The sequence below is a fragment of the Salinicoccus siamensis genome, assembly GCF_042429615.1.
Taxonomy (GTDB): domain Bacteria; phylum Bacillota; class Bacilli; order Staphylococcales; family Salinicoccaceae; genus Salinicoccus; species Salinicoccus siamensis.
Window position 1 is genome coordinate 130,526 of record NZ_JBHMAH010000004.1, and the last position, 57,671, is coordinate 188,196.

Annotated in this window: 50 protein-coding genes, 2 tRNA genes and 1 other annotated feature (1 of these 53 cut by a window edge); of the genes, 44 read left to right on the forward strand and 8 right to left on the reverse strand. The window is 45.7% G+C overall.

Annotation, left to right across the window (positions count from 1 at the left end):
* Positions 1–26 precede the first annotated feature (26 nt).
* On the reverse strand, positions 27–302 hold the full coding sequence (locus tag ACFFLE_RS01365) for a hypothetical protein (RefSeq protein ID WP_380569388.1): 276 nt from the start codon (positions 300–302) through the stop codon (positions 27–29).
* 154 nt (positions 303–456) lie between these two features.
* Between ACFFLE_RS01365 and ACFFLE_RS01370 the strand changes: the two genes are divergently transcribed.
* The 4 genes from ACFFLE_RS01370 (at position 457) to pheT (ending at position 6,010) form a co-directional block, all read left to right on the forward strand.
* Positions 457–1,530, forward strand: a complete 1,074-nt coding sequence (locus ACFFLE_RS01370) for a M42 family metallopeptidase (protein ID WP_380569389.1) — start codon at positions 457–459, stop codon at positions 1,528–1,530.
* A complete protein-coding gene (locus tag ACFFLE_RS01375; protein ID WP_380569390.1) occupies positions 1,524–2,270 on the forward strand; it encodes a TrmH family RNA methyltransferase in 747 nt (248 codons plus the stop codon). The genes ACFFLE_RS01370 and ACFFLE_RS01375 overlap by 7 nt, the downstream gene beginning before the upstream one ends.
* Before the next feature lie 280 nt (positions 2,271–2,550).
* Complete coding sequence (gene pheS / locus ACFFLE_RS01380; protein ID WP_380569391.1) at positions 2,551–3,618, forward strand: phenylalanine--tRNA ligase subunit alpha; 1,068 nt, start codon at positions 2,551–2,553, stop codon at positions 3,616–3,618.
* Positions 3,605–6,010, forward strand: coding sequence for a phenylalanine--tRNA ligase subunit beta (gene pheT, locus ACFFLE_RS01385; protein ID WP_380569392.1), 2,406 nt, complete (start codon positions 3,605–3,607; stop codon positions 6,008–6,010). The genes pheS and pheT overlap by 14 nt, the downstream gene beginning before the upstream one ends.
* Before the next feature lie 78 nt (positions 6,011–6,088).
* Here pheT and rnhC read toward each other — a convergent pair whose 3' ends face one another.
* Positions 6,089–6,775, reverse strand: coding sequence for a ribonuclease HIII (gene rnhC, locus ACFFLE_RS01390; RefSeq protein ID WP_380569393.1), 687 nt, complete (start codon positions 6,773–6,775; stop codon positions 6,089–6,091).
* A 118-nt stretch (positions 6,776–6,893) separates the two neighbouring features.
* Here rnhC and zapA point away from each other — a divergent pair, with 118 nt between their 5' ends.
* The 32 genes from zapA to ACFFLE_RS01550 all read left to right on the forward strand — a co-directional run bounded on the left by zapA (position 6,894) and on the right by ACFFLE_RS01550 (position 38,214).
* A complete protein-coding gene (gene zapA, locus ACFFLE_RS01395; RefSeq protein WP_344702723.1) occupies positions 6,894–7,151 on the forward strand; it encodes a cell division protein ZapA in 258 nt (85 codons plus the stop codon).
* A gap of 4 nt (positions 7,152–7,155) precedes the next feature.
* Complete coding sequence (locus tag ACFFLE_RS01400) at positions 7,156–7,689, forward strand: CvpA family protein (protein WP_380569394.1); 534 nt, start codon at positions 7,156–7,158, stop codon at positions 7,687–7,689.
* Between the two features lie 28 nt (positions 7,690–7,717).
* Positions 7,718–9,421 carry a DNA polymerase/3'-5' exonuclease PolX gene (gene polX, locus ACFFLE_RS01405; RefSeq protein ID WP_380569395.1) on the forward strand — a complete coding sequence of 568 codons (1,704 nt, stop codon included), beginning with the start codon at positions 7,718–7,720 and terminating at the stop codon, positions 9,419–9,421.
* 1 nt (position 9,422) lies between these two features.
* Entirely contained in the window at positions 9,423–11,753 is a 2,331-nt protein-coding gene (locus ACFFLE_RS01410) for an endonuclease MutS2 (RefSeq protein WP_380569396.1), read from the forward strand.
* Between the two features lie 179 nt (positions 11,754–11,932).
* Positions 11,933–12,247, forward strand: coding sequence for a thioredoxin (trxA, locus tag ACFFLE_RS01415; protein ID WP_344702731.1), 315 nt, complete (start codon positions 11,933–11,935; stop codon positions 12,245–12,247).
* A gap of 59 nt (positions 12,248–12,306) precedes the next feature.
* The gene (uvrC, locus tag ACFFLE_RS01420; RefSeq protein ID WP_380569397.1) at positions 12,307–14,076 is read left to right on the forward strand and encodes an excinuclease ABC subunit UvrC; all 1,770 of its coding nucleotides are present in this window, start codon (positions 12,307–12,309) and stop codon (positions 14,074–14,076) included.
* 128 nt (positions 14,077–14,204) lie between these two features.
* Positions 14,205–14,831, forward strand: coding sequence for a succinate dehydrogenase cytochrome b558 subunit (locus tag ACFFLE_RS01425; protein WP_380569398.1), 627 nt, complete (start codon positions 14,205–14,207; stop codon positions 14,829–14,831).
* Positions 14,832–14,847: 16 nt separating this feature from the next.
* A complete protein-coding gene (gene sdhA, locus ACFFLE_RS01430; RefSeq protein WP_380569399.1) occupies positions 14,848–16,599 on the forward strand; it encodes a succinate dehydrogenase flavoprotein subunit in 1,752 nt (583 codons plus the stop codon).
* 18 nt (positions 16,600–16,617) lie between these two features.
* Complete coding sequence (gene sdhB / locus ACFFLE_RS01435; RefSeq protein WP_380569400.1) at positions 16,618–17,382, forward strand: succinate dehydrogenase iron-sulfur subunit; 765 nt, start codon at positions 16,618–16,620, stop codon at positions 17,380–17,382.
* Between the two features lie 88 nt (positions 17,383–17,470).
* Entirely contained in the window at positions 17,471–17,914 is a 444-nt protein-coding gene (locus ACFFLE_RS01440; RefSeq protein WP_380569401.1) for a MarR family winged helix-turn-helix transcriptional regulator, read from the forward strand.
* Positions 17,907–18,719, forward strand: coding sequence for a glutamate racemase (racE, locus tag ACFFLE_RS01445; protein WP_380569623.1), 813 nt, complete (start codon positions 17,907–17,909; stop codon positions 18,717–18,719). The genes ACFFLE_RS01440 and racE overlap by 8 nt, the downstream gene beginning before the upstream one ends.
* Entirely contained in the window at positions 18,716–19,324 is a 609-nt protein-coding gene (locus ACFFLE_RS01450) for an XTP/dITP diphosphatase (protein WP_380569402.1), read from the forward strand. The genes racE and ACFFLE_RS01450 overlap by 4 nt, the downstream gene beginning before the upstream one ends.
* A complete protein-coding gene (locus ACFFLE_RS01455) occupies positions 19,321–19,809 on the forward strand; it encodes a YfcE family phosphodiesterase (protein ID WP_380569403.1) in 489 nt (162 codons plus the stop codon). Before ACFFLE_RS01450 ends, ACFFLE_RS01455 begins: the two co-directional genes overlap by 4 nt.
* Positions 19,810–19,894: 85 nt before the next feature.
* A complete protein-coding gene (locus tag ACFFLE_RS01460) occupies positions 19,895–20,260 on the forward strand; it encodes a thiol-disulfide oxidoreductase DCC family protein (protein ID WP_380569404.1) in 366 nt (121 codons plus the stop codon).
* 27 nt (positions 20,261–20,287) lie between these two features.
* Positions 20,288–20,842: a GNAT family N-acetyltransferase gene (locus ACFFLE_RS01465; RefSeq protein WP_380569405.1), complete on the forward strand. Its 555-nt coding sequence runs from the start codon at positions 20,288–20,290 to the stop codon at positions 20,840–20,842.
* Positions 20,843–20,925: 83 nt separating this feature from the next.
* Positions 20,926–20,999, forward strand: a tRNA-Arg gene (locus tag ACFFLE_RS01470).
* A 43-nt stretch (positions 21,000–21,042) separates the two neighbouring features.
* Positions 21,043–21,116: transfer RNA gene (locus ACFFLE_RS01475), tRNA-Arg, on the forward strand.
* Positions 21,117–21,209: 93 nt separating this feature from the next.
* Positions 21,210–21,824: an NUDIX domain-containing protein gene (locus ACFFLE_RS01480; RefSeq protein WP_380569406.1), complete on the forward strand. Its 615-nt coding sequence runs from the start codon at positions 21,210–21,212 to the stop codon at positions 21,822–21,824.
* Positions 21,814–22,773, forward strand: a complete 960-nt coding sequence (locus ACFFLE_RS01485; protein WP_380569407.1) for a hypothetical protein — start codon at positions 21,814–21,816, stop codon at positions 22,771–22,773. The genes ACFFLE_RS01480 and ACFFLE_RS01485 overlap by 11 nt, the downstream gene beginning before the upstream one ends.
* An 84-nt stretch (positions 22,774–22,857) precedes the next feature.
* Positions 22,858–24,141: a trigger factor gene (gene tig, locus ACFFLE_RS01490; protein ID WP_380569408.1), complete on the forward strand. Its 1,284-nt coding sequence runs from the start codon at positions 22,858–22,860 to the stop codon at positions 24,139–24,141.
* A 136-nt stretch (positions 24,142–24,277) separates the two neighbouring features.
* Complete coding sequence (gene clpX, locus ACFFLE_RS01495; RefSeq protein ID WP_380569409.1) at positions 24,278–25,534, forward strand: ATP-dependent Clp protease ATP-binding subunit ClpX; 1,257 nt, start codon at positions 24,278–24,280, stop codon at positions 25,532–25,534.
* A 54-nt stretch (positions 25,535–25,588) separates the two neighbouring features.
* Complete coding sequence (gene yihA / locus ACFFLE_RS01500) at positions 25,589–26,176, forward strand: ribosome biogenesis GTP-binding protein YihA/YsxC (RefSeq protein ID WP_380569410.1); 588 nt, start codon at positions 25,589–25,591, stop codon at positions 26,174–26,176.
* Positions 26,177–26,311: 135 nt separating this feature from the next.
* Positions 26,312–27,658: a glutamyl-tRNA reductase gene (hemA, locus tag ACFFLE_RS01505; RefSeq protein ID WP_380569411.1), complete on the forward strand. Its 1,347-nt coding sequence runs from the start codon at positions 26,312–26,314 to the stop codon at positions 27,656–27,658.
* A gap of 15 nt (positions 27,659–27,673) precedes the next feature.
* Positions 27,674–28,498, forward strand: a complete 825-nt coding sequence (gene ccsA / locus ACFFLE_RS01510) for a cytochrome c biogenesis protein CcsA (protein ID WP_380569412.1) — start codon at positions 27,674–27,676, stop codon at positions 28,496–28,498.
* 12 nt (positions 28,499–28,510) lie between these two features.
* Positions 28,511–29,434 (forward strand): hydroxymethylbilane synthase, encoded by a 924-nt coding sequence (gene hemC, locus ACFFLE_RS01515; RefSeq protein ID WP_380569413.1) that lies wholly within the window; start codon positions 28,511–28,513, stop codon positions 29,432–29,434.
* A complete protein-coding gene (locus ACFFLE_RS01520; RefSeq protein WP_380569414.1) occupies positions 29,421–30,134 on the forward strand; it encodes a uroporphyrinogen-III synthase in 714 nt (237 codons plus the stop codon). The genes hemC and ACFFLE_RS01520 overlap by 14 nt, the downstream gene beginning before the upstream one ends.
* Entirely contained in the window at positions 30,124–31,104 is a 981-nt protein-coding gene (gene hemB, locus ACFFLE_RS01525; RefSeq protein ID WP_380569415.1) for a porphobilinogen synthase, read from the forward strand. The genes ACFFLE_RS01520 and hemB overlap by 11 nt, the downstream gene beginning before the upstream one ends.
* A 2-nt stretch (positions 31,105–31,106) precedes the next feature.
* Positions 31,107–32,393 (forward strand): glutamate-1-semialdehyde 2,1-aminomutase, encoded by a 1,287-nt coding sequence (gene hemL / locus ACFFLE_RS01530; RefSeq protein WP_380569416.1) that lies wholly within the window; start codon positions 31,107–31,109, stop codon positions 32,391–32,393.
* A gap of 65 nt (positions 32,394–32,458) precedes the next feature.
* Positions 32,459–32,863, forward strand: a complete 405-nt coding sequence (locus ACFFLE_RS01535) for a hypothetical protein (protein WP_380569417.1) — start codon at positions 32,459–32,461, stop codon at positions 32,861–32,863.
* A 93-nt stretch (positions 32,864–32,956) separates the two neighbouring features.
* Positions 32,957–34,015, forward strand: coding sequence for an AbrB family protein (locus ACFFLE_RS01540; RefSeq protein WP_380569418.1), 1,059 nt, complete (start codon positions 32,957–32,959; stop codon positions 34,013–34,015).
* 46 nt (positions 34,016–34,061) lie between these two features.
* Positions 34,062–34,265: a binding site (T-box leader), on the forward strand.
* A gap of 40 nt (positions 34,266–34,305) precedes the next feature.
* Complete coding sequence (locus tag ACFFLE_RS01545) at positions 34,306–36,933, forward strand: valine--tRNA ligase (protein WP_380569419.1); 2,628 nt, start codon at positions 34,306–34,308, stop codon at positions 36,931–36,933.
* 3 nt (positions 36,934–36,936) lie between these two features.
* Complete coding sequence (locus ACFFLE_RS01550) at positions 36,937–38,214, forward strand: bifunctional folylpolyglutamate synthase/dihydrofolate synthase (RefSeq protein ID WP_380569420.1); 1,278 nt, start codon at positions 36,937–36,939, stop codon at positions 38,212–38,214.
* A gap of 16 nt (positions 38,215–38,230) precedes the next feature.
* On the opposite strand, the gene ACFFLE_RS01555 is transcribed toward ACFFLE_RS01550, so the two are convergent.
* A complete protein-coding gene (locus ACFFLE_RS01555) occupies positions 38,231–39,610 on the reverse strand; it encodes a YfcC family protein (RefSeq protein ID WP_380569421.1) in 1,380 nt (459 codons plus the stop codon).
* Between the two features lie 157 nt (positions 39,611–39,767).
* Here ACFFLE_RS01555 and ACFFLE_RS01560 point away from each other — a divergent pair, with 157 nt between their 5' ends.
* Positions 39,768–41,183: a YfcC family protein gene (locus tag ACFFLE_RS01560; RefSeq protein WP_380569422.1), complete on the forward strand. Its 1,416-nt coding sequence runs from the start codon at positions 39,768–39,770 to the stop codon at positions 41,181–41,183.
* A gap of 37 nt (positions 41,184–41,220) precedes the next feature.
* On the opposite strand, the gene mscL is transcribed toward ACFFLE_RS01560, so the two are convergent.
* Positions 41,221–41,589: a large conductance mechanosensitive channel protein MscL gene (gene mscL, locus ACFFLE_RS01565; RefSeq protein WP_344702784.1), complete on the reverse strand. Its 369-nt coding sequence runs from the start codon at positions 41,587–41,589 to the stop codon at positions 41,221–41,223.
* A gap of 220 nt (positions 41,590–41,809) precedes the next feature.
* Between mscL and ACFFLE_RS01570 the strand changes: the two genes are divergently transcribed.
* Together ACFFLE_RS01570 and acnA are read left to right on the forward strand one after the other, a co-directional pair.
* Positions 41,810–43,390: a glycine betaine uptake BCCT transporter gene (locus ACFFLE_RS01570; RefSeq protein WP_380569423.1), complete on the forward strand. Its 1,581-nt coding sequence runs from the start codon at positions 41,810–41,812 to the stop codon at positions 43,388–43,390.
* A gap of 173 nt (positions 43,391–43,563) precedes the next feature.
* On the forward strand, positions 43,564–46,269 hold the full coding sequence (gene acnA / locus ACFFLE_RS01575; protein WP_380569424.1) for an aconitate hydratase AcnA: 2,706 nt from the start codon (positions 43,564–43,566) through the stop codon (positions 46,267–46,269).
* A 46-nt stretch (positions 46,270–46,315) separates the two neighbouring features.
* Here the strand turns inward: acnA and ACFFLE_RS01580 are convergent, their stop codons facing one another.
* On the reverse strand, positions 46,316–46,594 hold the full coding sequence (locus tag ACFFLE_RS01580) for a HesB/YadR/YfhF family protein (protein ID WP_380569425.1): 279 nt from the start codon (positions 46,592–46,594) through the stop codon (positions 46,316–46,318).
* 14 nt (positions 46,595–46,608) lie between these two features.
* On the reverse strand, positions 46,609–47,193 hold the full coding sequence (gene plsY / locus ACFFLE_RS01585) for a glycerol-3-phosphate 1-O-acyltransferase PlsY (protein ID WP_380569426.1): 585 nt from the start codon (positions 47,191–47,193) through the stop codon (positions 46,609–46,611).
* Positions 47,194–47,406: 213 nt separating this feature from the next.
* Between plsY and parE the strand changes: the two genes are divergently transcribed.
* From parE to ACFFLE_RS01600, 3 genes are all read left to right on the forward strand, one after another.
* Positions 47,407–49,386: a DNA topoisomerase IV subunit B gene (parE, locus tag ACFFLE_RS01590; RefSeq protein ID WP_380569427.1), complete on the forward strand. Its 1,980-nt coding sequence runs from the start codon at positions 47,407–47,409 to the stop codon at positions 49,384–49,386.
* Positions 49,379–51,787, forward strand: coding sequence for a DNA topoisomerase IV subunit A (parC, locus tag ACFFLE_RS01595; protein ID WP_380569428.1), 2,409 nt, complete (start codon positions 49,379–49,381; stop codon positions 51,785–51,787). The genes parE and parC overlap by 8 nt, the downstream gene beginning before the upstream one ends.
* 71 nt (positions 51,788–51,858) lie before the next feature.
* Positions 51,859–53,331 carry an alanine/glycine:cation symporter family protein gene (locus tag ACFFLE_RS01600; RefSeq protein WP_380569429.1) on the forward strand — a complete coding sequence of 491 codons (1,473 nt, stop codon included), beginning with the start codon at positions 51,859–51,861 and terminating at the stop codon, positions 53,329–53,331.
* A 30-nt stretch (positions 53,332–53,361) separates the two neighbouring features.
* Here the strand turns inward: ACFFLE_RS01600 and ACFFLE_RS01605 are convergent, their stop codons facing one another.
* A complete protein-coding gene (locus tag ACFFLE_RS01605) occupies positions 53,362–54,318 on the reverse strand; it encodes a DUF1002 domain-containing protein (protein WP_380569430.1) in 957 nt (318 codons plus the stop codon).
* 146 nt (positions 54,319–54,464) lie between these two features.
* On the opposite strand from ACFFLE_RS01605, the gene ACFFLE_RS01610 reads away from it, so the two are divergent.
* Positions 54,465–55,457, forward strand: a complete 993-nt coding sequence (locus ACFFLE_RS01610) for an LCP family protein (RefSeq protein ID WP_380569431.1) — start codon at positions 54,465–54,467, stop codon at positions 55,455–55,457.
* Positions 55,458–55,512: 55 nt separating this feature from the next.
* Here the strand turns inward: ACFFLE_RS01610 and ACFFLE_RS01615 are convergent, their stop codons facing one another.
* Positions 55,513–56,511 (reverse strand): cation diffusion facilitator family transporter, encoded by a 999-nt coding sequence (locus tag ACFFLE_RS01615; RefSeq protein WP_380569432.1) that lies wholly within the window; start codon positions 56,509–56,511, stop codon positions 55,513–55,515.
* Positions 56,512–56,644: 133 nt separating this feature from the next.
* Between ACFFLE_RS01615 and ACFFLE_RS01620 the strand changes: the two genes are divergently transcribed.
* Positions 56,645–57,671: the 5' portion of a Y-family DNA polymerase gene (locus ACFFLE_RS01620; protein WP_380569433.1), read on the forward strand. The gene runs 233 nt beyond the window's last position; 1,027 of the gene's 1,260 nt are visible here — the first part of the coding sequence; the start codon lies at positions 56,645–56,647; its stop codon lies beyond the right edge, outside the window.

Sequence of the window (57,671 nt, forward strand, 5' to 3'; positions counted from 1 at the left end):
AGGAGCGGCCATTTTACATATGTTGCCTATATTCTTTTATATAGTGTATCCATCAGATCATCCGAGTACTCGAAATAGCATTCCTTCAGGTCCTTATTTCCTTGGTCCCCATCAGATTGCGGCATGATATCCAATCGGATGAGGGGTTCATCTTCATCGAAGAACGGCAAAGTCTGTTCTGCATATTCATCAGTGAGTTTATTATAGATTTCAATGGCTTCTTCTTCACTTTCGTATGTCTTCTTTAGGACGTCCAATTCTTTTCCTGTACGTTCAATTCTGGATAGTTTTATATCGATCACTATAACGCCTCCTTCTACAAGCTTTATGCTTCTCTTATTGATGATAACAATTAAAAGGCTAAATGTGTATTAATAAGTTTTATATTACGAAAAGTGAAATAATTTATGATAGAATGAAATCGACAATTAATTATAAGGAGATGGATGACCGATTATGGATAAACAACTTGAAATGATGAAAAGTCTAACGGATGCAAACGGCATTTCCGGTTTTGAATATGATGTTAAGAACGTCATGAAAAAATATTTGGAGCCAGTCAGTGACGAGCTGATCCAAGACAACCTTGGAGGACTGTTCGGCAAACGAAATGCCAAAAATGGTTCGCGCACATTGCTTATTGGTGGGCATCTCGACGAAATCGGCTTCATGGTGACGCAGATAGATGATAATGGCTTCATCAAATTCACACCGATCGGTGGCTGGTGGAACCAGGTCATGCTTTCTCAAAGGATGAATGTGGTGACTGAAACGGGAGTACTGACAGGGGTCATCGGTTCCAAACCACCTCATGTATTATCTCCAGAAGCAAGAAAGAAACCTGTTGATATGAAGGAGATGTTCATAGACATCGGCGTCGCTTCAAAAGAAGAAGCAGAATCAGCAGGGGTCAAAGTCGGGGACATGATTACACCTCACTGCGAATTCACAGAGATGGCGAACAAGGATTATCTGCTGGCAAAAGCATGGGATAACCGGTTCGGCTGTGGTGTAGCCATTGAAGTTCTGGAGTCTTTGAAGGATGAAGATCTGGACATCAATGTTGTCAGCGGGGCCACAGTACAGGAAGAAGTTGGCCTGAGGGGTGCCAAAGTGGCAGCGAACAAAGTGAAGCCGGACCTTGCGATTGCAGTCGATGTCGGCATTTCCTGGGATACACCAGGTATGAGCGAAAAGGATGGCACCGGAAAGATGGGCGATGGCCCGCTTGTTCTGCTACTTGACGGTTCAAATATCGGACATGTCGGCTTCAGGCGCCACGTAGAGAAATTGGCTAAAGAAAAAGATATACCAGTTCAGTGGTCGGCGATTACTGGCGGAGGGACAGATTCAGGCGCATTCCATGTATCCAACGAAGGTGTGCCGTCAATCTCCATAGGTGTACCGCTCCGCTATATGCATTCGAATGTTTCGATTCTGAACAGGAATGACTACAATAATGCCGTCCGTCTCGTGACCGAAATCGTCCGGTCACTAAATGATGACGCTGTGGAGGAAATCATTTGGTAGCATCAACATTCATCGGCTCAAAAGATAATAAGCGCATCAAGGATCTCAAGAAACTGCAGATGAAAAAATACCGCAAAAAGGAAGGACGTTTCCTGATTGAAGGGGAGCATCTGGTTGAAGAAGCCGTCAGATACCATCAGACACTCCACACTCTGATACTCTTAGAAGGATACGATCCTACTATGCAGATACCTGAGGGAACGGAGATGCTCAGCGTCAGCCGGGCTGTAATGAAAACCTTATCCACCCTGGATACGCCGCCAGGGGTCATGGCGGCTGTGTCCTATGTGGCTCCGGAAGTGGGGGAGGACAATACGCTGCTCCTTGACGGTGTACAAGATCCCGGCAACTTGGGGACGTTGATCCGTTCAGCGGATGCTTTTGGATTCAAGCACATCATTTTATCTCATGATACGGTGGATCCATTCAGCGACAAGGTATTAAGGAGTACGCAAGGCAGCCTCTTTCACATCCATCTTGAAACAGCAGAGCCTACGACTGCAGTCAATGCATTCCAGGGTATTGTGATGGGAACTGCCATCGACGGTGCAGTACTGCTCGATGATACGCCTTCACCTGAGGCGTCCGTTATGGTGGTGCTTGGCAATGAAGGGCGTGGCGTTTCAGAAGAAGTGCTTTCATTGGTCGACCAGAAACTGAAGATAGGCATGCCCGGCGATAGTGAGAGTCTGAATGTGGCGGTTGCCGGGAGTATCATTATGCATCATTTCAAAGCTTGATTTTTCGATAGTTTGATTTATAATGATTTTATAAGATGAATACGATGCTTCAGATGAAGCCGGACATAAATGATCTATAATTCCGAAACAGGGAGCGCAGCACATGGACTGGAATGCTGGGTACGGATGGGATCAGGGTTCACCTGGCAGATGGAGCAATGGGTCAATCCCTTATCTTTCCATAAGCGTCTGTATTGTCATGCAGAAAATCAGGTGGTACCGCGGAAACTCCGTCCTTTGATGAAGGGCGGGGTTTTTATTATATTTTAGGAGTGAAATGATGGATACATCAGAAATAGGGCGAGTTAAGGAATCATTCGATCAGGCTGTGGCCCATATAGAAGATCTAAAGAGTCTACAGCAGTTGAAGGTGGAATACTTAGGTAAAAAAGGCAAAGTGACAGGGCTCATGAAGGAAATGAAGAACTTGTCCAAAGAGGAGCGCCCTCAATTTGGGGCAGCAGTGAATGAAACACGCAACCACATAACAGAAATCATCGGACAGAAGACCCAAGCACTCGAAGCTGAAGCGCTTGAGGCTAAATTATCGGAAGAGGCGATTGATGTTACGCTGCCAGGACGCGATTTTAGTCTGGGCAGTCCACACCCCCTCAGCTTGATCATTGAAAATATCGAGGATTTCTTCATAGGACTCGGCTATGAAATTGCAGAAGGGTATGAAGTGGAAACCGACTATTATAATTTTGAAGCGCTCAACTTGCCGAAATCACACCCTGCACGCGACATGCAGGATAGCTTTTATATTTCTGAGGAGATGTTGCTCAGAACACATACTTCACCTGTCCAGGCGCGCACGATGGAATCCCGGGCAGGAAAGGGTCCGGTCAAGATAATCTGTCCCGGGAAAGTTTATCGTCGGGATAGTGATGACGCGACGCATAGTCACCAATTTACTCAGATTGAAGGCCTGGTGGTCGATAAGAATATTCATATGAGTGATTTGAAGGGCACTTTGGAGCTTTTTGCCAAGGAAATCTTTGGGGAAGAGCGTGAAATACGCCTTCGCCCAAGTTATTTTCCATTTACAGAACCTAGTGTAGAAGTCGATATCTCCTGCTTCAAATGCAAGGGTGACGGATGCAATGTATGTAAGTATACTGGTTGGATAGAAATACTCGGGGCAGGGATGGTTCATCCTAATGTCCTTGAAATGGCTGGCTTTGACTCCAATGAATACTCGGGCTTCGCTTTTGGCATGGGGCCTGATAGGATAGCTATGCTGAAACACGGTATAGAAGACATCAGACACTTCTATACAAATGATTTGAGGTTCATCAATCAGTTCAAAGTGACAGAAGATGGTGGTGCAAAGAATGAAAGTATCTAAGGAATGGTTGCAGGAGTTCATACAACTTGATGTTCCTGCGGAAGAATTGGCTGAGAAGATTACACGCGGCGGTATCGAAGTCGACGAACTGAAGGATTATACGGCAGAAATCAAAAACCTGGTGGTCGGCCATGTCCAATCAGTCGAGCAGCATCCTGAGGCAGATCGCCTTAAGGTATGTCAAGTCGATACAGGGGATGGAATCCACCAGATAATATGCGGGGCTCCTAATGTAGTTGCCGATTCCTATGTCATTGTCTGTAAAGTCGGCGGCAGACTCCCTGGCGGTGTGAAGATTAAGCGGGCAAAACTACGCGGTGAAGCCTCGGAAGGAATGATATGTTCGCTTGAGGAGCTTGGGATCAATGAAGATCAGGTCCCGTCGGAATATCGTGATGGAATCTTCATTTTTAAAGAGGAGAAAACGGCCGGCGAAGACGCACTTCAGGCATTGTGCCTCGATGATCACGTCATGGAATTCGACTTGACCCCAAACCGCAAGGACGCCCTCAGCATGATAGGTGTCGCCTATGAAGCGCGTGCTCTATTCGGCGGGGAGGTTTCACTCCCTGAATACAATATTGATGATGCGCATCTTGGTGATGACGAATTGAGCGTCGATAATGAAGATTTTCAGGCAGTCCCTTACTATGCTGCCCGAGTGGTCGAAGACGTAAAAGTTCACCCTTCACCTGTCTGGATGCAGATACGTCTGATCAAGGCAGGTTTCCGTCCGATCAACAATATCGTCGACATATCCAACTATGTGCTGCTTGAATTCGGACAGCCATTGCATATGTTCGACCGTCAACAGATTGGCTCGGATAAGATTGTGACGCGCTACGCCAAGGAAAACGAAAAGATGACGACTCTGGATGGTAAAAAACAGACACTCAAGCAGAGTGATATCGTTGTAACCAATGGCAATGAGCCAATTGCCCTGGCCGGTGTTATGGGTGGCGCATTTTCTGAAGTCACGGAGAACACGACCGACGTCGTCATCGAATCGGCAGTCTTTGATTCATTATCCGTGCGTATGACAAGCAATCGCCTGAACTTGCGCAGTGAAGCATCATCGCGTTTTGAGAAGAGTGTTTCCCATGAATTTGTACGGAAGGCACTTGACCGCGCAGCTTATCTCCTGCAGAAATATGCAGGCGGTAAAGTGACGTCAAAAGTCATCTCAGCAGGTGAACTGGATGTAGAAGATTCCACGATAGAAATTACAGGGGACTACATCAATAATCGGTTAGGTATGGATCTGACCGTCAAAGAGATTACCGATGTTCTAGGTAAGCTGGGGCTTGTTGCCTCGGAAAAAGAAGGGGTATTGACGGTATCGATACCGTCAAGGCGCGATGACTTGAAGATTAAAGCAGACATCACGGAGGAAATTGCAAGAATATACGGTTATGATGCTTTGCCGAGCTCACTCCCCGAGTATTCGAAGATTACTCCAGGGCAATTGACGGATATCCAGAAAAAGGTCCGAATCATAAGACACCAACTGGAATCGCTTGGTTTATCGCAGGCGGTCAACTATGCGCTGACAAGCCGTAGTCAAGCCGGACAATTTACGGAAGTCAACGAAACATTGGACCTTCTGATGCCAATGAGTGAAGATCACGCGGTGTTGCGCACCAGTCTGGTGCCTCATCTTATTGATAATGCGGTATATAACAGCAATCGCCAACAAAAAGACGTCCAACTGTATGAAATGGGCAGAATATTCATCCCGCGCGGAGAAGCAGAACTCCCGTTGGAAAAAGAAATGCTTGCTGGTATAGTGACAGGTGATATGCACCGTACAGATTGGCTTGGTGTCAAAGTACCTGCAGATTTCTATGCAGCCAAAGGCATCGTGGAGACGGTGTTTGAGAAACTCGGCATGTCTGCACATATCACCTATCGATCGTCTTCCCGATTGAGCGAGATGCACCCCGGCAGAACAGCAGACATCATTCTCGAGAATGATACTGTCATTGGATTCGTAGGTGAAGTCCACCCTGCGTATGCGAATGAGAATGATTTGGATGGTGCTGCAGTATTTGAAATCAGCATGGGTGAATTGCTTGAGAAAGCACAAGGGGATATCATCTATCAGCAGTTGTCGAAGTATCCGTCCATTACACGGGACATCGCGCTGGTGGTCCCTTCTGAGACACATGCTGGAGATCTGGTTCAGACAGTCCGGAAAACAGCTGGAAAATACCTTCATGATGTCTTTGTCTTTGACGTGTATGAAGGTGAACGCCTGGAGGCAGGGAATAAATCAATCGCTTTGAGACTCGTTTACCTGAATAAAGAGGAAACACTGACCGATGCGGAAGTGGAAGCATCCTACGACCCGGTTGTACAGGCACTGGAAGCACAAGGTGCACATATCAGATGATAAATGAAGATGCCTATGGCGGACGATGTCGCCATAGGCATCTTTAATCTTTTGAAATGCACTATACAAATAATGCCGTCAGCCATGATTTTTGCTGTTCATCAGGTCGATGACCTTTTGACGTGATTTGAAGTGTTTTTTGGTGATGGCATCGAGGTACTCCAAGCCATGCTTCTTTGCAAGCTTGGCAGCGAAGACATCGGTTTTGTTGCTTGCGCCACGCGGCACCTCTGCTTTTAGGTTACGGTTCAGGTTCTCCATCTGTTCCAGGTATTTGCTGCGTGCCAGTATGCTTGCACAGGCTACCGCGATGGATTTGGATTCCGCTTTTGTTTCCTGGTATATCAAATCTTCACGGAAAGGATGGGGGACGTATTTCTGATATGCATTTTCAGATGTGAACTGGTCGATTACAATGGCTTCCAATGCCTCTTTCCAGTCATCCCTCATTTTTTCATGGACATTTCTGATGCAGTGGTCGTGGAGTACTGCCTTAAGTTTGACTATGTTCCATCCCTGATCAATCTTTTCATTGTAGGAAGGATTATCGAGTATTACAAGGGAGTACGGGACGATATGTATGATGTCGCCTGCGATTTTCCTGACTGTGCTGTTGCTTAAGTTCTTGGAGTCCCTTACGCCAAGTTCTTTGAGGAGTGCGACTTTATCCTTCGGAACATAGGCTGCGCAGACTGTCATCGGTCCAAAGTAGTCGCCGACCCCTGCTTCATCGCTGCCGATCGTATTCATAGTGTCATAGTTCATGGCTATCCTACCTTTATGTTTTTTCTTATGCATATACTTGTATAAGATTGGTTACATAAGTATAATAAATTAATGATAACATATGGGAACCGAAATTTTTACGGGGAGGCAATGTCAGATGGCAGAATATAAAAACCGCATTGCTGTCGAAATCAATGATCAACAATATACTTTAGTTGGGGAAGAGGACCCTCAGCATATTCGTTATGTAGCGAGGCTCGTCGATGAGAAGATCCAGGAAATTGGAGCGAAGAATGCAGGTTTGGATACAACGCGAAAGGCAGTACTCACAGCAGTGAACGTTATGGATGAGTATGTCAAATTGCTTGAGAAGCACCAGGCGTTGATAGAAGAGATGGAAGAGCAGGGTAAATGATATCATGACACTCATACTGCTGATACTTCTGATTGCAGGAATGGTGATAGGATACAGAAGAGGAATGGTCCTTCAACTGCTCCACTTGATTGGAACACTCTCTGCCATCATCATCTCCGCTAAAAACTATGAGAAGCTGGCTGCACGCTTCGATATGGTGATGCCCTACCCTTCAACTTCCGACACGCTTACCAATCCCCTTATGCCGGAATTGGCGAATGCTGAATATGCGTTTTATAATATGACCGCTTTTTTCATTATCTTCATCATCTCCAAAATCATCATCCAACTTATCGTCAGCGCATTCGATTACCTGCAGCAGATTAGTGTGTTCGGTATAGTTGGTGATATAGTGGGTACTTTGCTCGGCCTTATAGAAATGGTCTATATACTGGCGGTTTTCTTGACGATGATCGCCTTAGTGCCGCTCGATTTCATCGAAACGATGGTAGGGGAGTCCGGTTTGGCTCAATTCCTGCTGGACAACACATTTATCCTTTCCGAAAAATTCATAGAATGGTTACAGAGTGAGTCATAGGAATATGGCTCTTTTTTAGGAGGTAGACATGACTAAGAAGGACATAATCAATCTGCTTGAGACCATAGGGACCTACATGGAATTGGCACTGGAAAACCCGTTTAAGGTCTCTGCCTACCGCAAGGCTGCAAGTACTATAGAGCGGGATCCAAGGACACTTTCTGAAATCGAAGACTTCTCAGAGCTGAAAGGTATAGGTAAAGGGGTCAATGAAGTTATTGAAGAGTATGTGAATACCGGCCGTTCCACTACGCTCGAAGATCTGAAGTCGACTGTTCCAGCATCACTGATCCAGCTGCTGCATCTCCCGACACTTGGGGCTAAGAAAGTGGCGAAACTGCACAAAGAGCTTGGTGTAACTACTTTGGAAGGACTGAGGACGGAATGCGAGGCCGGCAATGTCAGCGCTTTGGACGGTTTCGGGAAAAAGACTGAAGAAAACATCATCAAAGGAATTGATGACATGCTTACGCGTCCTGAACGTCATCCCATTGAAACAATTCAGAAATTTAAAGCGATGATTACGGATGCTTTGACAGAATTGGAAGGAGTCAAGCGGTTTGATATTGCTGGCAGTGCGCGACGTTATAAGGAAATGAGCAAGGACTTGGATTTTATCGTGGAAGCAGATGACTTAAAGCAGGTTACGGAGACATTTTTGGAACTACCGTTCATAAAAGAGGTGGTCGCCAGGGGCGATCGTAAGCTCTCTGTAGTCGCCGAGTATGATTTAGACCAGATCAATGTCGATATCCGTTTTACAACACCTGGTGCGTACCATACTACACTGCACCATTTTACCGGGTCTAAGGAGCATAATGTGAGGATGAGGCAGATCGCCAAATCACGGGGGGAGAAAATCAGTGAGTATGGCATCGAAAAAAATGGTGAGATGCTCACATTCTCTTCTGAAGAAGATCTGTTCAATCATTTCGAGCTCCCTTATATCCCTCCGGCGATGCGCGAATCAGGCGAAGAGATGGATATGGCTATGAATGAAATTGTGGCCCCGGAAGATATTCGAAGTGATTTGCATATGCATACCGTATACAGTGATGGGGCCCATTCGATTTCTGAAATGGTCGAAGCGTGCATTGATAAGGGGTACGAATATATGGTCATCACAGATCACTCGAAGAGCCTTAAAGTCGCAAATGGACTGGATGAAAAAAGGCTCAGAAAACAGATTGAAGAAGTGGAAAGCCTGCGGCCGAAATATCCAGAGATAGATATTTACACCGGCACCGAGATGGATATATTAAAAGATGGCACCCTCGACTTTGATGATGATATACTCAGTGAATTGGATTATGTCATCGCTGCCATCCATTCCAGTTTCCAACAGACTGAAGAACAGATCATGGAGCGTCTCGAAGCAGCGTGCGACAATCCATACGTCAGACACATCGCGCATCCCACCGGACGACTCATTGGAAAAAGAGACGGTTATGCCGTTAATATGGAACGGTTGATCAAAAAGGCGAAAGAAACGGGGACAGTGCTCGAAGTGAACGCGAACCCAAGGCGTTTGGATTTATCTTCCGACGTGATACGCCATTCCGGCCTGATGTTGACAGTCAACACAGACGCCCACCATACAGATCACTTGGATTTTATGGAATTTGGGGTCGCTACGCTGCAAAAAGGTCTGGTGAAAAAAGACCAGGTGCTCAATACGTTCACAAGGGAAAGGTTCAGGGAATGGATCAAAAATGGAAAACAGAGGTTTTAACATGAATGAAAGAACAATAAAAACTTTAGAGTTCGATAAAATACTCGCTGAGTTGGAGAATCTGGCCGAGAGTGAGAAGACAAAGCAAGCGATCAGTGAGGACATCATATCCACCGATATAGAAGTCATCCGTCAGATGATCGATGAGGTTGATGATGCGTCCACGATGCTGAGGTACCGGGCAGTAGAACTTTCAGGCATCACTGATATCAAACGTCATCTGAAACGTGCGGAGATAGGTAGCATGCTCGGCGTCGCAGAATTGAATGAAATCCGGATGATGCTGAACCGTAAACATACGCTTGAGGGCGTGTTCGATGAGTTTGAAGCGGATGAGATCAGCCTTGTGCATCTGCCGGCTTATATAAACGGGCTTCCCGACATCCATTTCCTATACCGTAGAATATCCGAGACATGTGATGCCCACCAGGTTTTGGACCATGCATCGGAAGCCCTTCTTAGAATCCGCCGCAAAATCAAGGCGGAAGAAGGCAAAATAAGAGAACGCCTAAATGATATCATTCGCGGCAACAATCAGAAGAAGCTTTCGGACAACCTCATCACAATGCGCAATAACCGTTATGTCGTACCTGTAAAGGCGGAACATCAAGGGGATTTCAATGGCATTGTGCATGATATATCGGCGAGTGGCCAAACTGTCTATATGGAGCCCATGCTTGTCGTTCAGATGACAAATCAGATCCAGCACTTGAAGGATGAGGAACAATCTGAAGTGGAACGTATCCTCTATGCATTGTCTGCTGAAGTCGCAACAGTCAGCAGTGAATTATCCATGACCGATGATGCACTCCATCATATTGATCTGGTGTTCGCCAAAGCGCGTTACGGTAAAAGCATCAATGGTACAAAACCTGATATCATGACTGAGGGTGGTATTTATCTGCCCGCAGCATTCCATCCGTCCATCCCGGCAGATGAAGTGGTGAAGAATGATATCATAATGGATGATGAAACGCGTGCTGTGATCATAACGGGACCGAATACCGGCGGTAAGACAGTCACACTGAAGACACTTGGTCTGAGCGTGCTTATGGCCCAGTCCGGCATACCCATACCAGCGAGGGACGGCAGCCGTCTAAAGCTGTTCCGTAAGGTATTCAGTGACATCGGGGATGAGCAATCCATCGAACAGTCTCTTTCGACGTTTTCAAGTCATATGACGAATATCACCGGGATACTCGAAGAAGCGGATGGGGAAAGTCTTGTAGTCCTTGATGAATTAGGGGCGGGGACAGACCCTGAAGAAGGGGCGGCCCTGGCCATCAGCATCTTGGAATATCTGCTTTCAAAGCAGTCGACCATAGTAGCGACAACGCACTATCCTCAATTAAAGTCGTTCAGCTATACACGGGAAGATACCATTAATGCAAGTGTAGAGTTCGATGTGGAGACGCTCTCCCCGACATATCGTCTTCTCATGGGGATCCCCGGCAAGTCCAATGCTTTTGAGATATCCAATAAACTCGGTTTGGAAGAGAGTGTCATTGAGCGGGCACGGGCCCTTGCCGGACGCGACTCGGAAGATGTCAATGAAATGATTACAGCACTTGAGAGGCATACGAAGACTGCCAGGGCAAATGAGGAGGAGACTGCGCGGCTTCTGAAGGAAACTGAACAGCTTCATGCTGAACTGGATGCATATATGGAAAGTCATGAAGAATATAAAGAAAAGATCAGAAAAGAGGCGCGCGAATCAGCCAACCGCATCATCAAACAGGCAGAAGCGCGCGCAGAGACTGTCATCCAAACCCTTGAGAACATGAAGCAACGCGGTGCGGATATACAGGAACATGAAATGATAGAACAGAAAAAACAATTGTCTGACAGTTATCATCAGGAGGATATCCGTAAGAAGGAGCGCGCTAAGGAAAAAGAGCGCATCGAACGCGGAGACGAAGTGGATGTCTTGTCCTATGGCCAAAAGGGTGAAGTGCTTGAAGCGGATGATGACTCCGTCACTGTACAGATGGGTATCATCAAAATGAAGGTGGGCCTCGATGAGGTCAAGAAGAGGAAGAAGGAAAAGCAACAGCAGCGTACCGTATCACGCCGGGTAGGGAAAACACCGGTGAAGAGGGAGCTTGACCTGAGGGGGGAACGCTATGAAGAAGCGCTCCAGAAACTCGATCGTTATCTTGACCAGGTCCTGCTCTCCAATTACAATGAAGTTGAAATCATTCATGGGAAGGGGACCGGTGCGCTGCAAAAAGGTGTGCAGCAGTTCCTTAAATCCCATTCCAAAGTGAAATCCTTTAGGGGTGGCATGCCTGGTGAAGGTGGCTTCGGTGTAACGATCGTTGAGATGAAGTAGGTGGTCTGATGGATAATTTTGATATGTATAAACTCGCCAAAGTGCTGATTGTGATTGGTGTCATCATGTTTTTGGGTGGCATTGTCTATTTAGCTTTTTTGGCCTAGGCAGTAAAATTGAGCATGCTGAAAGTGCATGATATAATCAACTCATAATTCAACTTATTGGAGGAATTTCAAATGGCAATAATCGAAGTGAACGACCAGAATTTCAAACAAGAAGTAAACAGCGGCGTTAAATTGGTGGATTTCTGGGCACCATGGTGCGGACCTTGTAAAATGATTGCACCTGTACTCGAAGAAGTGGCCCAAGAAGTGGATGGCAAAGCAGACATCGCCAAACTTAACGTTGATGATAACCAGGCTACAGCAAGCGAATATGAAGTCATGAGCATTCCGACGCTCATCCTGTTCAAAGATGGGGAGCCTGTAGATAAAGTCGTTGGTTTCCAACCAAAAGAACAGCTTGTAGCACTTATTGAAAAACACGCATAATGAATGAGCCGCCCTCTGAGGCGGCTTTTTTATCATTTAATTCAACATGAGGGATGATTATGGAAGAACTTAAATTGAAATTGTCCGTCCTGCCGACTGAACCGGGCTGTTATCTGATGAAAGACCGTCATGGCATCGTGATCTACGTCGGCAAGGCGAAAAATCTCCGCAATAGGGTCAAATCCTATTTTTCCGGGGCCCATGATGAGAAAACGATGCGTCTTGTAAAAGAAATCGAAGATTTCGATTTCATAGTAACCAATTCCGAAGTCGAATCACTGCTGCTTGAACTCAACCTCATCAAGAAGCATTACCCAAGGTTCAATATACTCCTGAAAGATGATAAGAGTTATCCCTTTATCAAAATCACAAAGGAGAGACATCCTAAACTTATCGTCACCCGTACAGTCAAGCCATCTTCCGGTACTTATTTCGGACCTTATCCCAATGCCTACAGTGCACATGAGACAAAAAAGTTGCTCGATAGGATCTACCCGCTCAGGAAATGTAATACGATGCCGGATCGACTGTGCCTTTATTATCACATCGGCCAATGTCTCGGACCTTGTGTCTACGATGTCAGTCAGGACCAATATAAAGAGATGATTGATGGCATAACCCGCTTCCTTAATGGAGACACCAAACAGATAACGGACGAATTGAAGGATAAGATGCAGAAAGCTTCCGAAGACCTGGAGTTTGAACAGGCCAAGGAATACAGGGATCTGCTTGGACATATAGAAGCTACAATGAACAAGCAGAAGATGATGACCAAGGACATGACTGCACGCGACTGCTTCGGTTACAGCATATCCAAAGGATGGATGGCAGTATCCGTATTATTGATAAGAAATGGCAACCTCATTGAGAAGAAAGCAGATATGTTCGCAATAAATGATGAGCCGCAGGAAGAATTTTTCAGGTATATCGCCCAATTCTATGATGTGAAATCCAATCTGTTGCCAAAAGAAGTCCATATACCGAGTCATCTGGAGCATGAAGTCATTGCAGAGTATCTGCCTGTCAGTGTCATACAGCCCAAACGGGGTCAAAAGCGCGAAATGGTCGATCTTGCAACGAAGAATGCCGAGATAGCACTCAGCAATAAATTCGAGATGATTGAAAAAGATGAGGCCAGAACCGTAAAGGCGATAGAGAAACTTGGGGAAGCGCTCAATATCGAAACGCCTGTACGCATAGAAGCCTTCGACAACTCGAATATACAAGGTGTCGACCCGGTCAGCGTCATGGTGGCCTTTGTCGATGGGAAGCCGAGCAAGAAGGATTACCGGAAATATAAAATAAGGACCGTCACCCAGCCCGATGACTATGCTTCCATGGCTGAAGCAGTCAGAAGACGCTACACACGTGTTCTTAGAGAAGGATTACCATTGCCCGATCTACTTATTGTAGATGGCGGCGTGGGTCACATGAACACCGTCAAATCCGTACTCCTTGATGAATTGTCATTGGATATCCCAGTAGCGGGGCTGGCCAAAAATGACAAACACAAGACGGCTGAGCTCCTCTACGGCGATGATGCATCAATCATACCGCTTAAAAAGAATTCACAGGAATTCTACCTTCTGCAAAGGATACAAGACGAGGTGCACAGGTTCGCAATCAGCTTCCACCGCAACACAAGGAGGAAGACATCCGTCACCTCCCGATTGGATGGCATTGAAGGTGTTGGACCGAAACGCAAACAAAAACTACTGAGCCATTTCGGTTCAATTAAACGGATGAGTGAGAAGGAAGTAACGGATTTTACTGAGATAGGCATACCGGCGCCGATTGCAAAACGTATTTTGGAAACACTGAAAGACTGAACAGCAACACTCGAACGGTCATGATCTTTTTTAGGCAACCCATCAAGTCGCCTTGATTTATATAATTCTTGAGAGTAAAATGGTGGTTGTATAAACTTATTTCATTGGAGAGTTAGGGGGGAATTCGAGTGTCAAAACAAGATTCAAGTTTTGCGATCAGGCGGCTTCATTCGTTGCTGGGTGTAATTCCGCTAGGTGTATTCCTTATTCAGCACCTGGTCGTCAACCACTTTGCAACACGGAGTGAAGAAGCGTTCAACACTGCAGCCGGGTTCATGGCGAGTCTGCCTTTTGTTCTGTTTTTGGAGATTTTCATAATTTATCTTCCAATCCTGTTTCATGGTGTCTACGGTATCTACATCGCTTTCACTGCAAAGTATAATATAGGCGGAAAAGGCTATGGCTTCCACAGTACATACAGAAACTGGCTGTTTGCACTTCAAAGGATCAGTGGTGTGATTGCATTCATCTTCATCGCAATCCACGTGTTCCAGACAAGGGTACAAGTATTTTTTGGAGCGGAGGTCAATTTCGACCTGGTACATCAGATTGTAAATAACCCAGCATGGCTGGTGTTCTATATCGTCGGAATCATTGCGACTGTATATCACTTCGCCAATGGCCTATGGGCATTCATGATCACATGGGGCTTCACGCAATCTGATAGATCACAGCGCGTGATGAGCTATGTATCAGCGGTCATCTTCGTGGTGGTCAGCTTCATCGGCGTTCAAGCAATATTGGCATTTATCTAATTAAGGAGTGGAAAGAATGGCTAATGACAAAATTATCGTTGTCGGGGGCGGGCTTGCCGGTCTTATGGCGACGATCAAAGCGGCTGAAACAGGAGCTGAAGTAGACCTGTTTTCTATAGTGCCAGTGAAACGTTCTCACTCCGTATGTGCTCAAGGTGGCATCAATGGAGCAGTCAACACCAAGGGTGAAGGCGACTCTCCAGCGATCCACTTTGATGACACAGTGTACGGTGGAGACTTCCTGGCCAACCAACCACCAGTCAAAGCGATGACTGATGCAGCGCCGGATATAATCCATCTGCTGGACCGCATGGGGGTCATGTTCAACAGGACAAACGAAGGATTACTTGATTTCCGACGTTTTGGGGGCACACTCCACCACCGGACGGCTTATGCCGGTGCAACGACTGGACAACAGTTGCTGTACGCCCTGGATGAGCAGGTCAGGAAGTTTGAAGTAGATGGCCTCGTCAATAAATACGAAGGCTGGGAATTTCTTGGAGTCGTCCTTGACGATGAAGGACGTGCGCGTGGAATTACTGCACAGCAGATAACGAGTGCAGAAATTCAGACATTCAAGTCTGATGCAGTCATAATGGCGACAGGCGGCCCTGGAATCATCTTTGGGAAATCGACGAACTCCATGATCAACACTGGTTCTGCAGCTTCAGTCGTTTATCAGCAAGGTGCAGTATATGCAAATGGCGAGTTCATCCAGATCCACCCGACCGCAATACCTGGAGATGATAAACTCAGGTTGATGAGTGAGTCGGCCAGGGGAGAAGGGGGACGCATCTGGACTTATAAAGATGGCAAACCTTGGTACTTCCTGGAAGAGAAGTATCCAGATTACGGAAACCTTGTGCCAAGGGACGTCGCCACACGTGAAATCTTCGATGTGTGCGTCAACCAGAAGCTCGGCATCAATGGGGAAAACATGGTTTACCTCGACTTATCACATAAGGATCCACATGAGCTCGATGTTAAATTGGGGGGGATCATAGAAATTTACGAGAAATTCACAGGTGATGATCCACGTAAAGTACCGATGAAGATATTCCCGGCAGTCCACTACTCAATGGGTGGCCTGTATGTCGACTACGACCAGATGACCAACATCCCTGGACTCTTCGCTGCAGGAGAATGTGATTATTCACAGCACGGCGGCAATAGGCTCGGAGCGAATTCCCTCCTGTCGGCGATATACGGCGGAACAGTAGCCGGGCCTAATGCGATAGAATACGTCAGAGGTCTCGAAACCACATATGAAGATCTTGATGATTCCCTCTATGAGAAATATGCCAAGATGGCACAGGAAGATTTCGATGCCATCATGAGCATGGACGGTGATGAAAACGCTTATGTCATCCACAAGGAGCTCGGTGAACTCATGACGGATAACGTAACTGTTGTCCGCCACAACGATAAGCTCCTTGAAACGGATAAAAAGATCGTTGAGCTCATGGAACGCTATCAGCGCATAAATATCAACGATACGAAGAAGTGGAGTAACCAAGCTGCCTTCTTCACTCGCCAATTATGGAACATGTTGGTACTTGCACGTGTCATCACGATCGGTGCATACAACAGAAACGAATCCCGCGGTGCCCATTACAAACCTGAATTCCCAGAACGTAATGATGAAGAGTGGCTGAGGACGACCAAGGCATACTTCGAAGGCCCGAAAGAGGCCCCTCGATTCGAGTATGAAGAAGTGGATGTCAGTCTGATTCCACCGCGTAAGAGGGATTATACTAAAAAAAGCTAGAAAGGAGTGCGGAGATAGATGAGTGAGAAAAAGATAAAATTTTCAATAAAACGTCAGGAAAACAAAGAATCCCAATCTTATTGGGAAGAGTTTGAAGTACCTTACCGTGAGAATATGAACGTCATAAGTGCTCTGATGGAAATCCAGCGGAACCCTGTTAATGTTAAAGGTGAGCGCACCACTCCTGTCACTTGGGATATGAACTGTCTTGAGGAAGTATGTGGCGCCTGTTCAATGGTCATCAATGGCGGTGCGCGCCAATCTTGTACTGCATTGGTCGATCAGTTGGATCAGCCGATCAAGCTTGAACCAATGTCCACATTCCCGGTTGTCAAAGACTTGCAGGTCGACCGGTCATTCATGTTCGATAGTCTGAAACGTGTCAAGGCATGGGTTCCAATCGATGGAACATATGATCTTGGTCCTGGACCACGCATGCCTGAAAAGAAACGTCAGACTGCGTATGAACTGTCAAAATGTATGACATGCGGTGTATGCCTGGAAGTATGCCCTAACGTCAATGACAGCTCCCAATTCATGGGTGCTGCCCCAATCAGCCAAGTCAGACTGTTCAACCTCCACCCGACAGGGAGCATGAACAAGAACGAGAGGCTGGATGCATTGATGGGCGTAGGTGGAGTTGCCGAGTGTGGCATGGCGCAGAACTGTGTCAAAGCATGCCCGAAAGGCATTCCATTGACTACATCAATCGCAGCAATGCAGCGGGAAACAAACTTCCATATGTTCAAATCCTTCTTCGGAAGCGATCATGAAGTAGAATAATATTGAAATAGGAGGAGCACTGCTTCTCCTATTTTTTTATTTTCAATTACGATATAATGAAATAAATCAGCAGGAAGGACTGTGGATAATGAGTGATAAGGAAGCAATCATCTCCATAGAAAAGTCAATCAGATACATATCTGTTCATGTGAAAAGCCATGGCAGGGAAATACTTAAAGAGTATGAGATTTCGCCACTGCAGTTCGTGGCGCTTCAATGGGTGGATGATAAGGTCGGCATTACGATAGGTGAGTTGTCAAACAGATTGTATTTGGCGCATTCAACGACGACTGATATCGTGGATAAGCTTGAAAATGGCGCATTCGTCAAGAGACAGAAATATGAAAAGGACAAACGTATCGTTCTGGTGCTCATGCAGGATAAAGGACGGGAAGTCATAAAAGAAGTCATCAATAAGCGGATATCCTATATCTCTGATATCACTTCACATCTGACTGAGGAAGAGAAAAGTATGCTGCCGGATGTCCTTGAATCAATACTCGATGAGAGTGAACGAAGAAGTGATGGATAGGCCGATTGGAGTCATGGATTCTGGTGTTGGGGGCCTTACAGTAGTAAGGGAGGTCATCAGGCAGCTGCCGAATGAATCCATTATATATCTTGGGGACTTGAACAGGTGCCCCTACGGTGATAGGCCAATGGAACAGGTCAGAAGATACACGATAGAAGTCGCAGATGTCCTTGTGGCGCGTGGTATAAAAATGCTTATAGTGGCGTGTAACACAGCTACTGCAGCTGCTCTCGACATATTGAGGGAGAGATACACGATTCCGGTGGTCGGTGTGATCGGGCCCGGGGCGCGCAGTGCAATCCAAAGCAGCAATAACCAGAATGTCATTGTGCTTGCAACGAATGGTACAGTCGACTCCGGCGCCTACCCTGAAGCCATCCGGCGCATCAACCGTAAATTCAATGTGGAAAGTACAGCTTGTCCGAAGCTGGTTCCTCTAGTCGAGGAACTGCGCTATAAAGATAAGGTTGTGGTACGGGTCGTCCTTCATCAGACATTGAAGCATCTACACAGCTCCAAGGCAGACACAATCATCCTTGGCTGTACGCATTATCCACTGCTGGCGGATGAGATATTTGATTATTTTTCCGGTAGAAAAAAAGTCATCGACTCGGGGCATGAAACAGCGCGAGAAACGAGTTCAATACTCACCGCGCTTAAGGCACATACGCCATCGCAATCTGAACCGACCTATACCATGATCGTCAATGGTAAGACGGAACGATTCGAATATATTCTGAAGGATTGGATGCCTTTCCTCGATTATGAAATTGAACAGATTACACTTGAGGAGGAGACTCAATGAAAATCGTTATAGCTACAGGCAACAAAGGGAAAATCAGAGACTTCAAGACAATATTTTCAGATGTGGAAGTAATCGGAATCAAGGAACTGCTCCCGGATTTTGAGGTGGAGGAGACAGAAGATACATTCGAGGGGAATGCTGTACTGAAGGCTGAATCAGCCTCCAAGGCACTTGGTCTGCCAGTCATCAGTGATGACTCAGGTCTATGCGTCGATGCCCTTGATGGAGCCCCCGGCGTATATTCTGCCAGATATGCAGGGTTAGGGGCGAGCGATGAAGATAACAACCGTAAATTGCTGGCAGCCTTGACGGATGTTGAAAATCGATCAGCAAGATTCGTCTGTGTCATTGCACTGGCGATTCCTGGCAGAGATACGAGGAGCTATGTTGGACAACTGCACGGGGAAATATTGGAATCCTCGGCTGGAGAGGGTGGCTTCGGCTATGATCCGCTATTTAAGACACTGCAGGGGGAACACTTGGGGATGATTAGCACAGAACAAAAAGGGGAAATAAGTCATAGAAGAAAGGCCTTGGAGAAATTGAAGCATGATGCTTCAGCATTTGAGATTTTGTTAAACCATGATGGGGGTGCAGATAAATGAAGATATTGATTGTAAGTGATAATCACGGAGAAAAAAATATCGTATATGATGCATTCGGCAGAAACAGTGGTAGTTTGAACATTCATCTGGGCGACAGCGAGTTTGAATATGATGACACTGAGATGCGCCACTTCGAACGTGTCGGGGGGAATGTCGATACGGATTCACGTTATCCTGTGGAAGGGTACGATGAAGCATCCGGAATTTTCTATAGCCATGGACATTATTACGGTATAAAGAAGGATCGGGGCAAGCTTGCATCGCGAGCGCGTGAATATGGCGCCAGTTATGCTTTATATGGACATTCCCATATTGCAAAAGCTGAAAAAGTAAATGGTGTCTATTGCATCAATCCTGGCAGCATATCACTTTCAAAAGGGGAGATGCCTGAATCCTATGCCGTTTTAGACACAGATAATAATGTCGTGACATTTCTTGGGCGTGACCATAAAGTGTTGAAGGAAACAGATCTTAACAATCTATAGGGATCCGGTGCTTGAGCGTATTGAGTATCATAGCGCTAGATATCGAAGTTTTAAATAGAAGAATCGCTGGTTGGGAGGAGAGACCATGAACATTCTTTATTTCGATGATGATTGCATCATCTGCAATCGATTTGCAAAATTCATCACTACTCTGGACCGGCAAGATAAAGTGCGGTTCCAATCCATCAAAACATTGGATACCGTCATGCCGGAAGAAGTCGATTCACTTATTTATTATTCCGATGACATCTATATATATTCGGATGCAGTGATTGAAGTGCTCGCCGACACGACTGGTTTTAAATCGGTCAAATTAATGAAGGTCATCCCCGTATGCTGGAGAAATGCATTGTATAAATTGGTTGCCGCCAATCGCCACCGCGTAAACAGGGGGGAATCATGTACAATAGATCCGGATGTGCGCAGCAAGATTGTTAAATCCACGAAATGAAGCCGTTATGCAAAGGAGTGCAGAAAGATGATCATCACCGTAGATTCTGAAATAGAATTGAGAGCCCTAGCTCCAAAAGAGAATGAAATGGTCTATAAAGCAATAGATGAGAACAGAGGGCACTTGAGAAAGTGGCTCGCGTGGGTTGATTATATGACAAGCGCAGCCGATTACATAGAAATCATCCAGATATGGCAAAATGCGATAGATGAAGGAAGCGGTATGCAGCTCGGAATTTTCTATCGCGGCAGTTTCGTAGGGATGTGCGGATATAATGAAATCTTTTCCATGAGCCATAGGGGACAAATAGGCTATTGGATAGTGAAGGAAGCGGAGGGTAGAGGAATAGTGAGCCGTTCTGTCGAGGCCCTCATCCAATACGGGTTTGAAGTGGTCGATTTGAATCGGATAGAGATCATATGTGGCGTCTTCAATTACCGTAGCCGGGCGTTGCCGGAATCACTCGGATTCGTCAAAGAGGGGGTCATGAAAGAGTATGAATATCTATATGACCATTTTCACGACTGTATAATTTACCGCCAGTTGAAAGCGGAATATGAGGATTGGAAAAGTCTGCTTTGATTGTGTAATAAAACATCAATAGTTTTAAAAATAAGTTTGACTTTTATCGTCACGATTGATTATAATGGTACTTGTCTGATTAAGTCCTGGTAGCTCAGTCGGATAGAGCAATGGCCTTCTAAGCCATCGGTCGGGGGTTCGAATCCCTCCCAGGATGCTAAAAAACCCCGCTCTGGGGTTTTTCTTTTTTATGATATCTTGTCCCAGTAGCTCAGTAGGATAGAGCGACAGCCTCCTAAGCTGTAGGTCGGGGGTTCGAATCCCTCCTGGGACGTCCATACCCTTCATATTATTGAAGGGTATTTTTATTTTACAAATTAACAGACGAAATATAGAATAAATGTGAATAAGGAAAGGAAGGTTCATGATGAGTAAGTTCGACGAGCAGATCCTCGTCGTATCAAGGCAACAGATCTTCAAAGGTGAAACTGATGCATTCAATGGGTTCATCAGCAAAGAGGATCCGAGATACGGCCGTATATTATCTGCATTCAATGACTATAAAGTGAAGCGACGCGGTGATATGGAAGAAAATCCTACCTATAAGCAACTGATCAGCTACGCAGTCATCACTGCAGGGGAGGAGACATTGGTTTATAAGCGCCTTGAAGGTGGGGGCGAAGACCGTCTGCATGGCCTCCTGTCCATTGGAGTAGGTGGCCATATGAATGATGTGCCAGAGGCCGAGGCGATCAATGAAAAATTATTCATCAACGCGGCAAGGGAACTGGAGGAAGAAGTCGGACTCCAAGAAGACGCACTTGAAGATATTGAAATCATGGGCCTGATCAATGACGACGAGGAAGAAGTCGGCAAAGTACATATCGGTATCGTCTTCAAAGTTGAAGTGGATAAGGACAAAGTACATGCCAAGGAAGAGGATACTTTGGAACTGGTATGGAAGGACAGGAATCTCCTCCCAAAAATGAATCCATACGAATCATGGAGTGAACTGATCATCAGGGATGCTTATGGACAATAACATCCTGTCGCACAGACGTTTCCAAAAAAAGATGGAGCAGGATCTGCATGCTCTATATGAACAAGGGAACGCCCAGGGTTTCATTATGCGCTTTAAAGAGTACGAGCGTCATCACCCAGCAAGTACAACTCTTACCGAGTATTTCTACAAATCACTCGGTGATGAAGGTCGATATGATGATATCATCGATTATTCCTTGATTCAGATGAATGAAGGGTTTGGAAATTACGATCTGCATATGAAAAACCTTCTGGAGGCACTGCTCAGCCAAGGCAGATACTATGAAGTCATAGAATTCTCAGATCAGCTCATGCAGGAAGAGCTTCCACAGGAATTCCGCATAGAAGTTGCCGCATTGCGTCATAGAGCCAAAAAAGCATTGGATGATAAGGAAGTGCGTCCCGACGAATCGTATGATGAAACATACCAGGATATGGATGAAGAAAGCTTCTGTGAGATGCCATTGCATGCTAGGCTAGACTTTTTGAAGCATCTTATGGACACTGGGGACGAGAGTTACAGGGTGCTTATCAAAAATGTGCTTGCCTCAGAACAAAATCCTGAGACCATTACATTCATGTTGCTGTACCTGAAGATGTGCGGGGAGGACCAGGCGGTGCGGTTCTACAAGATGGGGTCAGAAGAAGAGGCCATACCAACGTTGCTTCCAGATATCGAAGAGACGGAAATGTATGTCAAAGTACGCAACGATGTGCTGGAACACTTAGAAGACAGGATGCCTGAATTCGCTGAAGCAGCCGATTCGATGTTGATTGCACATATAATAGGCGTCTATCCACTCGACTTGCCTTATGATCATGAAAATTTGGCGGACGCTTATCTGCATGAGCTACTCAGGATGGTCAACGTGGACAGTGGGACCGAACCCACACCTGAGGTCCTTGATTGGGTACGTTCAATCGAACGCCTCATGTCACCATCTGATTGAACAAATCAAATGTTGGATATAAAAAAGTGATATGTTATACTATACTGGTTAATTGAAATTATGGACTAACGGAGGAATATGATTATGACTCAGAAGTGGGAAAAACAAGAGGGTAACGAAGGCATTCTTACAGTTACTGTACCAGCAAAAGAAGTGGACGGTGCTCTCGATGAAGCATTTAAAAAAGTATCCAAAGAAGTGAGCATGCCTGGATTCAGGAAAGGTAAAGTACCGCGTCAAATGTTCGAGAAACGTTTTGGTGTAGAATCCCTTTATCAGGATGCATTGGATATACTGCTTCCTAAAGCGTATACAGAGGCAGTTCAGGAAGCGGACATCAATCCAGTTGATCAGCCGGAAGTCGATGTAGAGCAGATGGAAAAAGGACAGGACCTAATCTTCAGCGCGAAAGTTACTGTTGAACCAGAAGTCAAGCTCGGTGAATATAAAGGACTGGAAGCGGAAGAACTTGATACTGAAGTTACTGACGAAGATGTTCAAAAAGAAATTGATAACATGCTGGAAGCACATGCTGACATGGTCGTTAAAGAAGAAGGTTCAGTTGAAAACGGAGATGTCGTAAACCTTGATTTCGATGGCTACGTTGATGGTGAGCAGTTCGAAGGCGGCAAAGCAGACGGCTATGAACTGGAAGTCGGTTCAGGCAGCTTCATCCCTGGCTTTGAAGAACAGGTGGTGGGCATGTCCCTAGAAGAGGAGAAAGATGTCAACGTCACTTTCCCTGAAGAGTACCACGCAGAGGAGCTTGCTGGTAAAGAAGCCGTCTTCAAAGTTAAAGTAAACAGCATCAAATCTAAAGAAATCCCAGAACTTGATGATGAACTCGTCAAAGAACTTGACCAGGATGTAGAAACGGTCGACGCTTTGAAGGAGAAACTTGAAAAAGACCTCAAAGAAGCCAAAGAGAACGAAGCGGATGTAACCATGAAGGAACAGCTTATCGAACAAGCATCCGAAAATGCTGAAATCGATGTACCTGAAGCAATGGTCAAGACAGAAACAGACCGTATGCTCCAAGAATTCGAACAACGCCTTTCTCAGCAAGGCATCAACATGGAAATGTACCAGCAGCTTTCTGGTCAGGATGAAGATGCACTGCGCGAGCAGATGAAAGATGATGCAGAGAAACGTGTACGCACGAATCTTGTCCTAAAGCAGATCTCCATCGATGAAAACATCGAAGTTGAAGAGGCAGACATGGACAAGGAGCTCGAAAAAATGAGTGAACAGTTCGGCATCAGCGTAGAAGACATCAAGTCCACTCTTGGCGATCTATCAATGCTTAAAGATGACCTTAAAATACAAAAAGCAATCGATGTACTCGTAGATAACCGTAAACAGAAATAGAATCAAAAGATTATAAGGGTGAGCTCTGCAACATAAAGTTGTGGGGCTCGCTGTATTATGGAGCCTAAAACCGGATATTTGATTTCGCTGAAGTTTTCTAGTATATTTTACAAGAATGAAAAAAGAGGTGTTGAATATGTTCAAATTTAATGAGGACGATACGAATCTGACTTGTTCCTTCTGTGGAAAAGATCAGGAACAGGTCAAGAAACTCATTGCAGGCAGCGGCGTCTATATCTGTAATGAATGTATAGAACTCTGCCATGAAATCATCGAAGAAGAACTGAAGTCCGAAAAGACCGAAGTTATTACAGAAGTACCAAAACCACAGGAAATATTGGAAGCGTTGAATGATTATGTAATTGGACAGGACAATGCCAAACGTGCTTTGAGTGTAGCTGTATATAACCACTATAAGAGAATCAACCAAAACCAAGAAGATGGTGTAGAAATCTCTAAAAGTAATATCGCTCTGATTGGCCCAACAGGTAGTGGTAAAACACTGTTGGCCCAAACATTGGCACGCACACTGAATGTACCTTTCGCCATTGCCGATGCCACAAGCCTGACTGAAGCAGGTTATGTCGGTGACGACGTTGAGAACATTCTGTTGCGCCTTATCCAAGCGGCGGATTTCGATGTCGAGCGGGCAGAACAAGGTATCATCTATGTAGATGAAATTGACAAGATAGCACGCAAAGGTGAAAACACCTCCATTACCCGTGATGTTTCAGGTGAAGGTGTCCAGCAGGCCCTGCTCAAAATTCTTGAAGGAACGACTGCAAGCGTACCGCCACAAGGTGGACGTAAACATCCAAACCAAGAATCAATCCAGATTGATACTAAGAACATCCTGTTCGTGCTCGGTGGTGCATTTGATGGTATGGATGAAATCATCAAACGTCGTATCGGTGAAAAAGTCATTGGGTTCGGCGGTGCTTCAGACAAACCGAATGACAAAGATGAGTTGATGTCCAAAGTGCGCCCTGATGATCTTCAGAGCTACGGCCTGATCCCAGAATTCATCGGTCGCGTTCCGATCATCAGCCACCTTGAAGAACTTGATGTCGAAGCACTTAAATCCATCCTGACTGAGCCTAAGAACGCGCTGGTCAAACAGTATGAGAAAATGCTCCAGATTGATGATGTTGAGCTTGAATTTGAAGAAGATGCATTGAATGCGATCAGTGAGCTTGCCATCGAAAGAAAAACAGGGGCCCGCGGACTCCGTTCAATCATAGAAGAGCGGATGGTCGACATTATGTTCAATGTGCCTTCCAATGATGAAATCCGCAAAGTGAAAATTACACGGGCGACTATAGAAGAAGAAGCAGAACCACTACTTTTCGATGAGAACGGCGAGAAAATCGAATTGAACCGTAAAAGTGCATAATACAAAAAAGCTGTCCAAATCTGTGACAGCTTTTTTTCTGAAAGGAGCATTATAGTGAAAATCAACCCGAATAACATAGACATCCTTATATCTGCTGTTGAAAAAGCACAATATCCAGCAACAGGCCTGAAAGAAATCGCATTAAGCGGACGGTCGAATGTCGGCAAATCTTCATTCATCAATGCAATTGCAGGACGAAAGAATTTTGCGAGGACTTCATCTAAACCAGGCAAGACCCAAACATTGAACTTTTATAATATGGATGATCAATTCATATTTGTCGATGTGCCTGGCTACGGCTACGCGAAGCAATCCAAGGTGGCACGTGAGAAATGGGGACAGATGATTGAGAGTTACCTTGCAGAGCGTGAGGAGCTATCTGCAGTCATCCAACTTGTCGACCTCAGGCACAAACCGACGGAGGACGACATATTGATGTATGACTACTTGAAGCACTTCGAAATCCCAGTCATTCTGATATGCACTAAAATGGATAAGATTCCAAAGAGCAAACTGCAGAAGCATCTGAAATCAGTGAGGGAAACGATTGATCTGGAAGAGGAAGATGTCATGATTCCATTCTCTTCTATAGATAAAAAAAATGTATCAACAGTGATGGATGCCATTTCGGAATACATCTAGAAGTTCACAAAAGTTTCTTATTTATAATTACTATAAATAATCCCATGCGATGGATTAAGGAAGCACTTTCTGTTAAAATAATAAGTATTGATAGTGGCTCAGACATAGCCACAATAGCATAGGGAGGCAATTCACATGCATGTCATCGCATTGAGCCTAAATTATAGAAAAGCAAGTGTTGAAGAACGTGAGGCAGTGGCCTTCGAAGATGAAGATGTCATTCACGCGCTCCACTCATTGCGGGAACAAAAAAGTGTACTGGAAGCAGTGCTGCTTTCTACATGTAACAGGACGGAAGTATATGTAGTCAGTGATCAGGTGCATACAGGCAAATATTATACCCAGATGTTTTTGGCAGACTGGTTCAACCTGGAACTTGATACAATCAAAAAGATTACTGACGTCAAAATCGGTGATGAGGCGATAGAGCACTTGTACCGTGTAGCATCAGGCCTCGATTCCATGGTGTTGGGCGAAACGCAGATACTTGGTCAGATCAGGGAAGCCTTCATGACTGCCCAGGAAGAGCATACTACTGGCACCATATTCAATAAACTGTTTAAAGAAGCGATTACAGTGGCAAAAAGGGGGCATAATGAGACAGACATCTCCAAAAATGCGATTTCGACATCGTATGCTGCAGTAGAACTCGCCAAAAAGATATTTTCACGTGTCAGCGACAGTAAGGTTCTTATCATCGGAGCAGGGGAGATGGCGGAGCAATCGCTGTTAAACCTGACTTCCAATGGCATCAAGGATGTGACTGTGGTCAACCGCTCTATTGACAAGGCGCAACAGCTTGCAGAAAGGTTCAATGGCCGCAGTACAACCCTCGAAATGCTTGAAGATGAACTGGAAAATGCTGATATAGTCATTTCAAGTACCGCTGCCCGGGAGTATGTAATCACTGAAGGGACGGTCGCCTCTATAGCAGGCAAACGTAAAGGCAGTCCGCTTATAATGATGGATATCGCCATGCCACGTGACATCGAGCCAACAGTGGGTAATATGGACAATATATATATGTATAATGTTGATGATCTACAAGGACTGGTGGATGCCAACTTGTCCACTAGACAACAGGAAGCAAATAAGATTGAAGGCATGATAGCCGAGAGTATGGATCAATTCAACGAATGGATCAACATGCTTGGCGTCGTTCCGGTAATACAGGCGCTCCGTACTAAAGCACTTGGTATACAGGAAGAAACATTGCAGAGTGTCGAACGGAAAATACCTGAGATGAGCGATCGTGAACGCGCCGTCATTTCAAAGCATATGAAGAGTATCATCAACCAGATGTTGCGGGAACCAATCACCTATACAAAAGAGATTTCAGGTGACAGGAAATCGACTGAGAAACTCGCAGAAATCAAACAGCTCTTCGGCATCGAAGAAGAGGTGGAAATGATAACGCGTCAGGAAAAAGAAAAACAGCATGAGAAACGTCTGGCCAGAAAACAGGCACTCGCAAGTGATTAGATAGGTGGAAACCATATGGATATGATGTTCCGCAGTCATGAGTTTATACTTCTACTATACTTTTTAAGCCTTTCTGTGCTGAGCTACGATTTGTTTTTCAGAAATCGGCAGGCCAGAAAGGTTTCATTTTACCTTGTCGGGGCAGGGGCAATCCTTCATATATTTTCCTTTGTGCAAATCGGTCTGTCCCTAGGACGTTTCCCGATCCAGACGGTTTTTGAAGGGATATATGTCCTTTCAATGCTACTCGTCATCATCGGAATCGTGCAATATAAACGCAGTGATTCGGAAATCGCATTTGCAATTTATGTGTTCACTGCTTTTTTGCTGCTCTCAATGTACACATTCGCACCCGTGACGTATGATGAAGTGACTGAAGTATCTGCCATCATGAATGATCTGCTCGTGATCCATGTCGTCTTGTCATTGCTGTCTTACGTCATGTTCTTTATTTCGGTCCTTCATGCCGGCATTTATATCATCCAATATGATAATCTTAAAAAGAAGCGTTTCAATCGTCTCTTCTTCTCACTATTCAGTGTGGAGACAGCCAAAAAAATGATGATCCGGACCGCAATACTTGGATTTTTGTTTATATTGATAGGTATATTCCTCGGTATCCAATGGGGATTATATATATTCGGTACAGATATTCTGACGGATCTTAAAGTCCTTGGTACATTGATTGTGCTCATACTTTATGGGGGACTTCTTTCCTATTTGAGTTTGACGCGCAACATCTATAAGTTTGCAGTAGCGAATATCGTAATCTTTATTATTTGTATGATGAATTATCTGTTTATAACACAGCTTTCCAGTTTTCATTTCTGGAATTATTAAAGGAGAGAGAGCATGAGAAAATTTACCGTTGGCTCCAGACGGAGCGGTCTTGCAATGACACAGTCCAAACAGTTTATCGAACAGCTGAAAAAACACTATCCGGATATGGAAATTGACATAAAAGAAATTGTGACTAAAGGCGACAGGATTGTTGATGTCCAACTTTCAAAAGTAGGAGGGAAGGGCCTTTTCGTCAAAGAAATCGAAGATGCCATGATAAATAGGGAAATCGATATGGCTATACATAGCCTGAAGGATGTGCCAAGTGTGATGCCCGAAGGATTCACTATTGCATGCGTCCCTAAACGCGAAGATATGCGTGATGCTTTCCTGTCGAACAATAATATACTGTTTAAGGATCTGCCGAGTGGCAGTGTGGTAGGGACGAGCAGTCTCAGAAGAGGGGCACAGCTGCTGTCGATGCGTGATGACATCAAGGTAGACTGGGTACGGGGCAACATCGATACCCGCATCCAAAAGATGAAGGACGGTAAATATGATGCCATCATACTGGCAGCAGCCGGATTGAAGCGCATGGGATGGTCAGATGATATCGTGGCGGAATATTTCGATCCAGAAGAGTTCATCCCGGCGATTGCCCAAGGAGCATTGGGCATCGAATGTCGCTCAGATGACCACGAATTGATTGAGATACTACAGAGTGTCCATTCAACAGAAGATGCAATCTGCACATCTGCAGAACGGGCATTCCTGAGGAGAATGGATGGCAGCTGCCAGGTGCCTATCGGGGGCCATGCTTCATATGAGGATGGAGAACTTTATTTGACTGGCCTCATTATGCCTGAGGATGGCAGTGAACAGTACATCGTCAAAAAATCCCATGAAGACCCGGAGACACTCGGAAATATCGTCGCAGATGAGATGGAGCGCATGGGAGCCAAAGATATCATCGATCGGATCAATGAATCACTATAAGCCCATCGTTGTCACGACCCAAAGCAGGACACCTACAGTCCATTCTGATCTGATGGAACTTGTCCATCTGCCACTCATTACTGTTGAACCTTTTGCACTGGATGAATCTGTGTTTGAGGAAACATATGACTGGCTCCTTTTGACGAGTCCAAATGCGGTCGAATTCTTCATGCCCTATATCGACAGGGTGGATTGGAAGAAAATTGCCACAATCGGCAGAAAAACAAGCGAAGCACTGGAAGAGCGGGGCTATTATGTTGATTTTGAGCCCACTGAATATACCCAGGAAGGGTTCATGGCTGAATTCGAGGCAAAAAAAGGAGAGCGTCTCCTGTATCCGGTCAGTAAAAATGCCCGTCCGTTGATCTATAAGCATCTCCTGAAAGCAGGTTGCCAAGTCGATAGGCATTTCCTTTATCATCCGGTAGAGAATGACAAATCGCTCAAGGATATGAGGACGCTCCTTAAAAAAAATCTTTTTGCTGTCATTTTTTTAAGCCCGTCAGGTGTCAGGGCGTTTCAGAAGCATTTCTCTGCTTTTGAACTGGATGGTGTACTGGCCATTGCAATAGGACATGTCACAGCGACGGCACTGATGGGATTTGGCATAGAACCAGTGCAACCTGAGAAAGCAACAATGGAAAGTATTATAAATCTTCTAGAAAGTAGAATCGATTGGAGAGCTAATAATGAATTTTGATAGACATCGGCGTTTAAGAAGTTCTACATTCATGCGTGATATGGTCCGTGAGACTAAAATAACGAAAGAGGATCTCATCTATCCTATTTTTGTAGTGGAAAAAGATGATGTTCGTGAAGAAGTGCCTTCAATGAAAGGTGTTTTCCAGATTTCATTGAATCTTCTTGAGAAGGAACTTGATGCGGTCAAAGAAGCAGGGATAAAATCCGTGATATTCTTTGGCATCCCGAAAGAAAAAGATGCCGAGGGGCATGGTGCCTATGACGATAATGGCGTGGTACAGGAAGCATGCCGGATATCGAAAAGATTGCACCCGGAAATCCTTGTCATACTTGATACTTGTCTTTGTGAGTATACCGACCATGGCCATTGTGGTCTGATAGACCCTGATACGCAGGATGTCGACAATGACAGCACATTACCGCTTCTTGTAAGGACGGCAGTCTCTCAGGCCAGGGCAGGTGCTGATATAATTGCTCCAAGTAATATGATGGATGGATTTGTTTCTGAAATCCGCAAGGGACTCGATGACAATGGATTCAGCCATATCCCGATCATGAGCTATGGCATCAAATATGCTTCTAAATTTTATGGACCATTCAGGGACGCTGCAGACTCCACACCATCATTCGGTGACCGGAGAACATACCAGATGGACCCTGCAAATCGTCTTGAAGCCCACCGCGAACTGTCTAGTGATCTCGAAGAAGGCTGCGATATGATGATCGTCAAACCTGCACTTTCCTACCTTGATATCATCAGGGATGTACGTGATCGCAGCGATGTCCCAGTGGTTGCCTATAATGTGAGTGGGGAATATGCAATGACGCGCACGGCAATTGATATGGGTCTTCTTGATGAAGCGGTTATCATGGAACAGATGATTTCAATGAAACGTGCGGGGGCAGATATGATAATTACTTATTTTGCAAAAGATATTTGCAGAATGCTTGATGAAGGGATGGAATAGGAATGTATAAAAAGTCACAGGAGCTTTATCAGACTGCGAAGGAACTCATGCCTGGAGGAGTCAATAGTCCAGTAAGAGCATTCAAATCGGTTGGCATGGATCCTTTATTCATCGATCGGGCCGAAGGAGCCAGGACATATGATGTGGACGGCAACGAATACATCGATTATGTTTTAAGTTTCGGACCACTTATCCTGGGCCACAGCGATAGGAAAGTTGTCGACGCGCTTACAGCGACAGCCCAAAAAGGCACAAGTTTCGGTGCACCTACCCGCCTTGAAAACGAGTTGGCCGAGCTGGTCGTAGAAAGGGTGCCGTCAGTAGAAATGCTCCGCATGGTGTCATCAGGTACAGAAGCGACTCTGGCTGCTCTACGGTTGGCACGGGGATATACCGGCAGAAACAAAATACTTAAATTTGAAGGCTGCTATCACGGCCATAGTGATTCCCTCCTGATCAAAGCAGGGAGTGGTGTGGCTACATTAGGTTTACCTGACTCCCCGGGTGTGCCGGAGGGGACCGCAGCGAATACAGTTACAGTGCCATATAATGATGAAGAAAGCTTGAAGATGGCTTTTGACAAGTTCGGTGACGACATTGCAGCTGTCATCATGGAGCCGGTAGCCGGTAATATGGGGGTAGTGCCTCCAAAAGATGGCTACTTGAAATTTGTGCGTGAGCTTACAGAAGAGAATGGGACACTGCTTATCTTTGATGAAGTGATGACAGGATTCCGTGTCGGATATAACAGCGCTCAGGGTCATTACGGCATCAAGCCGGATCTTACATGCCTTGGCAAAGTGATTGGCGGAGGACTACCGGTGGGCGCCTATGGCGGACGCCGCGAAATCATGGAACATATTGCACCAGTTGGTAACATCTATCAGGCAGGGACGCTTTCAGGCAATCCGCTCGCTATGACGGCAGGTTTGGAAACGTTGCGTCAACTGACGCCTGAAAGTTACGAACATTTCAATAAACTTGGCGATATGCTCGAGGTTGGACTCAAGGAAGTCTTCAGCAGACATGATCTGCCTATAACTGTAAACCGCGCTGGATCCATGATTGGATTCTTCCTTACAGAAGGACCTGTAGTGGATTTCGACAGTGCCAATACCAGCGATCTTGACCTGTTCAGGGAACTTTATCAAGAACTCCTCAAGGAGGGGGTCTATCTGCCACCTTCCCAATTTGAAGGAATGTTCCTCTCGACTAAACATACCCCAGAAGATATTGAGCGTACGATTGATGCTTTCTCAACAGCATTGGACCGATTGGCCACCAAATAGGCTTTTACCAAAACAACATTTAAGTGTATAATGAAGTAAATTATATAATGTGGGGGGAATCACAAGTGGTTAAACATGATGAACACATGTCTGATAAGGATGTGAATATCAAGGGTGAAAGAGAAGAAGACCTGGTCTATATTGAAGGTCAGAACAGAGAGATGATTCAAAAGGAAAAGGTAGACAAGAAGAATCCTCTTATGTGGATCATCCCGATTCTCATCGTCCTATTGATCATTCCATTGATTGTGAACCAGTTCAGCGGTGGTGGTTCTGAAGAAAAAGAGGAAGAAGAAAGCGCTGCAATCATCCAGGAAGCACCAGCAACTGGTGCAGCAGCAGTGCATTTTGAAGCGACTTCAGAGCAAGAACTTGCTTCAGAAGGAGACATGGACGGCGTAATGCAGGCATACCAAGATGCCGATTTTGCTACATTTCCATCAACAGGCGCACTGATGGCGGCCAGTTGAATTATGACAAGGAAAACACCCTGCCTCTCGGCAGGGTGTTCTTATGTTCCGCCTGTTGATAAAAGTCTCTGATCGATATAAAGGAGGGGACAGATGAAATACCTCTATCTCATACTGCTCTTTGTAATGGCGGTAGTAGTGTCATCCATACTTCATTTCAGTGGCATGATACTGCCATGGCTTTTCGGTGCCATGATCGCTGCAATTTTGTTTCATCGCTTCGTAAATGTAGAATTTGCCTATCCGAAATGGTTGGGCAATGCCGGATTGATCATCATAGGGGCTGAAATCGGTTCGACTTTTACAGAAGATACACTGATTGATATGGCTGATGATTATATGAATATCATATTGCTTTCTGTTTTAATCGTCGCTTTGAGCCTGTTGCTTTCCAGGTTCTTCATGAAGTTGACTGGGTGCTCTTATGAAACGGCAGTGCTCGCTACAATTCCAGGTGCCTTATCGCAGATGATCGTCATGGCTGAGGAGGAGAAGAAAGCGGATCTTCTGCTCGTCACTTTAACGCAAATGTCCAGAATAGTCCTTGTGGTCATCATCGTTCCCTTCATTGCAAGTTTGGCACCTCGTGGTGGTTTTGCCGGTATAAATGATGTGGCGGCCCCTCTATCCGAAATATTCACTCCCGAAATGATCTGGATCGTTGTTTTTACGCCTTTACTCATCTACATCCTAGGAAAGCTGAAATTTCCTGTCCCCGTCATGATTGGGCCCATGATTGCGATATTGGTTTGGAACTTAATGACAGGCTACACCTTTTCAGTTGATGTGGAATTCCTGTATGGCGCCCAACTTCTGTTCGGCCTTAGAATCGGCATGCAGATTTCAACGTTGGTCAATCAACTGAACACAAGAATGATTGTTTCTATGATTGTCCAAAATGTTCTGCTTATCTTCGGCACGATGATACTGGTATTTTTATTTATACTCACTACGGAGCATCAGTTTACAAACCTCTTCTTGAGTGCCGCGCCAGGCGGAATCGGACAAATCATCATCGTAGCTGTTGAGATGGATGCTAACATCGCAATGATTTCAAGCTATCATATCTTCCGCATTTTCTTCATCCTGCTCGTCATTGCACCTCTCATAAACCTTATGCTCAAGCGCAACAGGCATAGCCAGGGCAGCTAAAGGACTTGACAGTCCTGAAGGGTTGGAATACTATAAAACTAATGAAATATAAAGAGTGCAGAAGAGTAGCGGTAAGTGGGGAATCCAGAGAACATGTGGTGCTGGAAACATGTCAAAACTTGCTGTGAAAGTAGTCTGTTTGCAATCAGTTCTGAATCGAGTAGGTGCTGACGTGTAATGAGCGTTAATCATTTCGAGTGCAACCGTATAGGTTGAATTTAGGTGGTACCGCGGAGCTTCCGTCCTATTCAGGATGGAAGCTTTTTATTATGTCTTAAGGAGAGGATAATATGGAAATGTCGAAGAAATATAATCCACAAAAAGTGGAAGAAGGAAAATATGAAAAATGGGTGGAATCAGGATATTTTAAATCTGATGCAAATTCAGATAAACCACCATTTTCGATCGTCATCCCGCCACCGAATGTTACTGGCAGACTGCATCTCGGGCACGCCTGGGATACTACACTGCAAGATATAATTACACGGATGAAGCGTATGCAAGGTTATGAAGTCCTTTATCTGCCTGGGATGGATCATGCCGGTATAGCAACTCAGGCAAAGGTCGATGCGCGCCTACGTGAACAGGGCATCTCAAGACATGAGATTGGCCGCGAGAAATTCCTTGAGCATGCTTGGGGATGGAAGGAAGAATATGCAGATTTCATCCGGAGCCAATGGAAGAAGCTTGGTCTCGGGCTCGATTACGACAAGGAACGTTTTACGATGGATGAAGGGCTTTCGAAAGCTGTCCGTAAGGTGTTTGTGGATATGTACAATAAAGGTCTCATCTATCGCGGAGAATACATCATCAACTGGGATCCGGCCACTAAAACGGCACTCAGTGATATCGAAGTCATCCATAAGGAAGTGGAAGGCAATTTCTACCACGTCCATTACCCGCTGCCTGACGGAAATCATCTGGAAATTGCTACAACGCGTCCAGAGACGATGCTTGGTGATACGGCGATAGTGGTCCATCCAGAAGATAAACGTTACAAAGAGTACATCGGCCAATCCGTAACTTTGCCGATCGTCGGTCGTGAATTGCCGATTATAAGTGACTCCTATGTGGATATGGAGTTCGGTACAGGTGTAATGAAAGTGACGCCTGCGCACGATCCAAATGACTTCACGCTCGGGGAAAAACATAATCTTAAGCGCATCAATGTAATGAACGAGGATGGCTCGATGAATGAACTTGCGGGAAAATACGAGGGTATGGACCGTTTTGAATGTCGTAAAGCTCTGGTGGCAGACCTCGAATCTGAAGGTTATCTGATAAAAGTAGAACCACATATGCACTCTGTGGGCCACTCCGAAAGAAGCGGTGCAGTCGTAGAGCCGTATTTGTCGACGCAATGGTTCGTGAAGATGGACACATTGGCAAAAAATAGCCTGGATAACCAGGATACCGATGAGGCCATACAATTTGTACCGGAGCGGTTCGATGCAACATTCAGGCGGTGGATGGGTGACATCCGGGACTGGGTGATATCGAGGCAGCTGTGGTGGGGGCATCAGATTCCGGCCTGGTATCATAACGATACCGGAGAGATTTATGTCGGCATGACTCCTCCTGAAAACATTGAGGAGTGGACCCAGGACGAAGATGTCCTGGACACATGGTTCTCTAGTGCCCTATGGCCGTTTTCGACGATGGGATGGCCGGAAGAAACTGACGATCTGAAGAAATTCTTCCCGACGAACGTACTGGTAACAGGTTACGACATCATATTCTTCTGGGTAGCACGCATGATTTTCTCTTCATTGGAACATACTGGAGAAAAACCGTTTGATGATGTTCTCCTCCATGGTCTTGTAAGGGATGAACAGAACCGCAAGATGTCCAAGTCGCTTGGAAATGGAGTTGACCCGATGGATGTCATCGAAAATTACGGTGCCGATGCACTGCGTTATTTCCTCTCCACCGGATCGACACCGGGGCAGGATCTCAGATATTCTGATGAAAAAGTCGAGTCCGTCTGGAATTTCATCAATAAGATATGGAATGCGTCACGGTTTGCTCTTATGAACATTGGCGAGGACTTCAAGATGCAGGATATAGATCTCGAAGGGGATAAATCACTCGCAGATGAATGGATCCTTACGCGTTTGAATGAAACGATCTCTGATGTCACGCGTCTCTCTGAGCAATACGAATTTGGGGAAGTGGGACGCATCCTCTATAATTTCATCTGGGATGAGTTCTGCGACTGGTATATTGAAATGGCGAAAGTACCAATGTCTGAAGGATCGGACAGTGAAAAGGCGATGACGCGTTCAGTCTTGCTGTACACTTTAGACAGTGTATTGAAGATGCTGCACCCATTCATGCCGTTCGTTACAGAAGAAATATACCAAGCCATCGACAGTAATCGTTCGATTGTTGTAAGCGACTGGCCCGAAGTGGTTCCTGCACTGAGCAACCCGACATCGAAGAATGCAATGGCGCTGTTGGTTGACATCATAAAATCCGTCCGTCACACACGGAATGATGTCAATACTCCACTGTCGAAGCCAATCGATATCCTGATTGAAGTGAAAGATGAATCAAGGCTTGAAATCATAGAATCCAACCGCCACTATATCGAACGGTTCTGTAACCCGGAAATATTGGAGATCTCATCCCATATTGCTGCAGATGATGATGTCAAAACCGATGTGGTGAATGGAGCCACTGTAATTCTGCCATTATCTGGATTGATTGATATGGAAGAGGAAATCGAGAGGCTTACAAATGAGTTGAAGCGTCTGGAAGGCGAACTGAAACGCGTTGAAGGCAAGCTTGGCAACGAGAAATTCGTCCAAAATGCGCCGGCTGCAGTAGTCGAAAAAGAAAAGGAAAAACAGCAGAACTACCAGGCACAGTACGATGAGGTAGAAGAAAGGTTGAATAACCTGAAAAGAAAGGGATAAGTGATGGAATATCAAGAAGGATTGAATTGGATCCATGATAGGATGAAGTTCGGCATCAAACCGGGTGTAAAACGCATGGAATGGATGCTTAAAAAGCTTGATAATCCTGAACGGAACATCAATGGGATCCATATAGTGGGAACGAATGGTAAAGGATCCACTGTGGCCTATATGCGGAATGCCTTAAACCGCAATGGTTACTCTGTGGGGACTTTCACTTCCCCCTACATCGAAACATTCAATGAACGAATATCAATCAACGGCCATCCAATTACCGATGAACAGCTTGTTGAACTGATCGAAATAGTGAAGCCCATAAGCGAAGAATTGGAAAGAGAAACCGATCTTGGTACTGCGACTGAGTTTGAAATCATTACGACGATGATGTTCGTCCATTTCGGTACCATTCAACCAGTCGATTATGTACTTGTTGAAGCAGGACTCGGTGCGAAAAAAGATTCTACGAACGTATTCAATCCCATTCTGACAGTGTTGACAAGCATAGGCCTTGATCATACCGCCATCTTGGGAGATACATTGCTTGATATCACAAAAGATAAAAGTGGTGTGATAAAGCCAGGGGTTCCTTTAGTCTTCAGTATCAAAGATGATGTTTCCAGGGATTATATCCATAAAATCCTTGAAGAGAACGATTCAAAAGGGATCGAATTGAATCGGGATATCATCCTCATCCCCGAAAACGGCGAGTTCCAATTCCAGTACGGGCACTATGATCTCCAGGACCTCAAGTTGAGCATGCCAGGCAGGCACCAGAAGGAGAATGCCTCCCTTGCGATTGCAGCACTCATTGAACTATACGAAAGGAACCAGGTCAATATCGACTGCAATCTGTTGATACAAGGTATTGAAGAGACGGTTTGGCCAGGCAGGATAGAAGTGGCGTCGACCGAACCTTTAATCATTTTGGATGGTGCCCACAACAATGAGGCCGTCGATGCATTGGTGAATACTATGGCGAAGGAATATCCGAATAGGGATATCACTGTCCTGTTTTCTGCAATAGAAGGTAAGCCGATCGATACGATGATCGAAAAACTGGAATCGATTGCTGATTCCTTCAACGTCACTGAATTCGATTTTCCAAAAGCCTTGGATAAAGAGACGGTATTCGAGAAAGTCCAGCATCCGGTAAAGGCCGTGGTTGACGACTATAAAGCATTTCTGGACACGTTTGATGGAGATATACTGCTTGTTACCGGCAGTTTGTACTTCATCAGCGAAGTTAAGCAGAAGTTAAACAAAAACGACGATAATCAATGATTATCGTCGTTTTTGTTTAGAAAGGTCCGTAATTAATCCATAGACTGATGACCATGAAAAGGGCACTTGCCACCACCCAACTCAACATGATGGGCCAAACGAACCTCAACCATTTCTCATAGGGGATGTTCGCGATGCTTAAACCGGCCATCAAAATCGCGGACGTTGGAAATAAGTAGTTGGAAAGCCCGTCGCCCATCTGGAAGGCAAGGACAACCGACTGTCTGGAGATGCCTACGATATCCCCAATCGGTGCCATCAGCGGGATGGTCGTAGCTGCCTGTCCAGAGCCAGAAGGTATAAAGAAATTGAGAATGAATTGCGTGAGAAACATTCCAACTGCAGCAATTGTAGCCGGCAGCCCGTCCAAGACAGAGCTTACAGCATATATGACTGTATCGATGATGGTTCCATCTTCGAGTATCAGCAGGATGCACCGGGCAAGGCCGACTATCAGTGCGCCGAAGGTCACTTCTTTGGCACCTTTGATGAAATCTTCTGCAATCATATTAGGCGTATTGCCCCCGACAAGACCGGATAGTATCCCCATTGCAAGGAATATTGCTGCAAGGTCGGTCCCGGTGGACCATCCTTTTACCACCCCGTAGATGATCAGGGCAAATCCAGCCAGGATGATGGCCAGCACCAGAGCATGCCTCATCGTAAATGTTCTGAACGAATATGCTTCCTGATGATTTGATTGCTCCAAAGCATAGACATAGCTTTTCATCTTATCATGCTGGACACGTTTACCATATCTATAGACGAAGAATGAGGCAATTGCAACAAAGGTAAGCTGTATGATAATCCTATAGAACATACCAGAAAATAAGGGGAGTTCTGCAATCTCCTGTGCCACACCGACCGTAAAGATGTTCATGAAGCCTCCGGCAAATCCTGAAGCAGCTCCGAGAGCCACTATCGCCATGCCCGTCATCGCATCCATGCCGAGTGAGCGGGCAAGCAGGATTCCCATCGGGATGAAAATCAATGTGGACTCAGCCATACCGAAAGTGGCGCCCCCCAAAGAAAATATCAGCATGGTGAGGGGGATGAGTATTATTTCACGATCTTCAAGCAAAGAGACAACTTTGCTGATGCCAGATTCTATCGCACCAGTCCCGTTTATCATGCCGAAAGCACCACCTATCAGAAATATCAGGAAAATGATGCTTCCCGCATCCATCATACCAGCTGGAATCACGCGGAAAATTTCAGTCCATTCAACTGGCGTCTGTTCAGTAAAGCGGAAAGAATCGCCATCGACTACAAAGGTTCCGTTCTCATTTTCATGACGTTCAAATTCCCCGGCCGGGATAATATAGCTCAAGGCCATCGCTAGAATGACAATAGAGTATATAAGTACAAATGCATGGGGCACTTTGATATATTTCATGGCTGCCTCCCATCTATTTTATTCATCTATGATTATACGGTAAAGAAAATCTATGGCAACAATTTTATTAATTATTTGGATTATTCCTGCAATTTAATCTTTTAAAAGCTCCGATTAACTGTATAATAGATGTATAAAATCGAGAGAGGAGATTTATATGAGCAACGACAGAAACGAGTCGTCAGCACCGACACCAGGTTTTAGGTTTCCACATACTTATGCAATTTTATTTGCGGTGGTGATCATTGCCGCCGTCCTCAGCTACGTTGTGCCGGCGGGTGAATTCGAACGTGTGGAAGTAGGCGAGCGGACTGAGGTTGTACCGGGGAGCTATACAGGGGTTGAACAGAGTCCTGTCACTTTCTTTGAACTCTTCAAGGCGATTCCAACAGGGCTCATCGACGGGGCCAGCATCATTTTCTATATATTTCTCGTCGGGGGTGCTTTCGGGATTGTCCGTGCGACTGGCGCCATAGAAGCTGCAATCCAGAAAGTCATGGTGGCAGTTAAAGGGAATGAGCGATTGATGATTCCGGTCATCATGTTTGTCTTTTCTGTTCTGGGCTTCTCGACTGGCATGTCTGAAGAAGCAATCATCTTCGTGCCGATAGGCATCGTTCTTGCAACCGCTTTAGGATATGATGCGATGGTGGGGACTGCGATAGTGACTTTAGGTGCCGCATCAGGCTTCATCGGTGGTATGCTGAATCCATTCACTGTAGGAATCGCCCAGGAGATTGCTGAACTTACCATCTTTTCCGGATGGCAGTTCAGAACTGTCATCTATCTGGTGGTGCTTGGTGCCGGCATCCTGTATGTCATGCACTATGCAAAAAAAGTGAAGAAGGATCCCGAAAAGAGTTTAGTCTATGAAGAATCCAAAAGGGGACAGGTCAACTTCACAGAAGATGTGATGAACTTTGAAGAGCTGAAGAAGAGGCATGTTTTCATACTGCTGACTTTTACTGCCGGTATCATCATCAACGTCTACGGGATTTTTCAGCATGGCTGGTTCCTGACCGAACTCTCCGCCAACTTCTTCGTCATAGGCCTTCTGGCAGGTCTCGTGAGTGGCATGAGGATAAATGATATTTTTGATGCATTCATAGATGGAATGAAGCTGGTTGTCTACGGCGCCATCATCGTTGGGTTTGCCCGCGCCATTGTGGTGGTCCTGGAGTCAGGTGTCATCATTGATACGATCATCCACGGCATGAGCAGTATACTGGATTTCCTTCCGCCATCCATCACAGCCCTTGGTATGCTGGTCATTCAAGTCATCATCAACTTCTTCATCCCGTCCGGCTCCGGACAGGCGATGACTACGATGCCGATTATGACGCCCATTGCCGATCTACAGGAGATCCCAAGGCAAGTGGCGGTTCTTGCATATCAATATGGTGATGCAATAACCAATACCATCATTCCAACTTCCGCCTCATTGATGGGTGTGCTTGCAGTATCTGGCATCCCGTATCTGAAATGGGTGAAATTCGTTTGGAAGATTACTGCATTATGGCTCTTTATCGCCGCATTGGCACTTGTGGCCGCTACGATGATCGGAATATCCTAAAAAAGGCCGATCTTAAAAGATCAGCCTTTTTATGCAATCAGGATTTTAAAGAATCATTCTTCAGGGAATCCCGTATCTCCCTCAAGAGCACAATCTGTTCATCTTCAGCCGCTTCTTCCACGAAACGGTTACGGGTTAATGTATTGACCACTTTAACGAAGATGAAGATTGCTGCACCAATGATGATAAAGTCGATGATGGCTTGGATGAACACACCATAGGTAATACCTTTATAAGCCCATTCAGAAGTGAAATCTGTGTTTCCGAAAATCAGGGCGATGGAAGGCATGATGATGTTCTCGACAAGTGCTGTGACGATTTTACCGAACGCTGCCCCAAGCACCACTGCAACAGCCAGGTCGAGGACATTGCCCCTGAGCAGGAAATCTTTAAACTCTTGCCACATGTGGATTCTCTCCCATTCAATTTATTTAAGATCATAGATAATACTACAATACAGACAAGAAAGTGCAATATGTTTTCAGGAGTTTTTATGGAATGCTCCATGATTTAGGGCCTTAGGCAGTTTGCTATAATCAACAGTGTATGGTAACATGAATAATTGTTTTGTGGGCTGTATTATTGAAAGTAATCAGCAGGGATGAAATATTCATAGGAGGAATTACATGAGAGAAAAGGAAAAAGTCCAACTGACCCCGGTGTTTTGGATTACATTGGCTATCGTTTCCGTACTCGTATTGTATGGAGTCTTCTTTTCCGATAGCTTTGAATCGGTGACGGGTACAATTCAAGGTTTTATCACAAATAACTTCAGTTGGTATTATGTATCATTAACAACAATTTTCATTGTATTTTGCCTTATTTTTGTATTTACACCGATGGGGCAAATTCGTTTGGGCAAACCAACTGAAAAACCGGAATTCAGAACAATTTCGTGGTTTGCGATGCTATTCAGTGCCGGTATGGGTATCGGTCTTGTATTCTGGGGAGCGGCTGAACCGATCAGCCACTATTTCACGCCTCCAAGTGCAGAACCCGGTACAGACATGGCATTAAAAGAATCATTGCGCCGCACATTCTTCCACTGGGGGTTCCATGCCTGGGCAATCTATGCAGTGGTAGGACTTGCCTTGGCCTTCACCCAGTTCAGACGTGGTGAGCCGGGTCTTATTTCAAGGACATTGAAACCAATCCTCGGCAAACGTGTCGAAGGCCCACTCGGTACAGCCATTGATGTACTTGCAGTTTTTGCAACAATTGCAGGTGTCGCGACTTCACTTGGTCTAGGCGTAATGCAGATCAATGGTGGCTTATCCTATTTATTCGGCATACCGAATAACATTTATGTACAGATACTCATCATTGCAATCATCACTGCACTATTCATGTGGAGTGCATGGTCCGGATTATCTAAAGGGATCCAGTATTTGAGTAATGCCAACATGATACTTGGCGGCATTCTGCTGATCTTCACACTCGTCTTGGGGCCGACGGTCCTTATACTGAACATGTGGACTGATACATTCGGTGGCATGATCGGTAATTTCATCAATATGAGCTATGATGTGGCGCCGCTCGATCAGGCCAAAAATGATTGGCTCGGCAACTGGACCCTCTACTACTGGGGCTGGTGGATGAGCTGGAGCCCATTCGTCGGAATATTCATCGCCCGTGTATCAAGAGGCCGTACAATCAGGGAGTTCGTATTGGCAGTAATGGTTGGACCAGCTGTCCTCAGCTTCTTCTGGTTCAGTGTCTTCGGTGTTACGGCAATCGAGTCAGACAGGATGAATGGTGGCTTCGCAGATCTGACGACAGAATCGGTGCTGTTTGAAATGTTCAATAACATGCCGCTCAGCATGGTCGTGTCCCTTGTAGCAGTTCTGCTGATCGGTACTTTCTTCATCACTTCAGCTGACTCTGCTACATTCGTTCTGGGAATGCAGACAACCAATGGTTCATTGACGCCGCCAAACCGCATTAAAATAATTTGGGGACTTGCACAAGTATTGATTGCAATCGTCCTACTGATGGGTGGCGGACTCGGAGCACTTCAAGCCTCGGCGATCATTTCAGCCTTCCCGTTCTCCATCATACTGATATTGATGATGGTAGCCACCTACAAGGATGTGGCGCAAGAACAAAAGGCGCTCAGCTTATACTTCAAAGAGGATTATGAAGGTACAAAATATGAGAAAATGATGCGCGAGTACGAAAAAGAACAAGATAATAATAATAGGGATTAATATATTGTTATGATTATGACCTGGAGAGATAAGTATTACTTATTGCTCTAGGTCATTTTTTTGTATCACGATTATTGATGAATACATGGTGCTGGCGTTTACAACCATTATGTAAAGATATACAATTGATATGAACGGTCTTACGACTGGAATATTAATAGGGGGCTATTAACATGAGTCAGAACATTAGTGAATCAGCAAAAAAGTCATTCACTGTCGACGGCAAAGATTATAATTACTACAGCTTGAAGACTTTGACTGAACAAGGCATGTCAGAAACTCACAAACTGCCTTACTCAATAAGGGTATTGCTTGAATCTGTACTGCGTCAATATGATGGCAGTGTCATTAAAGACGACCATATCAAATCATTGGCGACATGGGACCAGGGCAGCAACAAAGGCAAAGAAGTGCCATTCAAACCATCCCGCGTCATCCTTCAGGACTTTACAGGTGTACCTGCGGTAGTGGACCTTGCATCTCTCAGGAAAGCAATGGATGATGTCGGCGGCGATGGCCAGAAGATTAACCCTGAAGTACCTGTTGATCTTGTCATCGACCACTCTGTGCAAGTTGATGCATACGGCACTGAAAATGCACTTGAACTCAATATGGAACTTGAATTCGAAAGGAACCAGGAGCGTTATGAGTTCCTCCACTGGGCGACTAAAGCATTCGATAACTATAAAGCTGTACCACCAGCTACAGGTATCGTGCACCAGGTCAACCTTGAATACTTGGCGAATGTCGTCCATGTAAAAGAAGATGGCGGAGAGATGATCACGTATCCGGATACTCTAGTCGGTACGGATTCCCACACAACCATGATCAACGGTCTTGGTGTACTCGGTTGGGGTGTCGGCGGAATAGAGGCAGAAGCTGGAATGCTCGGACAGCCTTCCTACTTCCCGGTACCTGAAGTGGTCGGAGTCCGTTTGACGAACTCTCTTCCGGAAGGAGCAACTGCGACGGATCTGGCGCTGCGTGTAACAGAATTGCTCCGTAAGCAGGGCGTGGTCGGCAAGTTCGTTGAGTTCTTCGGTCAAGGTGTACCTGCATTGCCGCTTGCAGACCGTGCCACAATTGCGAACATGGCGCCTGAATATGGTGCAACTTGCGGGTTTTTCCCAGTAGATGAAGAAACACTCGACTACATGAGGCTGACAGGCCGCAGCGAAGAGCATATTGAGATTGTAAGGGCATATCTCAAGGAAAATGATATGTTCTTTAATCCGGAGAACGACCCAGTATATTCCGAAGAAGTGGAACTTGACCTTTCTACTGTGGAACCAGCGCTTGCCGGACCAAAGCGTCCTCAAGACCTTATCAACTTGTCTGATATGAAAGGTTCGTACAGGAAATCCGTAACTGCTGAAAGCGGCAACCACGGTCATGGTATGGAAGAAGGGGAATTCGACAAGAAAGCGACCATCAATTTCAAAGATGGCAGGAATGTAGACATTAAAACAGGTGATCTGGTCATTGCCGCAATCACTTCATGTACAAACACTTCCAACCCATACGTAATGCTTGGTGCTGGCCTTGTTGCCAAAAAAGCAGTTGAAAAAGGCCTCGAAGTCCCTTCATACGTAAAAACATCATTGGCTCCTGGTTCAAAAGTCGTGACAGGCTATCTCGATGACTCAGGCCTCCAGGAATACCTCGACCAACTTGGGTTCAACCTTGTCGGTTATGGTTGTACAACATGTATCGGTAACTCTGGACCATTGCTTCCGGAAATCACAGAAGCAATTACAGAAAACGATCTGCTTGTAAGTTCTGTGCTGTCCGGTAACCGTAACTTCGAAGGGCGCATACACCCGCTCGTCAAAGCGAACTACCTGGCCTCACCACCGCTGGTCGTAGCCTATGCCCTTGCAGGTACAGTAGACATCGACCTCCGCAATGAGCCGCTTGGTAAAGATAAAGAAGGCAATGACGTCTTCATGAAAGACATCTGGCCATCCACTCAGGAAGTGAAGGATGCAGTCATGAGCAACGTCAGTCCTGAACTCTTCAGGAAAGAATATGAAAGAGTATTTGATGCCAACGAAATCTGGAACAACATTGAAACAACAGATGAGCCGCTCTATGATTTCAATCCAGATTCCACCTACATCCAAAACCCTTCATTCTTCCAGAATCTCTCAACAGAGCCAGACAGCATAAAGTCACTGAATGGACTGCGCGTACTTGGCAAATTCGGAGACTCAGTCACAACAGACCACATTTCACCAGCAGGGGCGATCGGTAAAGATACGCCGGCCGGAAAATGGTTGATTGAACAAGGCGTTTCACCACGCGATTTCAACTCCTACGGTTCACGACGCGGTAACCACGAAGTGATGGTGCGCGGTACATTCGCCAATATCCGTATCCGCAACCAGATCGGACAAGGTAAAGAAGGCGGCTTCACAACGTACTGGCCAACAGGCGAAGTGATGAGCATCTATGATGCAGCCATGAAATACAAAGAAGACAACACTGGTCTTGTAGTCATTGCCGGAGACGACTACGGCATGGGCTCAAGCCGCGACTGGGCTGCCAAAGGTACGAATCTGCTCGGCGTTGAAGCGGTTATAGCAGCAAGCTATGAACGTATCCACCGTTCAAACCTCGTCATGATGGGTGTATTGCCACTCCAATTTGTAGATGGCGAAGATGCAGAAGCCCTTGGACTGGACGGTAGTGAGACATTTGATATCCAAGTAGACGATAATGTCATGCCTGGGGATGTCCTTGATGTCACTGCAACTAAAGAATCCGGTGAGAAAGTAGCATTCAAAGTGAAAGCACGCTTCGATTCTGATGTTGAAGTTGATTATTACCGCAACGGCGGCATCCTACAGCTCGTACTTAGGAATAAACTGAAATCCTAGGATTATAGACATAAAAGCATCCCATCTCTTCGAGATGGGATGCTTTTTATTTAAGGTTGAATATGACTTCTTCGTCCACGGAATCAATCTGAAGTTCAGCGTCTTCAAAATACCACAAATCGGCTTCCTTGATGAAGACTTGAAGCCCTTCATATTCGAATATTTTACTGTCCGGAGGAATCTGATCGACAGTGAGTGCAGGCGAGAAGCCTTGTTTCAGCTGCGTATCGCCTCCGTACCTTACATAAACGTTTACACCTTGACCCTCATCAGGATCCATTTCATCTTTCATCCAATCAACTGCACGGTCTGTAACTTCCAACATGATGCCACCTCCTGCTACATGAATGTAATCTTCGATTCTGTACCATCCATTATACGCTTGATGTTTGACGAATGTCTAACGACAATGACCACCATGATAATGAATGAAAAGGCAATAAGAAGATAATCCCGAAAGACGATCGACAAGATAAAGAAGACGATGGCACTGATGATGCTTGAAAGAGATACATACTTACTCAATTTTAGAGTAGTGAGAAAAACAGTGAGCAGGATGATGAATAAAATAGGGTTATAGGCCAAGACTGCTCCTGCGCTTGTCGCGACAGCTTTACCTCCTTTGAATTTCAGGAAGATGGAATAGACATGGCCAAGTGCTGCGGCAAGCCCAGGGATGAAGACATGCATCTCCGTATCGATCAGTATGGCAATCAAAACAGGAAGTGCGCCTTTGAACATATCCAATAAAAGGACGACTATGCCTGCTTTCTTTCCCAAGATCCTAAAAGTGTTTGTAGTTCCAATATTTCCACTGCCGTGCTCCCTTAGGTTTATTTTATAAAACCATTTGCCGATTAAAAGACTAAAAGGAATTGCTCCTATGAGATAGCTGAAGACAAGGAGCATCATATTGATTTCCATCTAAAATCCCCTTTTGTTATCAGGTACTAACAGTTTACCATATAAATTTAAATGGGTATAATAAAATATAGTTTACTATAATATTATTATGTAAACTATATAGTGTTACAATGATTGTCGTATACCGATTAGGGTTGCAATCATTTAAGTTTTGTATAAAAATAGAACATGAGATAAAAATAACGAACGTATGTTTGTGGGAGGAAATCTGATTTGACGAAACGGAATACTTATACAGATGAGTCGATTCAAATACTTGAAGGACTGGATGCTGTAAGAAAACGCCCCGGCATGTATGTCGGCTCAACCGACTACAGGGGCCTGCATCACCTGGTCTATGAAGTGGTAGATAATGCAGTGGATGAAATCATCAATGGCTACGGCGACGCAATAAACATTAAAATAAATCCTGATGAGAGCATTACAGTACGTGATAATGGAAGAGGTATGCCAACAGGCATGCATGCTTCTGGCAAGCCCACACCGGAAGTCATCTTCACCGTGCTCCACGCCGGTGGGAAATTCGGGTCCGGCGGCTACAAAACTTCAGGCGGCCTCCACGGCGTCGGAGCCTCTGTAGTCAATGCGCTGAGTGAATGGGTGAAGGTCAGGATATTCCGCGATGGCAAAATACATGAAATGTCATTCAAAGAGGGCGGAAAAGTCGATCGTGCGCTAGAAGTGACAGGCAATACCAAGGAAACTGGAACTGAAGTCACCTTCAAACCCGACCGCCAAATATTCCAGAGTGGGACCACGTTCCACTTCGAAACGATCATGGAGCGGATGCGTGAGTCGGCCTTCCTTGAAAAAGGGCTAGAAATTACAGTTGCAGATAACCGGCCCGATGAACCGGTCGAAGAGGTCTTCAAATATGAGGATGGCTTGAAGGCGTTCATTGAATTCCTTAATGAAGGCAAGGATTCCATAGGTGATGTTGTCGTATTTTCAGGAGAATACGATGGCATTTTGGCTGAGGTGAGCTTCCAGTATAATGACCAGTACGCAGAAACGCTCATCTCATTCGTCAACAATGTCCGCACGAAGGACGGAGGTACACATGAGGTCGGCTTCAAAACCGGTTTTACTCGGGCATTCAATGAATATGCCCGGAAAATCAATGAGTTGAAGGATAAAGATAAAAATCTCGAAGGAAACGATATCAGAGAGGGGCTCACAGCCATCATCTCCATCAAGATTCCTGAGCACTTGCTCCAATTCGAGGGCCAGACAAAAAGTAAGCTTGGGACAAGTGAAGCGAGAAATGTGATGGAGTCACTGATAAGCGAACACTTGCCTTATTATTTTGAAGAAAACGGTACGCTCAGCACACAACTTGTTAAAAAAGCTGTGAAGGCGCGCAATGTGCGCGAAACTGCGAGAAAGGCGCGCGAAGAAGCGCGTAACGGTAAGAAACGTAAGCGGGACACCTTGCTGTCAGGTAAACTGACACCCGCACAGAGCCGCAACGCCAAAAAGAATGAGTTGTATCTGGTGGAGGGGGATTCTGCCGGCGGGTCCGCCAAACAGGGCAGGGATCGAAGATTCCAGGCAATCCTCCCGCTCCGCGGCAAGGTCATCAATACTGAACGGGCCAAGTTTGAGGATATATTCAAGAATGAAGAAATAAATACAATCATCCATACCATCGGAGCCGGTGTCGGCACCGAGTTCAAGGTGGAGGATACAAACTACGATAAAATCGTCATCATGACGGACGCGGATACAGACGGTGCACATATACAAGTGTTGCTGTTGACATTCTTCTTCAACTATATGCGACCGCTGTTTGATGCCGGCAAAATCTATATCGCAATGCCTCCACTTTTCCAATTGAAGAAAAAGACGAAGAAGAGAGAAGACGTCCGCTACGTGTGGACCGAGGATGAGTTATTGGAGGCCCAAAAAGACATGGGCAAAGGCATCGAGCTCCAGCGCTACAAGGGGCTCGGTGAAATGATGCCTGAACAGCTCTGGGAGACGACCATGAATCCTGAGACAAGAACATTGATACAAGTCGGCGTCGAGGACGAAGCACTCTCCCTCAAGCGTGTCACGACACTTATGGGTGATAACGTTGAATTGCGGCGTAAATGGATTGAATCGAATGTCAGCTTCACGCTGGAAGATGCAGACAGCATCCTCGAAAAAGATGGCACTAAACTGAGTGAAAGTGGTGATTTGAATGACTGATCATGTTCAGCAGCTCCAGCTTGAAGATATAATCGGAGACCGTTTTGGACGCTACAGTAAATATGTCATACAGGACCGTGCGATTCCAGATGTGCGGGATGGTCTGAAGCCGGTTCAGCGGCGTATACTCTATGCCATGTATAAGGAAGGGAATACGTCCGAGAAAGGATTCAGGAAAAGTGCCAAAACCGTCGGTAATGTCATCGGTAATTACCATCCGCACGGGGATTCAAGTGTCTATGAAGCCATGATCCGGCTGTCCCAGGAATGGAAGATGCGAGAAGAACTGATCGACATCCACGGCAACAAAGGGAGTGTTGATGGAGACCCCCCTGCGGCGATGCGTTATACGGAAGCGAGGCTTTCTGAAATATCCAACGAAATGCTCCGGGACATCAATAAAGATACAGTACAGTTCATCAATAACTTCGATGACACAGAAGTGGAGCCTACGGTGCTGCCTTCGAAGTTCCCAAACCTTCTTGTCAATGGCTCGACCGGCATATCGACAGGCTATGCGACTGATATCCCTCCACATAATCTGGGGGAAGTCATAGATGCGACATTAAAGGTCATCGATAAGCCGACTGTTTCGACAGACGAACTGATTGATATCGTCAAAGGGCCTGATTTTCCGACAGGTGGCATCGTCCAAGGCAGAAACGAATTGAAGAAGGCATACGAAACAGGCCGGGGGAGAATCGTCGTCCGAAGCAAAGTCAGGACTGAGACGTTAAGAAGCGGACGCATGCAGATCATCATCGAGGAGCTGCCGTACGAGGTGAATAAAGCGAACCTCGTCAAAAAGCTGGATGAAGTGCGGGCGGACCGCAAAGTGGATGGCATTCTTGAAGTGCGGGATGAGACGGACCGTGAAGGCTTGCGGATCGTCATTGAAGTCAGGAAGGAAGCCAACGTCGAGGGGATCATAAACTATTTCTACAAAAAGACCGATCTGCAAGTCTCCTATAATTTCAATATGGTGGCCATCAGCGATCGTGCCCCAAAACAGCTTGGCTTAAAAGAGATACTAAACAGCTACATTGCGCACCAGAAAGAAGTCATTCTGAACCGTTCCAATTATGAGCTTCAGGAAGCGGAAAAGAGGATCCACATCATAGAAGGCCTGATGCGGGCATTGTCCATTCTCGATGATGTCATCCGCGTCATCAGGGAATCGAACAACAAACGGAACGCCAAGGAAAACCTGGTTGAATCTTTCGGCTTTACCGATGCTCAGGCAGAAGCGATTGTCATGCTCCAGCTATATCGCCTGACGAATACAGACATCGTCCAGCTTGAAACGGAACACAGTCAGCTTGATTATACGATCAACCAGCTGCGTGAAATCATCGCAGATGAAAAAAAGCTCTTGAAAGTCATTAAAAAAGAACTGAGGGACATCCGTAAACAATATGGTTCCATGAGAAAAACCGTCATTGAAGATGAAATCGAAGCGATTGAACTGGAAAAAGAAGTGCTCGTCCCCAAAGAAGATGTGATGGTGTCACTGACCCGTGAGGGCTATGTGAAACGTACGAGCTTGAGAAGTTATCAGGCGAGTACGCCAGAAGAGCTTGGTATGAAGGAAACGGACGAAGTCTTGTATGCCAGGCAAGCCCACACACTGGAAAACCTAGTCGTCTTTACGAATCTCGGCAATTATATGATCATTCCAGTGCATGAACTGTCAGACATCCGGTGGAAGGATAATGGACAACACCTATCAAACCGCTTCAAAATCGCGTCTGAAGAATCTCCAGTGGCTGCCTTCACCTTCGAGGCATTCGATGCCGGTCTGGACATCATATCAGTAACGCAGAATGGTCAGATAAAACGGACCGGCCTTGAGCTTTATGAAGCTTCCCGCATAAGACGGCCAATTTCAGGCATCAGCCTGAAAGGGGATGACCGGGTGGCATCAGTGATGGTGGCTACTAAAGACACAGAGGAGATTCTGCTGTTGACTGAAAAAGGCGTGTCGCTGAAGTATCCGATATCTGAAGTGAATCCTGTCGGCTTGAAGGCACAAGGTGTCAAAGCAATCCAACTTAAGCCAGATGACAAGCTGGCGTTTGCCGGACTCATTACAACTGAACGTTATATAGTCAGTGTATCCCAGCGCGGAGCGGTCAAACGGACAAGTCTCGATGCGTTCGACAATGGCGCCAGAGCCCAAGTCGGCACCGCATTATTGAAGGAAATAAAATCAAAGCCCCACCGCATTATAGCGGCTAACCTTGTCGAAGATAATGTGGAAATCACACTTGAGTCCGAAAAGGATGCCTTTAGATTGGATGCCAAATCAATCAGACTCAGCGGCCGCTACGCCAATGGATCGTTCGTTGTCGATGAAGATACATTCGGCGAAGTGGAGCGGGTGAAATTCAAAAATGTTTGAATGAAGTGAAAAATTTAGACTTGAAGCAGCCATCAGAATAATATAACATCACTTATATTGGGAGGTGCTTTATGGAAAATGAAGGAGTAGTACCAGGTTGGTTCAAAAGTGTCATTGAAGTTGGTAATGATCTTTTATGGGGAGATTTCCTCATAGGACTATTGATTCTTGCAGGTTTATATTTCTCGATCAGTTCAAAGTTCGTGCAATTCAGATGGTTCAAGGAAATGTTCAATGTACTTACCGAGAAGGCGGAGACATTGCCGGACGGTCGAAAGGGCATTGCTCCCTTCCAGGCATTTGCGATCAGTGCAGCGTCCCGTGTAGGTACCGGCAACATCGCCGGTGTGGCCACGGCAATCGTGCTCGGTGGGCCGGGCGCAGTCTTCTGGATGTGGGTTATTGCATTTTTTGGTGCAGCGACAGCGTTCTTCGAGTCGACTTTGGCGCAAGTCTACAAAGTCGAGGATAAAGACGGTGGTTTCCGCGGCGGGCCGGCATACTACATGGAGAAGGGACTCAACCAAAAGTGGCTCGGCGTCTTTTTTGCAGTATTGATTACGGTCACATTCGGTTTTGTCTTCAATGGATTGCAGGCCAATACCATTGCGCATGCCTATGAAGAGGCCTTCAACATAGACCGGTGGGTCATTGGCCTCGTCATCGCAGCACTTGCGGCCATCGTCATATTTGGAGGAGCACGGTGGATTGCCAATGTCACGGGATATATCGTGCCGATTATGGCACTTATATATCTGGGGGTGATATTCGTGATACTCATCATCAACTATGACCGGGTCATCCCGATGCTTACAGATATATTCCAGAATGCCTTCGGCATCCGGGAAGTGTTCAGCGGTGCAATCGGTGCCGCGATATTGAATGGATTCCAAAGAGGTTTATTCTCGAATGAAGCAGGGATGGGTTCAGCACCAAACGCAGCAGCATCAGCAGCCGTCAGCCACCCTGTCAAACAGGGACTCATCCAGTCGCTCGGGGTATTTTTCGATACGATGATCGTCTGTACAGCAACCGCAATCCTCATATTGATGTATACGGACTTGAGTTACGGTGAAGAGGCACAGCAGGGCATTCAAGTGACCCAGGCGGCGATGGGCGAGCAGATGGGTGCCTTCGGCGCTACCTTCATTGCGATTGTCATCCTCCTGTTTGCATATAGCTCGATACTCGGCAACTACTTCTATGGTCAAAGCAACCTCAACTACATCAAGGAAAACAAAACATTGTTGTTTGCCTTTAAACTCCTTGTAGTCCTGATGGTCTTCATCGGAGCGATAATGGACCTTGAAACGGCATGGTCGATGGCCGATCTGTTTATGGCGTTGATGGCCGTGACCAACCTTGTTGCAGTATTCGGCTTGAGCAATGTGGTCTGGCAAGTTGCCGCCGACTACAAGACGCAACTGAGGGATGGTAAAAATCCAGTTTTCCAGACGAATAATATCAAAGCGGATCTTAGCGATGTGGACGAGTGGGGTGAAAACCGTTACGCGTACCGCAATCAGGATAGATCTGGACATTAAAAAACCAGACCTTCTAAAGGTCTGGTTTTTTTAATTGAACAATGTCTTGAAGAAGGAAATGATGCTACTGAAGAAATCAGAGACGGCCCGTTTAAAGGTGCTCCATGCATCAGAATCCTGGATGTCCTGACCAATTTCTTCTGCCTTATCAGCCGCTTGTTTGAATGCATCGCTTGACCTTATTTCATCGATCAGGTTCTGGGCGCTGTCCTTGAGGCGTTCTGCTTCTTCATCTGTAAATATATTCGTGTTCTGTATTTGTATCAGAATATTGACGAGGCGGTTGATTTGATCACCCGTCACTATGCCATCCAGACCGTTCTCATTCAACTGTTCCTCTACTATTCGGCGAATATCCGCTTCAGTCAGATTCCCGCCCTGATTGATGATTTCAATTTTAATGTCTGTAATGGCTTTATTCAGCTGTTCCTGTGAAAACCCTTCTTTTTGCGCATTTTCTTTTGAGATATCTGATATGGCTTCCAACTCATCCTGGGAATTGCGGGTGCGGTCGGTATCAATTTCCTGCCCCTGTGCTTCAAATGCCTTATATATCCCTGAGAGGGCACTTTCCCCTGTGACATCTTGAGCGGCTCCGATCGTGACTTCCGCATCTGTAATACCCGATGTGAGCAGGGCGTTTTTATATGTCTCTTCCGTAATTTGGGTAATCTTACCCATCGTTTCATCTACGGTGATGTCAAGTCCATATCCATCTTCCCTCTGAATGATGCGGATGCTTGATTTGAGTACGGCATCGTCATAATCCTTGCCGATGTATTTGGCGACATCCTCCGAGTTGACGAATGTGATTTTGTCCTCTTTTTTTGTACCGAGTATGCCTTCGGTATCCTCCAACAGCTGGGGATCGTCCTCAAGGGCGGCACCATAGACGGTAACAGCTTCCTGCCACTCGGCCGCCTGCACTTCAGTGGGTATCAGCACCAGGGCCACCAATGCGATAAAAAACCAATTCCGGATCATCATAACCCTCCTTATCTAATATTTATATTCTACTATATGCTCATTACTTTCTACAATTTATTATATCCGGTCAAATGCGGTTTTCTCTTTTAATCTCTTTTTAAACGCGATAGAATGATTGAATACATTAATGACGGGAGCCAAGTATCATGGATAACGACTATAGACGTTCTGGACGCACTAGTGAGGGTATGAAAAGAAAACGGTTGCGCAAGCGTACGCTGATTCCTTTAATTATATTTATAGCGCTCATCTTCATCGTTTTGTATATCTTCTTCTCCTATCAATCCGGGTTGGATATAGCCGAGGACAAGGGAGTCGAACAAGAGGCACATGAATTCGGTGGGGATGACAATAATGATGGCAAGAAGACCATACTGCTGTTAGGGGCAGATCGTGAAGTTGACGGGGCACAACGCACGGACGTCATCATGCTTGGCCAATATGATTATATGAATAAGGATATGAAACTCGTATCGATGATGCGGGACATCTATGTGGATATCCCCGGTTTTCAAAGCTACAAGATAAATTCCGTCTATTCGCTCGGGGGCGTGGAACTCCTTAGACGCACCATCAAAAAGAACTTCGGCATCCAGATCGAAGAGTATGCAGTCGTTGACTACAAAGCATTTGAATCCGTAGTGGATGTGGTCAACAAAAAAGGGGTGATGATAGACGTCGAAAAGGATATGTCCGAAAAGATTGATGTTGAACTGAAAAAGGGTGAACAGCGTCTTAATGGACAGGAGCTTCTTGCTTATGCAAGGTTCCGCCAGGATAAAGAAGGGGACTTTGGCCGGGTAAGGCGTCAACAGCAAGTCATCACCGCCCTGAAGGATGAAGTGCTGACGATCGGTGGCGTGTTGAAACTGCCTAAAATTGCAGGGACGGGCATGGGCCACGTCAACACGAGCATGACCGATGGGGAGATGTATAGGATGATGGCCTCCTTCCTCCTAAGAAGTGATAAGGACATAGACACGCTTACAGTACCGGTAGAAGGCACCTACCAATTTATGGATACGTCACACGCCGGCAATGTAATCGATCTCGATTTTGAGGCCAATAGCCAGTATATGCATGAGTTTTTGGAAAACAATGCTGAAGATTCGGCTGAAGGCGAGACTACAACTGAATAGGCAAGACAAAAAAAGGATGGCCGCTGCGGGCCATCCTTTTTTATTTGGAGCATAATTATTTTTTAGGCTTTTTATCCAATTCATTCTGGGTCTGCGGCCATGCCCGGTGCCCGTCATCGACCTCAAATTCTGTATTTACATCAACGACATGCCTTTGTTTCAGGATCATCTCCTCTATGTCATCCCGGATGGCGTTTACTTCTTCAACAGAGAGGTCGGGATCCAGTTCCGCCACAATTTCAACGTGGAGGAGGTCCCCTTCCTTCATGACGAAGAGCTTACGTATATCTCTGATTTCATCATGTCTCAGCACAATCTCCGAAACACGCTGTTCCATGCGCGGGTCGTGTTCACCAAGTGCCCCCGCGGCATTCTCCATGAAAATTTTGTAGACGATGTAGAACATGGCGATACCGATCATGATCGAGGCGATGCCTTCTGCTTGGGAAAATCCTGTAAAGCGTGCAATTAGTATGGCAAGGATGGCGAGCAGTGCACCACCGGTTGCAACCGTATCTTCCAGGAACACCAATTTGGTCGCCGGTTTTGCACGGTCCATATGGATAAAGCTTGTCGTAAGCGGCTTTAAGCCATCAAAAGGCTGATCTGCCTGTTTGAGCAATTCTTTACCTGCCTTAAATAGAACGAACGCCTCAAGTATGGCGGCCATAGCGAGAACGCCGATGTTGATGAGCAGCATTGTTGTATCGGTTTCCACCGGAAGCGGTTCTAAAATGTGCTTTAGCCCCTCGCGCACCGTCTCATATGCCAATATACCGACGATGATGACGGCAAATAGTAAAACAAGATTCACGAGACGTCCAAAGCCGAAGGGGAAGCGTTTGGTCGGCGCTTTCTTCGACAATCCGGAGCCTACATAAACAAAGAACTGGTTAAGTGCATCGCCAATGGAATGCATCATCTCAGCAAACATGGCAACATTTCCCGTCAGTATGAAAGCACTGCCTTTTATGGCTGCGATGAAGAAATTGACGATAGATGCAGTCAGCGATGCTCCACTGCCTTTCTTAAGTAATGCGATGATATCCTTCAAATCATTTTCCTCCTTACTGATCTTTACAATATATCATACCCAAATCCATAAATAATCATGTTTTGACCTTCCTATTTTATGATATGATGAATTTACGGGTATGCGAACATACGTTCTATTCGGAGGGGATTACATGTATAACTATCATATCTGCCCAAAACGGCACATTTTCTGTGTGGACCAAAAAAGCTTCTTTGCCAGTGTTTCCTGCATCCAGGAGGGTCTAGATCCACTCACGACACGTCTTGCGGTAGTGGCAGACACTAAAAACCCGGGGGCAGTTGTATTGGCTGCAACACCAGCCCTCAAAAGAATGGGGATAAAGACTGGCAGTCGGTTGTTTGAAATTCCGAACCGTAAAGATATTTATATCATTAATCCCTCAATGAAGACATATCTCGATTATTCTTCCAGAATAACGGAAATTGCTTTGAAATACGTCGCTCCAGAAGATTTTCATCAATATTCCGTGGATGAGTACTTCATGGATGTTACAAAGAGTTTCCGGTTGTTTGAAGAAAGTCCTTGGGAACTGGCCCTACGCCTCAGGAAAGAGATCTATCAGGAGACGCGTATTGATTGTGCCGTCGGCATTGGGGAGAACCCGCTGCTCAGTAAGTTATCGCTGGATATCGAAGCGAAGCGTGCGCCTTCTGGTATAGCGGAGTGGCGCTATGAGGACGTACCTGAAAAAATGTGGCATATCAAACCGCTTAGAACACTGTGGGGGATCAACAAGAATAGTGAAGCCCGTTTGAATGAACGCGGCATATTTTCAGTGGGTGACCTGGCACACTACCCGCCCGAATATTTGAAGCGGGACTTTGGCATCATCGGTGTCGATTGGCATCTGCATGCCAATGGCATCGATTTCAGCACCATCAGTGAAAAGCATAGTGTACATGCGCCTTCCATTGCCAAAAGTCAAATCCTTATGCGTGATTATCACCTTGATGAAGTCTATGTTGTAATGCTTGAGCATATTGATGAAGTGACGCATCGTTTGCGTCTATCAAAACGGTTGGTACGCACCATCCATTTTTCTGTAGGGACAGCAGATGGCAAGCTATATCGAAAGCAGTTCACGTTAGAGGGGGGGACGAATGACGGGAACATCATCATGCAGGGTGTATGGGAACACATCGTCAGTATGGCAGATG

Excerpts from the sequence above, each read along its gene's own strand:
- pheT (WP_380569392.1), top strand. The coding sequence starts at position 3,605 with ATGAAAGTATCTAAGGAATGGTTGCAGGAGTTCATACAACTTGATGTT.
- ACFFLE_RS01600 (WP_380569429.1), top strand. The coding sequence starts at position 51,859 with ATGGAAAATGAAGGAGTAGTACCAGGTTGGTTCAAAAGTGTCATTGAA.
- polX (WP_380569395.1), top strand. The coding sequence starts at position 7,718 with ATGACTAAGAAGGACATAATCAATCTGCTTGAGACCATAGGGACCTAC.
- ACFFLE_RS01410 (WP_380569396.1), top strand. The coding sequence starts at position 9,423 with ATGAATGAAAGAACAATAAAAACTTTAGAGTTCGATAAAATACTCGCT.
- ACFFLE_RS01460 (WP_380569404.1), top strand. The coding sequence starts at position 19,895 with ATGAACATTCTTTATTTCGATGATGATTGCATCATCTGCAATCGATTT.
- ACFFLE_RS01480 (WP_380569406.1), top strand. The coding sequence starts at position 21,210 with ATGAGTAAGTTCGACGAGCAGATCCTCGTCGTATCAAGGCAACAGATC.
- ACFFLE_RS01580 (WP_380569425.1), bottom strand. The coding sequence starts at position 46,594 with ATGTTGGAAGTTACAGACCGTGCAGTTGATTGGATGAAAGATGAAATG.
- tig (WP_380569408.1), top strand. The coding sequence starts at position 22,858 with ATGACTCAGAAGTGGGAAAAACAAGAGGGTAACGAAGGCATTCTTACA.
- racE (WP_380569623.1), top strand. The coding sequence starts at position 17,907 with ATGGATAGGCCGATTGGAGTCATGGATTCTGGTGTTGGGGGCCTTACA.
- ACFFLE_RS01555 (WP_380569421.1), bottom strand. The coding sequence starts at position 39,610 with ATGAAATATATCAAAGTGCCCCATGCATTTGTACTTATATACTCTATT.
- ACFFLE_RS01520 (WP_380569414.1), top strand. The coding sequence starts at position 29,421 with ATGAATCACTATAAGCCCATCGTTGTCACGACCCAAAGCAGGACACCT.
- ACFFLE_RS01610 (WP_380569431.1), top strand. The coding sequence starts at position 54,465 with ATGGATAACGACTATAGACGTTCTGGACGCACTAGTGAGGGTATGAAA.
- ACFFLE_RS01560 (WP_380569422.1), top strand. The coding sequence starts at position 39,768 with ATGAGCAACGACAGAAACGAGTCGTCAGCACCGACACCAGGTTTTAGG.
- sdhA (WP_380569399.1), top strand. The coding sequence starts at position 14,848 with ATGGCTAATGACAAAATTATCGTTGTCGGGGGCGGGCTTGCCGGTCTT.
- zapA (WP_344702723.1), top strand. The coding sequence starts at position 6,894 with ATGGCAGAATATAAAAACCGCATTGCTGTCGAAATCAATGATCAACAA.
- uvrC (WP_380569397.1), top strand. The coding sequence starts at position 12,307 with ATGGAAGAACTTAAATTGAAATTGTCCGTCCTGCCGACTGAACCGGGC.
- ACFFLE_RS01440 (WP_380569401.1), top strand. The coding sequence starts at position 17,471 with ATGAGTGATAAGGAAGCAATCATCTCCATAGAAAAGTCAATCAGATAC.
- ACFFLE_RS01605 (WP_380569430.1), bottom strand. The coding sequence starts at position 54,318 with ATGATGATCCGGAATTGGTTTTTTATCGCATTGGTGGCCCTGGTGCTG.
- ccsA (WP_380569412.1), top strand. The coding sequence starts at position 27,674 with ATGGATATGATGTTCCGCAGTCATGAGTTTATACTTCTACTATACTTT.
- ACFFLE_RS01540 (WP_380569418.1), top strand. The coding sequence starts at position 32,957 with ATGAAATACCTCTATCTCATACTGCTCTTTGTAATGGCGGTAGTAGTG.
- parC (WP_380569428.1), top strand. The coding sequence starts at position 49,379 with ATGACTGATCATGTTCAGCAGCTCCAGCTTGAAGATATAATCGGAGAC.
- sdhB (WP_380569400.1), top strand. The coding sequence starts at position 16,618 with ATGAGTGAGAAAAAGATAAAATTTTCAATAAAACGTCAGGAAAACAAA.
- hemC (WP_380569413.1), top strand. The coding sequence starts at position 28,511 with ATGAGAAAATTTACCGTTGGCTCCAGACGGAGCGGTCTTGCAATGACA.
- ACFFLE_RS01455 (WP_380569403.1), top strand. The coding sequence starts at position 19,321 with ATGAAGATATTGATTGTAAGTGATAATCACGGAGAAAAAAATATCGTA.
- plsY (WP_380569426.1), bottom strand. The coding sequence starts at position 47,193 with ATGGAAATCAATATGATGCTCCTTGTCTTCAGCTATCTCATAGGAGCA.
- pheS (WP_380569391.1), top strand. The coding sequence starts at position 2,551 with ATGGATACATCAGAAATAGGGCGAGTTAAGGAATCATTCGATCAGGCT.
- ACFFLE_RS01450 (WP_380569402.1), top strand. The coding sequence starts at position 18,716 with ATGAAAATCGTTATAGCTACAGGCAACAAAGGGAAAATCAGAGACTTC.
- ACFFLE_RS01550 (WP_380569420.1), top strand. The coding sequence starts at position 36,937 with ATGGAATATCAAGAAGGATTGAATTGGATCCATGATAGGATGAAGTTC.
- ACFFLE_RS01570 (WP_380569423.1), top strand. The coding sequence starts at position 41,810 with ATGAGAGAAAAGGAAAAAGTCCAACTGACCCCGGTGTTTTGGATTACA.
- acnA (WP_380569424.1), top strand. The coding sequence starts at position 43,564 with ATGAGTCAGAACATTAGTGAATCAGCAAAAAAGTCATTCACTGTCGAC.
- ACFFLE_RS01485 (WP_380569407.1), top strand. The coding sequence starts at position 21,814 with ATGGACAATAACATCCTGTCGCACAGACGTTTCCAAAAAAAGATGGAG.
- trxA (WP_344702731.1), top strand. The coding sequence starts at position 11,933 with ATGGCAATAATCGAAGTGAACGACCAGAATTTCAAACAAGAAGTAAAC.
- mscL (WP_344702784.1), bottom strand. The coding sequence starts at position 41,589 with ATGTGGCAAGAGTTTAAAGATTTCCTGCTCAGGGGCAATGTCCTCGAC.
- ACFFLE_RS01370 (WP_380569389.1), top strand. The coding sequence starts at position 457 with ATGGATAAACAACTTGAAATGATGAAAAGTCTAACGGATGCAAACGGC.
- ACFFLE_RS01545 (WP_380569419.1), top strand. The coding sequence starts at position 34,306 with ATGGAAATGTCGAAGAAATATAATCCACAAAAAGTGGAAGAAGGAAAA.
- rnhC (WP_380569393.1), bottom strand. The coding sequence starts at position 6,775 with ATGAACTATGACACTATGAATACGATCGGCAGCGATGAAGCAGGGGTC.
- hemA (WP_380569411.1), top strand. The coding sequence starts at position 26,312 with ATGCATGTCATCGCATTGAGCCTAAATTATAGAAAAGCAAGTGTTGAA.
- ACFFLE_RS01400 (WP_380569394.1), top strand. The coding sequence starts at position 7,156 with ATGACACTCATACTGCTGATACTTCTGATTGCAGGAATGGTGATAGGA.
- clpX (WP_380569409.1), top strand. The coding sequence starts at position 24,278 with ATGTTCAAATTTAATGAGGACGATACGAATCTGACTTGTTCCTTCTGT.
- ACFFLE_RS01465 (WP_380569405.1), top strand. The coding sequence starts at position 20,288 with ATGATCATCACCGTAGATTCTGAAATAGAATTGAGAGCCCTAGCTCCA.
- hemL (WP_380569416.1), top strand. The coding sequence starts at position 31,107 with ATGTATAAAAAGTCACAGGAGCTTTATCAGACTGCGAAGGAACTCATG.
- hemB (WP_380569415.1), top strand. The coding sequence starts at position 30,124 with ATGAATTTTGATAGACATCGGCGTTTAAGAAGTTCTACATTCATGCGT.